The 57,391-nt window shown below is 48.7% G+C and carries 55 protein-coding genes and 1 tRNA gene (1 of these 56 cut by a window edge); 41 read left to right on the forward strand and 15 right to left on the reverse strand.

Going from position 1 to position 57,391, the window contains the following annotated elements:
• Positions 1-79 precede the first annotated feature (79 nt).
• From AC14M5_RS23120 to AC14M5_RS23230, 23 genes are all read left to right on the forward strand, one after another.
• The gene (locus tag AC14M5_RS23120) at positions 80-319 is read left to right on the forward strand and encodes a sulfurtransferase TusA family protein (RefSeq protein WP_484032085.1); all 240 of its coding nucleotides are present in this window, start codon (positions 80-82) and stop codon (positions 317-319) included.
• Positions 320-378: 59 nt separating this feature from the next.
• The gene (locus tag AC14M5_RS23125; RefSeq protein ID WP_484032086.1) at positions 379-903 is read left to right on the forward strand and encodes a DsrE/DsrF/DrsH-like family protein; all 525 of its coding nucleotides are present in this window, start codon (positions 379-381) and stop codon (positions 901-903) included.
• 91 nt (positions 904-994) lie between these two features.
• Complete coding sequence (locus AC14M5_RS23130) at positions 995-1,333, forward strand: STAS domain-containing protein (protein WP_484032087.1); 339 nt, start codon at positions 995-997, stop codon at positions 1,331-1,333.
• A 153-nt stretch (positions 1,334-1,486) separates the two neighbouring features.
• Positions 1,487-1,885, forward strand: a complete 399-nt coding sequence (locus AC14M5_RS23135; protein WP_484032088.1) for a DsrE family protein — start codon at positions 1,487-1,489, stop codon at positions 1,883-1,885.
• An 87-nt stretch (positions 1,886-1,972) separates the two neighbouring features.
• Entirely contained in the window at positions 1,973-2,680 is a 708-nt protein-coding gene (locus AC14M5_RS23140) for a 4Fe-4S dicluster domain-containing protein (protein ID WP_484032089.1), read from the forward strand.
• A 103-nt stretch (positions 2,681-2,783) separates the two neighbouring features.
• The gene (locus AC14M5_RS23145; RefSeq protein ID WP_484032090.1) at positions 2,784-4,001 is read left to right on the forward strand and encodes a heterodisulfide reductase-related iron-sulfur binding cluster; all 1,218 of its coding nucleotides are present in this window, start codon (positions 2,784-2,786) and stop codon (positions 3,999-4,001) included.
• 149 nt (positions 4,002-4,150) lie between these two features.
• Positions 4,151-5,212 (forward strand): FAD-dependent oxidoreductase, encoded by a 1,062-nt coding sequence (locus tag AC14M5_RS23150; protein ID WP_484032091.1) that lies wholly within the window; start codon positions 4,151-4,153, stop codon positions 5,210-5,212.
• A 1-nt stretch (position 5,213) separates the two neighbouring features.
• Positions 5,214-6,008 (forward strand): hypothetical protein, encoded by a 795-nt coding sequence (locus tag AC14M5_RS23155; protein ID WP_484032092.1) that lies wholly within the window; start codon positions 5,214-5,216, stop codon positions 6,006-6,008.
• Between the two features lie 118 nt (positions 6,009-6,126).
• Entirely contained in the window at positions 6,127-7,404 is a 1,278-nt protein-coding gene (locus AC14M5_RS23160; RefSeq protein WP_484032093.1) for a heterodisulfide reductase-related iron-sulfur binding cluster, read from the forward strand.
• A 159-nt stretch (positions 7,405-7,563) separates the two neighbouring features.
• Entirely contained in the window at positions 7,564-8,322 is a 759-nt protein-coding gene (locus AC14M5_RS23165) for an electron transfer flavoprotein subunit beta/FixA family protein (protein WP_484032094.1), read from the forward strand.
• A 115-nt stretch (positions 8,323-8,437) separates the two neighbouring features.
• Complete coding sequence (locus AC14M5_RS23170) at positions 8,438-9,385, forward strand: electron transfer flavoprotein subunit alpha/FixB family protein (protein WP_484032095.1); 948 nt, start codon at positions 8,438-8,440, stop codon at positions 9,383-9,385.
• Between the two features lie 150 nt (positions 9,386-9,535).
• Positions 9,536-11,623 carry a (Fe-S)-binding protein gene (locus AC14M5_RS23175; protein WP_484032096.1) on the forward strand — a complete coding sequence of 696 codons (2,088 nt, stop codon included), beginning with the start codon at positions 9,536-9,538 and terminating at the stop codon, positions 11,621-11,623.
• 360 nt (positions 11,624-11,983) lie between these two features.
• Entirely contained in the window at positions 11,984-12,427 is a 444-nt protein-coding gene (gcvH, locus tag AC14M5_RS23180) for a glycine cleavage system protein GcvH (RefSeq protein ID WP_484032097.1), read from the forward strand.
• A gap of 65 nt (positions 12,428-12,492) precedes the next feature.
• On the forward strand, positions 12,493-12,939 hold the full coding sequence (locus AC14M5_RS23185; RefSeq protein WP_484032098.1) for a biotin/lipoyl attachment domain-containing protein: 447 nt from the start codon (positions 12,493-12,495) through the stop codon (positions 12,937-12,939).
• A 170-nt stretch (positions 12,940-13,109) separates the two neighbouring features.
• Positions 13,110-13,559 (forward strand): glycine cleavage system protein H, encoded by a 450-nt coding sequence (locus AC14M5_RS23190; protein ID WP_484032099.1) that lies wholly within the window; start codon positions 13,110-13,112, stop codon positions 13,557-13,559.
• A complete protein-coding gene (locus tag AC14M5_RS23195) occupies positions 13,468-14,811 on the forward strand; it encodes a lipoyl protein ligase domain-containing protein (protein ID WP_484032100.1) in 1,344 nt (447 codons plus the stop codon). Before AC14M5_RS23190 ends, AC14M5_RS23195 begins: the two co-directional genes overlap by 92 nt.
• Positions 14,804-15,772 (forward strand): radical SAM protein, encoded by a 969-nt coding sequence (locus AC14M5_RS23200; RefSeq protein WP_484032101.1) that lies wholly within the window; start codon positions 14,804-14,806, stop codon positions 15,770-15,772. Before AC14M5_RS23195 ends, AC14M5_RS23200 begins: the two co-directional genes overlap by 8 nt.
• A gap of 137 nt (positions 15,773-15,909) precedes the next feature.
• On the forward strand, positions 15,910-17,019 hold the full coding sequence (locus AC14M5_RS23205; RefSeq protein WP_484032102.1) for a radical SAM protein: 1,110 nt from the start codon (positions 15,910-15,912) through the stop codon (positions 17,017-17,019).
• Positions 17,020-17,113: 94 nt separating this feature from the next.
• Complete coding sequence (locus tag AC14M5_RS23210) at positions 17,114-18,121, forward strand: lipoate--protein ligase family protein (RefSeq protein ID WP_484032103.1); 1,008 nt, start codon at positions 17,114-17,116, stop codon at positions 18,119-18,121.
• A 9-nt stretch (positions 18,122-18,130) separates the two neighbouring features.
• Entirely contained in the window at positions 18,131-19,768 is a 1,638-nt protein-coding gene (locus AC14M5_RS23215) for a 4Fe-4S dicluster domain-containing protein (RefSeq protein WP_484032104.1), read from the forward strand.
• 142 nt (positions 19,769-19,910) lie between these two features.
• Complete coding sequence (locus AC14M5_RS23220; protein ID WP_484032105.1) at positions 19,911-22,847, forward strand: molybdopterin-dependent oxidoreductase; 2,937 nt, start codon at positions 19,911-19,913, stop codon at positions 22,845-22,847.
• Positions 22,848-23,024: 177 nt separating this feature from the next.
• A complete protein-coding gene (locus tag AC14M5_RS23225; RefSeq protein WP_484032106.1) occupies positions 23,025-24,089 on the forward strand; it encodes a DUF2270 domain-containing protein in 1,065 nt (354 codons plus the stop codon).
• Positions 24,089-24,733, forward strand: coding sequence for an FmdE family protein (locus tag AC14M5_RS23230; protein WP_484032107.1), 645 nt, complete (start codon positions 24,089-24,091; stop codon positions 24,731-24,733). The genes AC14M5_RS23225 and AC14M5_RS23230 overlap by 1 nt, the downstream gene beginning before the upstream one ends.
• On the opposite strand, the gene AC14M5_RS23235 is transcribed toward AC14M5_RS23230, so the two are convergent.
• Positions 24,707-26,662 carry a pentapeptide repeat-containing protein gene (locus tag AC14M5_RS23235; protein ID WP_484032108.1) on the reverse strand — a complete coding sequence of 652 codons (1,956 nt, stop codon included), beginning with the start codon at positions 26,660-26,662 and terminating at the stop codon, positions 24,707-24,709. The two genes, AC14M5_RS23230 and AC14M5_RS23235, sit on opposite strands and share 27 nt — an antisense overlap.
• 181 nt (positions 26,663-26,843) lie before the next feature.
• Here AC14M5_RS23235 and tpx point away from each other — a divergent pair, with 181 nt between their 5' ends.
• From tpx to AC14M5_RS23250, 3 genes are all read left to right on the forward strand, one after another.
• Positions 26,844-27,368 carry a thiol peroxidase gene (gene tpx / locus AC14M5_RS23240; RefSeq protein WP_484032109.1) on the forward strand — a complete coding sequence of 175 codons (525 nt, stop codon included), beginning with the start codon at positions 26,844-26,846 and terminating at the stop codon, positions 27,366-27,368.
• Between the two features lie 199 nt (positions 27,369-27,567).
• Entirely contained in the window at positions 27,568-28,287 is a 720-nt protein-coding gene (locus AC14M5_RS23245) for an AzlC family ABC transporter permease (protein WP_484032110.1), read from the forward strand.
• On the forward strand, positions 28,284-28,595 hold the full coding sequence (locus tag AC14M5_RS23250) for an AzlD domain-containing protein (RefSeq protein WP_484032111.1): 312 nt from the start codon (positions 28,284-28,286) through the stop codon (positions 28,593-28,595). Before AC14M5_RS23245 ends, AC14M5_RS23250 begins: the two co-directional genes overlap by 4 nt.
• Before the next feature lie 29 nt (positions 28,596-28,624).
• Here AC14M5_RS23250 and AC14M5_RS23255 read toward each other — a convergent pair whose 3' ends face one another.
• Positions 28,625-29,530 carry a GGDEF domain-containing protein gene (locus AC14M5_RS23255; protein WP_484032112.1) on the reverse strand — a complete coding sequence of 302 codons (906 nt, stop codon included), beginning with the start codon at positions 29,528-29,530 and terminating at the stop codon, positions 28,625-28,627.
• Between the two features lie 145 nt (positions 29,531-29,675).
• Between AC14M5_RS23255 and AC14M5_RS23260 the strand changes: the two genes are divergently transcribed.
• Positions 29,676-29,747, forward strand: a tRNA-Met gene (locus AC14M5_RS23260).
• 51 nt (positions 29,748-29,798) lie between these two features.
• Here AC14M5_RS23260 and AC14M5_RS23265 read toward each other — a convergent pair.
• Positions 29,799-30,914, reverse strand: a complete 1,116-nt coding sequence (locus tag AC14M5_RS23265; protein WP_484032113.1) for a helix-turn-helix domain-containing protein — start codon at positions 30,912-30,914, stop codon at positions 29,799-29,801.
• Positions 30,915-31,378: 464 nt separating this feature from the next.
• Here AC14M5_RS23265 and AC14M5_RS23270 point away from each other — a divergent pair, with 464 nt between their 5' ends.
• The 3 genes from AC14M5_RS23270 (at position 31,379) to AC14M5_RS23280 (ending at position 33,138) form a co-directional block, all read left to right on the forward strand.
• On the forward strand, positions 31,379-31,951 hold the full coding sequence (locus tag AC14M5_RS23270; RefSeq protein WP_484032114.1) for a hypothetical protein: 573 nt from the start codon (positions 31,379-31,381) through the stop codon (positions 31,949-31,951).
• A gap of 9 nt (positions 31,952-31,960) precedes the next feature.
• On the forward strand, positions 31,961-32,629 hold the full coding sequence (locus AC14M5_RS23275) for a M48 family metallopeptidase (RefSeq protein ID WP_484032115.1): 669 nt from the start codon (positions 31,961-31,963) through the stop codon (positions 32,627-32,629).
• An 80-nt stretch (positions 32,630-32,709) separates the two neighbouring features.
• On the forward strand, positions 32,710-33,138 hold the full coding sequence (locus AC14M5_RS23280) for a hypothetical protein (RefSeq protein WP_484032116.1): 429 nt from the start codon (positions 32,710-32,712) through the stop codon (positions 33,136-33,138).
• Positions 33,139-33,163: 25 nt separating this feature from the next.
• Here AC14M5_RS23280 and AC14M5_RS23285 read toward each other — a convergent pair whose 3' ends face one another.
• From AC14M5_RS23285 to AC14M5_RS23295, 3 genes are all read right to left on the reverse strand, one after another.
• Positions 33,164-34,015: an SMP-30/gluconolactonase/LRE family protein gene (locus AC14M5_RS23285; RefSeq protein ID WP_484032117.1), complete on the reverse strand. Its 852-nt coding sequence runs from the start codon at positions 34,013-34,015 to the stop codon at positions 33,164-33,166.
• A gap of 61 nt (positions 34,016-34,076) precedes the next feature.
• The gene (locus AC14M5_RS23290) at positions 34,077-35,003 is read right to left on the reverse strand and encodes a magnesium transporter CorA family protein (protein ID WP_484032118.1); all 927 of its coding nucleotides are present in this window, start codon (positions 35,001-35,003) and stop codon (positions 34,077-34,079) included.
• A gap of 348 nt (positions 35,004-35,351) precedes the next feature.
• Positions 35,352-35,957, reverse strand: a complete 606-nt coding sequence (locus AC14M5_RS23295; protein WP_484032119.1) for a DUF3105 domain-containing protein — start codon at positions 35,955-35,957, stop codon at positions 35,352-35,354.
• Between the two features lie 191 nt (positions 35,958-36,148).
• Between AC14M5_RS23295 and AC14M5_RS23300 the strand changes: the two genes are divergently transcribed.
• Positions 36,149-37,006, forward strand: a complete 858-nt coding sequence (locus AC14M5_RS23300) for a class I SAM-dependent methyltransferase (protein ID WP_484032120.1) — start codon at positions 36,149-36,151, stop codon at positions 37,004-37,006.
• A 45-nt stretch (positions 37,007-37,051) separates the two neighbouring features.
• Positions 37,052-38,335, forward strand: coding sequence for a glycosyltransferase (locus AC14M5_RS23305; protein WP_484032121.1), 1,284 nt, complete (start codon positions 37,052-37,054; stop codon positions 38,333-38,335).
• A 212-nt stretch (positions 38,336-38,547) separates the two neighbouring features.
• Here the strand turns inward: AC14M5_RS23305 and AC14M5_RS23310 are convergent, their stop codons facing one another.
• The 3 genes from AC14M5_RS23310 to AC14M5_RS23320 form a co-directional block, all read right to left on the reverse strand.
• Positions 38,548-38,766 (reverse strand): hypothetical protein, encoded by a 219-nt coding sequence (locus AC14M5_RS23310; RefSeq protein ID WP_484032122.1) that lies wholly within the window; start codon positions 38,764-38,766, stop codon positions 38,548-38,550.
• Between the two features lie 161 nt (positions 38,767-38,927).
• Positions 38,928-40,124, reverse strand: a complete 1,197-nt coding sequence (locus AC14M5_RS23315) for a PQQ-dependent sugar dehydrogenase (protein ID WP_484032123.1) — start codon at positions 40,122-40,124, stop codon at positions 38,928-38,930.
• 31 nt (positions 40,125-40,155) lie between these two features.
• Positions 40,156-40,518 (reverse strand): YkvA family protein, encoded by a 363-nt coding sequence (locus tag AC14M5_RS23320; protein ID WP_484032124.1) that lies wholly within the window; start codon positions 40,516-40,518, stop codon positions 40,156-40,158.
• A 309-nt stretch (positions 40,519-40,827) separates the two neighbouring features.
• On the opposite strand from AC14M5_RS23320, the gene AC14M5_RS23325 reads away from it, so the two are divergent.
• The 7 genes from AC14M5_RS23325 (at position 40,828) to AC14M5_RS23355 (ending at position 46,854) form a co-directional block, all read left to right on the forward strand.
• A complete protein-coding gene (locus tag AC14M5_RS23325) occupies positions 40,828-41,217 on the forward strand; it encodes an OsmC family protein (RefSeq protein WP_484032125.1) in 390 nt (129 codons plus the stop codon).
• A gap of 186 nt (positions 41,218-41,403) precedes the next feature.
• Positions 41,404-41,871, forward strand: a complete 468-nt coding sequence (locus tag AC14M5_RS23330; RefSeq protein ID WP_484032126.1) for an NYN domain-containing protein — start codon at positions 41,404-41,406, stop codon at positions 41,869-41,871.
• A 467-nt stretch (positions 41,872-42,338) separates the two neighbouring features.
• The gene (locus AC14M5_RS23335; RefSeq protein WP_484032127.1) at positions 42,339-43,349 is read left to right on the forward strand and encodes a histone deacetylase family protein; all 1,011 of its coding nucleotides are present in this window, start codon (positions 42,339-42,341) and stop codon (positions 43,347-43,349) included.
• A gap of 50 nt (positions 43,350-43,399) precedes the next feature.
• Positions 43,400-44,455 carry a zinc ribbon domain-containing protein gene (locus tag AC14M5_RS23340; RefSeq protein WP_484032128.1) on the forward strand — a complete coding sequence of 352 codons (1,056 nt, stop codon included), beginning with the start codon at positions 43,400-43,402 and terminating at the stop codon, positions 44,453-44,455.
• A 28-nt stretch (positions 44,456-44,483) separates the two neighbouring features.
• Complete coding sequence (locus tag AC14M5_RS23345; protein WP_484032129.1) at positions 44,484-44,882, forward strand: hypothetical protein; 399 nt, start codon at positions 44,484-44,486, stop codon at positions 44,880-44,882.
• A 270-nt stretch (positions 44,883-45,152) separates the two neighbouring features.
• The gene (locus tag AC14M5_RS23350; protein WP_484032130.1) at positions 45,153-46,382 is read left to right on the forward strand and encodes a TIGR03862 family flavoprotein; all 1,230 of its coding nucleotides are present in this window, start codon (positions 45,153-45,155) and stop codon (positions 46,380-46,382) included.
• A 10-nt stretch (positions 46,383-46,392) separates the two neighbouring features.
• Positions 46,393-46,854 carry a P-loop nucleotide/nucleoside kinase family protein gene (locus tag AC14M5_RS23355; RefSeq protein ID WP_484032131.1) on the forward strand — a complete coding sequence of 154 codons (462 nt, stop codon included), beginning with the start codon at positions 46,393-46,395 and terminating at the stop codon, positions 46,852-46,854.
• Positions 46,855-46,891: 37 nt separating this feature from the next.
• Here the strand turns inward: AC14M5_RS23355 and AC14M5_RS23360 are convergent, their stop codons facing one another.
• From AC14M5_RS23360 to AC14M5_RS23370, 3 genes are all read right to left on the reverse strand, one after another.
• The gene (locus AC14M5_RS23360) at positions 46,892-47,236 is read right to left on the reverse strand and encodes a DUF7670 domain-containing protein (RefSeq protein WP_484032132.1); all 345 of its coding nucleotides are present in this window, start codon (positions 47,234-47,236) and stop codon (positions 46,892-46,894) included.
• A gap of 116 nt (positions 47,237-47,352) precedes the next feature.
• Complete coding sequence (locus tag AC14M5_RS23365) at positions 47,353-50,121, reverse strand: hypothetical protein (RefSeq protein WP_484032133.1); 2,769 nt, start codon at positions 50,119-50,121, stop codon at positions 47,353-47,355.
• 374 nt (positions 50,122-50,495) lie between these two features.
• Positions 50,496-52,019 carry an HAL/PAL/TAL family ammonia-lyase gene (locus tag AC14M5_RS23370; RefSeq protein ID WP_484032134.1) on the reverse strand — a complete coding sequence of 508 codons (1,524 nt, stop codon included), beginning with the start codon at positions 52,017-52,019 and terminating at the stop codon, positions 50,496-50,498.
• Between the two features lie 130 nt (positions 52,020-52,149).
• On the opposite strand from AC14M5_RS23370, the gene AC14M5_RS23375 reads away from it, so the two are divergent.
• Both AC14M5_RS23375 and AC14M5_RS23380 read left to right on the forward strand, forming a co-directional pair.
• Positions 52,150-53,613 carry a radical SAM protein gene (locus AC14M5_RS23375; protein WP_484032135.1) on the forward strand — a complete coding sequence of 488 codons (1,464 nt, stop codon included), beginning with the start codon at positions 52,150-52,152 and terminating at the stop codon, positions 53,611-53,613.
• Between the two features lie 17 nt (positions 53,614-53,630).
• The gene (locus AC14M5_RS23380; protein ID WP_484032136.1) at positions 53,631-54,845 is read left to right on the forward strand and encodes a hypothetical protein; all 1,215 of its coding nucleotides are present in this window, start codon (positions 53,631-53,633) and stop codon (positions 54,843-54,845) included.
• A gap of 390 nt (positions 54,846-55,235) precedes the next feature.
• Here AC14M5_RS23380 and AC14M5_RS23385 read toward each other — a convergent pair whose 3' ends face one another.
• The 3 genes from AC14M5_RS23385 to AC14M5_RS23395 form a co-directional block, all read right to left on the reverse strand.
• On the reverse strand, positions 55,236-56,090 hold the full coding sequence (locus AC14M5_RS23385) for an ABC transporter permease (RefSeq protein WP_484032137.1): 855 nt from the start codon (positions 56,088-56,090) through the stop codon (positions 55,236-55,238).
• A 158-nt stretch (positions 56,091-56,248) separates the two neighbouring features.
• Complete coding sequence (locus tag AC14M5_RS23390; protein ID WP_484032138.1) at positions 56,249-57,142, reverse strand: ABC transporter permease; 894 nt, start codon at positions 57,140-57,142, stop codon at positions 56,249-56,251.
• Positions 57,129-57,391, reverse strand: partial view of an ABC transporter ATP-binding protein gene (locus AC14M5_RS23395; RefSeq protein ID WP_484032139.1) — the 3' end only. 751 nt of this gene lie beyond the right edge of the window; 263 of the gene's 1,014 nt are visible here — the last part of the coding sequence; the start codon falls outside the window, past its right edge; it ends in the stop codon at positions 57,129-57,131. The genes AC14M5_RS23390 and AC14M5_RS23395 overlap by 14 nt, the downstream gene beginning before the upstream one ends.

Genomic DNA, 57,391 nt, shown 5'->3' on the forward strand with positions numbered 1-57,391 from the left:
GGAGGCAAAATCCCATGTGCGCGGGATGGCGAATAAAGGGTCAATTCATTATCATTTGAGAGTTCCCAAGGAGGCTGATATGACAGATGTTATTAAGGAAGATCAAGTTCTGGATTGTTCTGGAATGCTTTGTCCCATGCCTGTGGTGAAGGCATCCAAGGCAATGAAGGAACTTGAATCTGGGCAGGTATTAAAAATGATAGCTACTGACCCTGGCGCACCACCAGATATGGAAGCATGGAGCCGCCAAACAGGGAATGAAATGCTGCGCTCCATGACGGAAGATGGCAAGTTTATTTTCTTTTTGCGTAAGAAATAAATCTACTTTCGCGTTGAGCGGCACTCAACGCGAAACCAACTTTTATACGGAGAAATATCATGTCAAAGTCTGATCCTAATGCCCCAAAGAGACTTGCTCTTATCGCAAGCAAAGGAACACTTGACTGGGCCTATCCCCCGTTCATTCTCGGCAGCGCGGCAGCCGCAATGGGCTGGGAGGTAGGCATTTTCTTTACCTTCTACGGCCTTACATTGTTGAAGCCAGAACTCACCGCCGCTGTCTCACCTTTGGGAAACCCTGCCATGCCAATGAAAATGCCCTTTGGCCCCGAAGGATTCCAAAACATCAACTGGCCCATGCCCAACCTACTCATGGCAAATGTACCGGGCTTTGAAAGCGTGGCAACTAGTTTGATGAAACAGACCTTTCATAACAAAGGCGTTGCCACTGTTGAAGAGCTGCGCAGTGCTTGTCTTGATATGGATGTGCGTTTAATCGGCTGCCAGATGACGATGGACGTCTTCGGCTTCAAGCGCGAAGATTTCATCAAGGAATGTGAGATCGGTGGCGCGGCAACCTTCCTTGAATACGCCGCGGATGCGGAAGTTCAGTTGTTTGTATAAACGCCTCGGACTTAAATGGCGGCTGGTTCCGGTGACCGCCGCCTTTATTTCACCTGACATCGATTCGGATTTCTGAAAAAAGGAGCTGGTAATGGAAAAGCTTGATATCCAAACTGGGACAAGTGGAAATATTGCAGTTGTGACCGTTGTTGGAAGAATTGATTCTGAGACATCCCCAAAACTCGATGCAGAATTAACTAAACTGGTTGGAGGCAACACCAAGCTTGTTCTTGACCTAAAGGGCGTGAACTATATGTCTTCAGCCGGTATTCGTGCAGTCATCAAAGCTGCGCAAGCGGCAGAAAAATCTGGCGGTGTAGTGAAGCTGGCCTCCATACCTGAAGATGTGCAATCAGTTTTATACACTGTCGGCTTAACTCAGAAAGTTGGCACGTACCCAACAATTACTGAAGCAATTGCAAGCTTCTAGTACTCATCTCAATAGTGTCACCCTGAGCGACAGCGAAGGGTCTCGCATCGAAAGTACGAGACTCTCACCTGCACCGAACGCAGGTACGGTGTCCTTCGGGAGAGCGACACGGTGTTTTTGAGATCGCTATTAGTTATCAAGGAGAGGGCAGTTATGTTGTGGAAGACGAATGATGCTGATACCAAGAAAATTTTGTACGTTCAAACTCATGGAGAGAAGGACCCTGAACGTACCGCAACTCCATTTTTCCTTGCCACGGCGGGAGCGGCAATGGATAATGAAGTTTGCATTTACTTCACAATGAACGGGCCGCAATGTCTGGCAAAAGGTAACGGCGATAAGATCATTATTCCACGCAAGGGCGGAAACGGAAAAGAACTCAAATATTTTATCGACCAAGCGCAAGAGATTGGCGTACGTCTGCTTGTCTGCCAGCCTTCACTTGATCTACATGGCTACACCATGGATGACATGATCGAAGGCGTCGAAATGATCGGCGGCGCGGCGTTCAATGACATGGCTTGCGATGCCGACGCGGTGATCGCTTTTTAAGAATTTACCGCTAAGAGCGCAAAGATTTTTTAAAAGAATTTCTTAGCGTTCTTCGCGTGCTTTGCGGTTCAAAAAATGGAGGCATATGTGTCAACCACTTTAGAAAACTGGAATCCAGGCAAGGCTGAAAATCGTCATCCCGAAGCGACTTATGAAGAAAAGGAACGCCTTTTTCTCGAAGTCAAAGATGATGTGCGTTACAAAGACTTCATCTACGGTTGTTATGAATGCGGGATTTGCGTCTCTGCCTGCCCCTCAGCGCGCTTCTATGATTTCAGCCCGCGCGTCATCGCTCAGGCAATCGCGCGTGAAGATGTCGAGCGAATTTACGATATCATCACCGAAGACATTTGGAATTGCGCGCAATGTTTTTCGTGCGTGCGTTGTCCGCGCCAAAATAATCCTGGGGGCTTGGTTACGATTTTGCGCGAAGTCTCTCTCAAAAATGGATTGCAAGAATCAAAAGATGCGTTGCAAGGCTACAGCCGTGTGATCTACAAGGTCATGCTCAAGGGCAATCAAGTCTCGCCCGATATGCTCCAGCCTGATTTCTTCCCCGATTGGGGTCCCTGGGTTCAGGACTTCTCGCAAAACATACATGTCTGGCGCAAAGCCATTCCTATGGATTCGATCCGCGGACTCACCGATGTCGCCTGGCGCACGGACCGCAAAACGCTGCTGGAGCTTTACACCATTTGGTTTGAGTCGGGCAACATGGACATCATCAAGGAACTGGATGAAAGCTTATACGACCTGTTGACTGAAGTGATGCAGGAAGAGTTGGAAGAAGGATAGAAAGAGAATTAGATGACTAGAGATTGGTTGGTCGAGGCGTGACCTTTGACTTTCGACCTTCGAAATTTTTTACTGGTTCCACTCTGAGAAATGGAGAAACCTAATGACCGAACTTACTACTGTTGAACAGATCCTTGAACGAAAATCGCATCCCGTTGTTCGCGATGCATCCGTCGCGCCGACCGAAGATATGCATGATCGGTTATTGGAACTTGAAGCCAAGGGAGAGATCATTCTGCAAAGAATAAAAGGTGATTATGTTGAGTTCCCTACAAAATATGGGCGCATGAAAAAGATTCCCATTGAGCATACCTGGCATCACAAATCCTGCGGTCATTGCGGACACATCCCGGGCTACGCTTCATCCATCCTCTGGCTGCACCGCCAATTCAACCTGGATTATCACGACCCTACAGATCAAACTTCCTGTACAGGTTGGAACTATTACGCCTCGGGCGCATCCAATGCGGTGGGACAAGCCGCAGTGATGTCGCGCAACTTTGCTGCCGCTTATGAAACGGGATATTTCCCGATGATCCATTGCGGAACATCATTCGGACATTACAAGGAAATCCGCGAACAACTGGTACATCATAAGGAATTGCGTGATGACGTCCGTCGCATTCTCGATAAGATGGGCAAGCCGCTTGTTATCCCCGAAGAGATTGTCCATTACAGCGAGTGGGTTTATGCCATGCGAGACCGAATTGCGGAGCGCCAACTCGTGGACATGAGTCCCATCACCGCAACGGTTCATCCTGCCTGTCACTACTATAAGATCGTCGCCGAAGACGCCATTTATGACCCCGAAATCTACGGTGGGCAGCGCACTGCGGTTGTCACGGCGCTACTCGAAAAACTTGGCATCAACGTCGCAGATTATTCCACATGGTTTGATTGCTGTGGATTTGGTTTCCGGCATGTGTTGGTGCAGCGTGATTTCACTCGTTCTTATGCGGTGCTTCGCAAAATCGAAACTATGATTAACGAAGCCAATCCCGACCTGACCGTGACACATGATACGGGTTGTGTAACGACATTGGATAAGAGTCAATTTGCTGCAAAGGCACATGATCGTAAAGTAGGTGTGCCCGTTCTGTCTGACGCGCAAGTTGCGGCGTTGGCGATGGGCGCGCATCCGTTCCGCGTAGTGCAATTCCACTGGCATTCCACAGATTGGCGTCCTTTCCTTACTAAGCTTGGAATCAATTGGCAGAAATATTGGGATGAGTTCCAGGGCGATCTCGATCAAATCCGCGCAGGCACGAAATCTGGAATCACCTGGCAGGATGCAGATCAACCGATCAACCTAACGGCGTAAATAATAAGTCCGCTGGTTGAGTAGCCCTGAGCGCTTGTTGCGAAGGGCGTATCGAAACCAGCAGTGAATGGTAAACAGAAAATTATTTCAAGGCACAGGTGGTTTCGACTGCTAGCGTCTCGACCACCGGATACTTCGGAGGAACAAACATGACATCTGGAAAAGTACTCATCATTGGCGGTGGACCATCGGGGCTTGAGTCCGCGCGGTGCGTGGCTGAACTGGGCGGGGAAGCCATACTCATTGAAAAACGCGAGCGTCTCGGCGGTACACCTGACCGCGAGAATTACGCCAAGTTGACTCATCATTGGCGTGATGCATCTGAAGCCATGGCTGAAATGGCTTTAGCGGTCACAAGCAACCCGAACGTGCAGGTGAAGTATCAGGCCGAAGTGAAGTCCGTGGCTGGGAACGCTGGGGATTTCACGGTTGAGATTGAAGCGAGTGGCGCAGCCGAATCCCTTAATGTGGGTGCAGTCATTGTCGCAACAGGATTCCAGCACTTCGATCCGGGTCGCGCGACGCAATACTATAACTATTATTCGTTTCCCGACGTCATCACACTCACTGATCTCGAAAAGATGTTGCGCGAACATAATGTGGTGCGCCCGTCGAATGGCGAAGTGCCGAAGAAGATCGCGTTCGTGCAATGTGTGGGATCGCGTGATCGCCAGATTGGAAATGAATATTGTTCAAAAGTTTGTTGTGGCATTGCGAGCAAACAGGCAATTGAATTGCGCGAGCAAATCCCTGATTCAAAAGTTTTCATCTTCTACATTGACATGCGCATGTATGGTTATTGGGAAAATGAAATCTACTGGCCCGCGCAGGAAAAGTATCACGTCAATTACATAAAGGGCGTGATCAGCGAAGTATTGCCGAAAGGCAATCAACTGCTGGTGCGCGGCGAAGATACAACGATGTCCCGCCCGATGGAAGTGACGATGGATATGATCGTGCTTTCGGTTGGCATGGAGCCCAGTGCGGGCACGCGTGCCGTTGCGCAACTGCTTGGCATTCAACAAAATAAATATGGCTTCATCGAAGCGGGCGGCGCTGGTGGTCTTGACCCCGTCGCGACCTCGAAGGAAGGCATCTTCGTTGCGGGCGCTGCATCAGGCCCTGCTGACCTGGATGATTCAATTTCACAGGCAGGTCTCGCCGCGGCGCGGGCAGTCGCATCTGTTCGCAAAGCGATGGCAATTGCATAACATGGCTTTACCTCAGCGACAGAGTCACATCGTTAAACAAAAAACGGGACCTGATGATCCCATCCTTGAAGAGACCTTGCAGGAAGCGCTGAAGCAGGTTTCTTCGGATGATGTGGTCGCGATTGCAGATGAACTTGCCGAACGCCACGCCCGTCTCTTTTCTGGATTTCGAGTTGATTCTCCTAACTGGGCATCCTCCTTCGCTGACATCGCTGCCGCTGTCACACACACGCGAGCCAATGCGAGAACAATTACGAATTACTTTGCGCAAGGCGGCTACGCCATCTTCAATGAATTACTAAACGGCGACGCGCCAACTCCAATACGCGTGGCTACGTTTGTTGAGAAGGTGAATGCACTGGATACAAGACTTGCCCTGGAACTTGCCTCTGGACTTTTACACAACACATCGCCCAATGAATATTGGTTATGGACGCGCTGGCTGTGGGACCCAACCACAGGCACTGGCATTCTGCCGTTGCTTGCAGGCAGCACACATAACCTGCTGGCAGATAATCTCGCGGACGGATATGCCCGCGTAGGTGCGGTTTCGGCGATGAGTCTAAAGTTTGGCGAAGGTACAGGCTTGTGGACGGATGCGTTGATGGCGAATGAAAAACGAGCACAATTCGCCAATAGCGCGTTTCTGGCTTGTGCTTATAACGTTTATCTTTATGGCACAACCAGTTGGCGATTAAGTCGTGAGTTCAATAATTTATTGCCATCCCTGCCGAACATGGCAAGGAAGTTGCTGGGATTGAAGAAGATAAAAGAAGATCCACCGATGGTCGAGTAGGGCGAAGCCCGTATCGAGACCATCAAGTAACCTGAAAACATGTGGTCTCGATATGCCCCTCAAAGAGCATTCGGGGCTACTCGACCACCGAGTATGAATAAATAGGAGACCATAATTTATGGCTGGTCCGATTAAAGCAAAATATGTGGAAAAAGAACATGTCGTCGTAGACGGCGTGGATATTTCTGGTCACTGGAACCGCATGTTCGAACAGCGGACGATCTTCGAGTACACGCCCGAACTCATTGAGAAAATCGCTGACCTGCCAAATGCGGAATCGTTTGCCAACTGCTATCAGTGCGCCAAGTGCGTCCCTGTTTGCCCGGTGGACGTGGTTGGCAATTATGGTCCGCGCAAACTTTACCGTTATGCCCAAACTGGCATGGACCTGACCGAAGCGCCCGAACTTTGGCTTTGCACCACATGCAAAAATTGTCTGCGCGTCTGCCCCAAAGAAGTGGACATGATCAAGATCATGCCCGCCGTGCGCGAGCAGGCGATTCTCGAAGGCAAGTTTGTCCCTGCGGAATTGCAACAGGCATTTGAAAACACAGCCAAGTCGGGTAATCCGCTTGGGCAGCCGCAGCGCAAACGTGATGCGTGGATACAGAATGCGGGTGTGCCAATTCCGATCATCAAGGATTTGGGTCGCCCTGTAGATGTACTTTGGTATGTTGGCTCATATCCTTCCTATCATCCGCGCGGCATTGACGCAGCATCTGCGGCGGCACGTATCTTCGCCGCACTCGGCATCGACTTTGCCATCCTCGGCAAAGAAGAAAAAGACGACGCCGACTCACAGCGTTTGGCTGGCGAGAAGGGACTCTTCGAAATGATGACCGAGTACAACATCGAGACCTTCAACAAGTATGAGTGGAAGGAATTGGTTGTCACTGGTCCGCATGAATTGAATGCCTTCAAGAACGTGTACCCAAAATATGGTTTTGAGCGCCCTGTGCTTCATTACACAACTTTTCTTGCGCGTTATCTTGATCAACTCAAGCCGCTGCTTAAACATGAAGTTAATGTAAAAGTCACCTATCATGATCCATGCTATCTCGGACGTCACAACGGCGAATATGAAGCGCCGCGCAAACTGCTCGAAGCCATCCCTGGCGTGGAACTGGTTGAGATGGCTCGCAATCGCGAAAACGGATATTGCTGTGGCGGCGGTGGCGGCGGCATGTGGATGGACTCATTTACGCAGAAGCACACCACCATGCGTCTCTCCGAAAAACGCGCAATGGAGGCTGCGTCCACGGGTGCGAATGTTCTGGCGGTGGCCTGTCCGTTTGAAGTTTCACGTTTCGAGGATGCGGTCAAGTCCACGGGCAATGAGCATGTTGGCGTGTTGGATATTTTGGAGTTGCTGGATAGATCCATGCGTGGAGAATAATCCGATGGTCGAGTAGCCCCGTGTTGGTCGGGGCATATTGGGACCATCATGTAACCTGAAACCAAAATATTTCATGAATAGTAGTGGTCTCGATATGTTCCTCGCTGTCGCTCGGAACTACTCGACCACCAGACGAAAATGTAACGGGAGATTTTCTGAATGAACATAGTAGTTGCAATCAAACATATCCCCAGCATCGCCGATGACCTGCCTGTCAAAGGCAATAACGTAGACTTTGACTCAGTGGATTTCGTGCTCAATGAATTCGATGAGCAGTCCATTGAACAGGCTGTGCTGGTGAAGGAAGCCGTCGGTGGGACGGTAACCGTCGTCGGGGTGGATTTGATCGGGGAACTCGATAGTGTGCTTCATCTTGCCTTGGCAAAAGGTGCGGATAAGGCAGTCAAAATAACGGGGGATGATCCAGCCGCAGATTCACATATGCAAGCCAGATGGCTGGCGGAAGCGATCAAAGGCATGTCCGCGGATATTATCTTTGCAGGCGTGCAGGCCTCAAACGACCTCGACGGTCAGATCGGACCGATGATCGCTGCATATCTCGACATGCCATACATTGGCGGAGTCAGTTCGGTGGAAGTCTCTGACCATACGGCTACTGTAAATAAAGAATTTGCAGGCGGATTTGGCGCGAAGTATGCCGTGACTTTGCCGATGGTGGTTGGCGTACAAGCTGCATCCAAGCCGCCGCGCTATGCACCTATCAGTAAAGTGCGCCAGATCGCGCAAACCGCAACAGTTGAAAAAGTCGCACCTTCAGGTGACGGAACAGGCGCGGGGCTAATGATGAAAAAGATGGCTCCCCCCGTGGTGACAGGCCATGCCGAGATGATCGGTGGTTCGTCAAAGGAAGTCGCCGCGAAGATCGTGGAGTTGTTGAAGAGCAAGGGTCTTGCGTAATTTCGTCATTGCGAGGGCGCACTTGTTCTTTGCCCGAAGCAATCTCCAAGATGATTAGGAGATTGCTTCGTCGGGAAGAACACCCTCCTCGCAATGACGATAACAGGAGAAAAATATGAGCAATGATATTTTCGTAATCACCGAACACATGGATGGAAAATTTTCCGATGTGTCGTTTGAAATGGTTGGGAAGGCCAAAGAGTTGGCGTCTGCTTTTGGCGGGCAGGCAGTTGTGGTCGTAGTTGGAAGCGGATTGTCAGCGAATGTCTTCGCGTCTGATGCAACGATCCATGTGGACGATGCCGCGCTGAGTCAATTCAATCCCGAAGCGTACGGCAAAGTGATCGAAGCGTTGGTCAAAGAAGAGTCTCCGCGACTAGTCATGTTCGGTTGGACAGCAACAGGCATGGACCTGGCTGCGTGGCTTTCAGCTCGTCTTGGTAAGCCATGTGTTGCGTATGTCAGAGACTTGTGCATTGAGAACAATGCGCTTGTCGTGAACAGTCAGGTTTACGGCGGCAAGATGATTGCGGAAGTTGCGCCCGAAGGTGACATGGCAATTGTCGCGGTGCTGGCGGGTTCGTTCCCTGCTGATGCAGGTCAAGGTTCAACGGCTGCGACTCAAATTGCTTCGCCTGTTTCGTTGGATGGATTGAAAGTCAAGTTCATGGAAGCCATCAATCCTGCGGGCGGCGATGTGGATATTACCGCGCAGCAGAAACTTGTTTCGATCGGGCGTGGTATTGGCAGCAAAGATAATGTGGAACTTGCTGAAGAGTTGGCGCAAAAACTTGGCGCAACAGTTTCGTCATCACGGCCTGTAGTGGATGCGGGCTGGCTGCCGCGTACACGTCAGGTTGGCAAGTCGGGTCTCAAGGTCAAGCCGAAGTTGTATCTCATGCTTGGCATCTCTGGCGCGCCTGAACATTTGGAAGGCATGAAAAGCGCCGAGTTGATCATCGCGATCAATACGGATAAGAAAGCGCCGATCTTCAACGTAGCACATTATGGTGCGACAGCTGATCTGTTTGAAGTTGCGGAAGCAATGTTGGAATTGCTGTAATTCCGTCATTGCGAGGGCGGTGCTTTTCCGTCCGACACTTGCGCCGCACGCCAGTGCAGGTGAGCAATCTCCACCGCAGTGTTGGAGATTGCTTCGCCGCAAAGAGCAAGTGCGCGGTTCGCAATGACATAATGTTTTCGGGAGGGTACGTTGCTCACTACGATTGAACGAATTGCGTTTGTTGTATTGGCACTGGTTTCGGTGGGGTTCACATTACATGGAATAAAAACAATTGTTGACTCGGTTCGCAAAGGACGCTCTGCGCCTGAGTTGAAAAATATTCCTGCAAGTTTGATCAGAGCGGGGATCACTGTTTTATTTCAACGCACCATTTTTCGCGCGCGCAAAATTTTAAGCACGATTCACCTTGGGTTGTTCTTTGGGCTTATCACATATGCGTTTGTAAACCTTGTTGATGTTCTCGAAGGTTTCATCCCTGGCTTTGAATTGGCGTATGGTGGAAAGAATCTCGATTTCCCGTTTTTGAATTCAAGTGCTGTCAACATCTTCAACCTCATCGCTGATCTGATGAGTGGCGCGCTTCTTTTTAGTATTACTGTTTTTCTTGTACGTCGTTTCATCGTAAAAGACAAACGTCTTACTTATCGCGAAAATGTTTTGTTGAATCCAAAAGTCAAAGATGGCGGACAAAGCAAAGATTCTCTCATCGTTGGCGTATTTGTGATCCTACACGTTGCTGCTCGCCTGCTTGGTCAGGCATTTCGACTCACCGATGGTGCTGATCCGTTCATGCCGATTGCAAGTTTTCTCAACGGCACCTTCGGCGGCGCTTCGCAAGCGGGCGTACATGTTGCGTGGTGGGTCAGCCTGTGTTGGGTGCTTTATATTCTTCCGTACATCACGCGCAGCAAGCACACGCACTTCACAGTCGGGCCGATCAATCTCGGGTTGGCAAAACAAAATCCGCGCGGACAACTCGACCCTGCTGTTCCCGTTGGCACGAAACTTGATCCTGGTGCGAAGTTTTTGCACGACCTTTCATGGAAACGTGTTTTGGATTCCTATGCCTGCGTGCAATGCAATCGCTGTCAGGATGTCTGCCCCGCGAATTTCTATGGACGCCCGCTCTCACCTTCGGCATTGGAAGTTAACAAGCGTTATCTCATTAAAGAGGCGACCTTCGGTTCACACCCCGACCGACTCCTGCTCCCGCTTACTGAGACGATTATCTCCGCTGAGGCAGTTTGGTCTTGCACCACATGTCATGCCTGCGTCGGTATTTGTCCCGTTGGCAATGAACCCATGGCAGACATCATCGATATTCGCAGGCGTTTATTAATTGACGGAGCAGAAATTGACAGCGGCGTGCAGAATGCCTTGCAGTCTCTTGCTACAAACGGCAACTGGATGAACAAAGGCAAACGTTTGCGCGGGCGCTGGGCAAAGGAGATGGAATTCCCTGTTAAGAATGCAACCGAAGAACCCGTGGAGAATCTCTGGTTTGTAGGCGATACAGCCTCATTTGATGAGCGTGTGATTCCAAATACAAAAATGGTCGCGCGAATTTTTAATCAGGCGGGCATGGATTTTGGAATCATGTACCAGAACGAATCCAATGCGGGTAATGATGTGCGCCGTGTGGGCGAGGAAGGTTTGTTCGAACAACTCGTCGAACAGAATATGCAAGCCTTTGGAAAGGCACAATTCAAGAAAATTGTGACAACTGATCCACATTCGTTCAACACATTGAAAAACGAGTATCCGCAGTTTGGAAGCGCATGGGAAGTGAAGCATTACACGGTAGTGCTGGTCAAATTGTTTGAAGAAGGCAAGCTGACAGTAAAAAATAAATTGACGGATTACAAAGTGACTTTCCACGACCCCTGCTATCTTGGTCGCTACAACGGCGGATTCACTGCTCCGCGTAAATTATTGGAATTGGTCGGTGTGGAATTCAACGAAATGCCGCGCAACTGTGAGAACTCGTTCTGCTGCGGTGCGGGTGGCGGTCAGATCTGGATGGGCAAGGTCGCGCCTGGTGAACGCCCCGCGGAAAATCGAATCAAAGAGGCGTTGACAACGTTTGAGAAAAATCCGAGTGAGAAGAAACAATTGTTTATCGTGACCTGCCCCAAAGATATGATCATGTATTCTGACGCGGTCAAGACCACAGGCAACGAAGGCAGGATCGAAGTCCGTGATTTGATTCAGTTGATCGCGGAAGCGGTAGGTGTGGAAATGCCCATCGAAGCGGAAGCAGTTCCAATTCCCGCGTGAAGCGGTAGGGGCACAGCGAGTCCGTTCAGGCTGATTCGGTAGAACGTCCCGCTGTGCCCGTACAGGTAATTTCAAAAATGTTCAAATGTCCATATTGCGAGTTTAGCGGTAAACGTTCCGAAGTCCATAATCATCTGGTTGAAAATCATGGTGACACTTTGGGCGTGAGAGTGGATGAATTTACGGGTCATACGTTTTTCATTGTGACTTGTCCAGTTTGTAAAGACAGTTACGAGCAGGTTACGAAGAAAGCAAGAAATGATCCAAATTTTGTAAACGAGTATGAGCATGAAATTCGTTTGGTCGTGTTTGATATGTTGTTGTATCACATGCAGGGCGAGCACAAACTAGGAGAATAATATGGCAACAGTTCGTGGATGTAATATTCCTGAAGACCGCTACTACTGGGTGGAAAAACACGCGTGGGCGCGGCTCGAAACAGATGGCACGGTGACGATTGGGATCACCGACGTGGCGCAGAATATGGCGAAAGGCATTGTCAATGCCACGCCAAAGGATGCGGGTCGCACGGTGCAAAAAGGCAAAAGCGCGGGGACGTTGGAAAGCGGCAAATGGGTGGGACCTGTTACATCGCCAGTGACGGGTGAGATCGTGGAAGTGAACGAAGCAATAAAAGCCAAGCCATCGTTGATCAACTCTGACCCGTATGGTGAGGGTTGGTTTGTGAAGGTGAAGCCCGCAGATTGGACAGGCGAAAGCGCGTCACTGGTGACGGGCGAAGCAGCGGTGGCGGCGTATCAGAAGTTTATGGAAGAGCAGAATCTTAATTTTGATAGAGAGTAGATAATTAGACGAATAGAGAATAGTAGGTCGAGTGACTATTCTCTATTCGCTAATATCTTCCCCCCATGATCTTCTACGCCTGCGATATCCCCGAAGACTTGACCTACGACATCGAACACGATGTGTGGATTCGATTCGATGGCGATGTCGCTGTGCTCGGCATGACCGATGTGGCACAGACTCGTTGCGGAAAGATCGCGGCAATCAGCTTTCGGGATGTTGGGAAGAAAGTAGCGCAAGGAAAAACGTTGGCAACGATTGAAAGCGCCAAATGGGTCGGCCCCTTTCCCGCTCCGTTTTCGTGTGAGATCGTAGAAACGAATGAAGATGGTTTTGCGAGAGATATTTTGTTAGCCAATAAAGAGCCGTATACCACTGGCTGGCTCGTGAAAGTAAGACCGATGAATTTGGAGAACGAGCGTGGTCATCTGGTAACAGGTGACGAAGCTGTAGAAAAGTACAAATTGAGAATTAGAGAATTGAAGGTCAATTGTTTGAGGTGTATTGATTGATTTCCAAACGGTGGTCGAGTAGGACTGGGCGCTTTCCAGTCTGTATCGAGACCATATCACGTGGTATTTTGCAAGCTTTATGTTTACATGTTAATGCTGGTCTCGATACGCCCCTCGAAGAGCATTCGGGGCTACTCGACCAGCGGCGATGAAATCTAACGAGGTGAACTATGTCCAACCAAACGAATTCTTACGAAATCCCCACAGATCGGTCCTATGACCGCGAGCATCACATGTGGGCGCAAGTTGATTCTGCAAGCGGCGATGTCTTTGTCGGCATAAACACACTCGGGCTCGCGTCGCTGGGCGATTTGGCTTATGTCACATTGCAGGCGGTGGGAATGCCTGTCAAACGCGGCGAGTCGATGGGGACACTGGAAGCCGCGAAGATGACAGGCGATTTGATCGCCCCAGTCAGCGGGACGATTGTGGCACGAAATGATCAGGCAGTAAGCAACCCCGCATTAGTCAATCAATCGCCTTATGTGGATGGCTGGATGGTTGTCATTAGGCCCAGCGATTGGGAGAATGAGTCAGCACAGTTGGTCTCTGGCGATGGTCTGCCCGCGTGGGTTGACTCGGAAGTCAAGCGTTACAAAAGCCAGGGATGGATTGATTGATGAGGATTCGTACTGCACACCTGCCCTGGCGGGCGGTGCCAGGGACATTCATGTTGCCCGTGAATCGCAAGATGAATCTTGCGGTACTGAGGCTTTTATGAATTGGCGATTAATTACAGACGATAACGTCTCTGCTTCTTTCGGACTCGCGGCGGATGAGGCTCTCGCTCAACGCGTCGGATTGGGGTTGTCACAACCGACACTGCGACTTTACACCTATCGTTCGCATTGCGCGCTTGTGGGTCGTTTCCAAAATGTGGATAACGAAATCCGCGTTGGTCATTGCCGCGAAAATGGAATCACAATTAATCGTCGTCCCACGGGTGGCGGCGCAATCATCATGGGCACAGATCAGCTCGGCGTGGCGTTGACCATCCCTGGGCGCGGTGATGATTCCCTTCGACTAGCCGCTCAGGGCGACGCATACAGCCATGCGCGTGAGTTGATGGGAAATTTCTCGGAGGGTCTCGTGCGTGGATTGAATCAGCTTGGCGTGGAGGCACGATTTCGACGCAAGAACGATATTGAAGTGAATGGCAAGAAACTCGTCGGGCTGGGAATTTATCGCGCACCTTCGGGCGGATTGTTGTTCCATGCAAGCCTGCTTGTGGATCTGGATATTGAATTGATGTTGCGAGTGTTGAACACACCTTTCGAGAAAATTTCCGATAAAGAGATTGACACGGTGGCGGGACGCATTACGACAGTAAGAAGAGAATTGGAGAATTGGATTCCTCTGGACGAAGTGCGGCGCGTCATTGCCGACGGGTTTGCTGGTGCGTTCGACCTGAGCCTTATCCCCGCTGATGGTTTTACACGCGATGAACTTGCAGAGATTGCCAAATTGGAAAACGAAAAATATCTGATGGATGATTGGGTTTATCAAACCACATCCGTGCCTGATACGAACGGCTCGGCGAAAATCAAAACGGAGGCGGGGCTGATTGACGTCAGTGTGACGATGGCGGGACCGACCATCAAAGCGGCGTTCATCGGCGGCGATTTCTTTGCATCGGAAAATGCCGTGGCAGATTTGGAAGCGTCGCTGCGCTGGCACGCGAGTCAGCCTGAGAAGGTTGCGGCGACGATTGAAAAAATCTTTCAGAATAGAAAAAGCGAATTTAACGGGATCCAGCCCGAGGTCATGATCGAGGCGGTGACGAAGGCGGTGAGTCGCGCTCGTGTGGCAGAGAGTCAAATGCGCGCTGATCCGTATGGATGCTATGTCACCCCTGGAGGCGCACATGCCTGAGTTGATCCAGATCACCGAGCCGTTGCGTTTGATGACGGAGGGGCTTGAAATCCTGCGCGCCAATTTTGGCGAGACGATCACATTCCATGCGCCTGGGCTGCGAAAATTTAAGACCGATGAATTCACATCGCAGAATGCGATTGAGTTCGTTTCGATTAGCGTGACGGGGACGGCGTGCGCGTTGAGTTGCGAGCATTGCAAGACGAATGTGCTGCATGGCATGGCGGACCTGCGCCAACACAATGGCTCGCTCTTTGACCTGTGTGCTGATCTTGCTTCGAAGGGCGCACGCGGTGTGTTGATCTCTGGCGGAAGTGATAAGCAGGGACGTGTACCGCTGCTGCCGCACATCAATGATATGAAGCGCGTGCGAAAAGAGTTGGGGCTGGCGATGCGAGTCCATACGGGCGTGCCAGATGAAAGGACTTGTGCCGCGCTGGGTGAGGTTGGCATTGACGGCGCGATGATCGATGTCATCGGTCATCGCGATACGATGCGCGAAGTTTATCATCTCGATTCTGACCCTGAGGATTATGAAAACTCTCTGGCGTGGCTGGAGCAAAATAACGTGCCAACCATCCCCCATATTATTTTGGGATTGCATTTCGGAAAAATGCTTGGCGAGGATAACGCACTGGAAATGATCCTGCGTCACCCACCGAAGACTTTGGTGCTGGTTATGCTCATGTCATTGACGGGTACACCGATGGTGGGCGTCACGCCTCCGCCGTTGGAGGAGATCGGCGCATTCTTTGAAAAGGCTCGCAAGGCGCTGCCATCCACGCCTGTGATGTTGGGATGCGCACGCCCGATGGGAAATATAAAAGTTGAGATCGACCGTCTGGCTGTAAATGCGGGATTGAACGGCATTGCCTATCCCGCGAATGGAATCGTTGAATATGCGCGGCAAAATGGATTGCGCCCGCAGTTTATCAATGCGTGTTGTGGTGTGACGTGGTAAGTACGCGGTGGTCGAGTAGCCCCGTGCAAGTCGGGGCGTATCGAGACCACAACTTTGCAAGTTATTTTTAGTTTTTATGCAACTCGTTGGTCTCGATACGCTCGCTACTCGACCAACAGAGTATTTTAGGAGAACTCATGGCAAAAGTAACTGTACCGTCCGACCTACAAGCCGAGCAATATCAGATCAGCCCAGACTACGTCCGTATCAGCATGGCAGCAGCGATTGAGCTGGGACTGAAACCCGGACGAATCAATCGCTGTGGATGTAATTGCATCAACCTTCTGCAAAATTATCCCGAAGGCTGCTATGCCAACTGCACGTATTGCGGACTCGCACGCGAACGCCCAGGTACGCCTGAAGAAAATACGTTCATCCGCGTGGCATGGCCTCTCTATCCAACGGATTTGGTTGCCGAGAAGATCGCCGAGCGCGAAGCAAATGGCGGAGTCGGACGCGTGTGTATTTCTCAAGTACAGGATCATCGTGCCTATGATGATCTGGTGAACATGGTCCGCCGTGTGAAGAAACCTGCGCCGCAGGTGCCCATGTCTGCTTTGGTGAGTGCAACCACGTTAAATGAAGAACGTCTGCACGTCATCAAGGAAGCGGGCGTGGATATTATCGGTGTCGGTCTGGATGCGGTGACGGAGGAACTCTTTGAAGAAACTCGCGGCAAAGGGACGAAAGGCCCACACAACTGGGATTATCACTGGCGTATTGTCCGCGCCGCACGTGATATTTATGGCGTAATGAAAGTCAACTGTCACATCATCGTTGGGCTTGGCGAAACTGACCGCGAACTTGTGGACATGTTCTATCAACTGAAAGAGGAACAGATCGCAGGCTATCTGTTCTCGTTCAATCCCGAACCTGGTACGGTCATGCAGAATCTGTCCCGTTCCCCCATTCATCGAATGCGGCGCATTCAATTGGTTAAACATCTCATCGAGAATCAAGGCTTATCTCGCGAGGCATTGACCTTCGATGCCGAGGGCAACATTGCCCGGCTCGATGCGCCCGACACCGTGGTGGAAGTCGCGGTCAACACGGGTCTGCCCTTTATGACAAATGGCTGTCCCGACCGTGCAGGGGAAGTGGCCTGCAACCGTCCGTATGGCTCCTATCGCCCAGGCGAAGAGTATCGCGATTATCCTTTCAAACCCAATGCGAATGATTTGATCGTTATCCGCCAGCAGATGCGGTTGGATGAGGTTTGGGCGAATTTGAATCCTGTGGGTGCGTAGGCAGGTAAACACGTATACATGTAAACAGTTAGACACGGAACATGCAACACGTTGCCATGCCGACTGACCACTGATTACTGATAACCGATTACTAATGAATCCAATCCGCCTCCTCAACCTGGGACCCATCCCACCCTTGCAGACTCAGTCCGTGTATCACGCATTGGCTGAGAGGATGACGCGTGACTCAAAGGATGTCATTATCCTATGCCGTCCAAGTGCGCCGTATCTTTGCCTTGGGTATCACCAGGTTTTCGAAAGCACCTTTGATGCGGAGGAATGTCAGCGGCGCGGACTGCCTGTTTTACGCCGAAGGCTCGGCGGCGGCGCAACGTATCTCGACGAGAATCAGATTTTCTATCAGTGCATTTTCCATCACAGCCGCATGCCTGCCATGCTCAAGGATATTTATGCAACTGCTCTCGCTGCGCCCGTCAATACCTTGAAGCAACTAGGTCTCAACGCCGAACTGCGCGACACAAACGAAATCGAAGTGGACGGTAAACGAATCGCTGGCACAGGCGGCGGGCGCATTGACGAGGCGTGCGTGGTTGTCGGCAATCTGTTATTTGATTTTGACTTTGAAGCCATGACCTCCGTATGGCGAACGCCGTCTTCTTCTTTTCGATGGCTTGCTGAAAAAGCGTTGCGCCAACAGCTTGTAACGCTGAATCAACTCGCGATAACCGCTTCACTGGATGAAATCACGGGAATGTTGATCGCTGATTTTTCAAAAGCTTTTAACCGTCCTATACAAATGGATACATTGACCGCCGAAGAAATCTTATCCGCGGACGAAGCGGCACAGGAACTGATCTCGGATGAATTCCTATCATTGCACAAGGAACGTGAAAAAATTATCCCAATGAGTTCCCTGAAAATCTCCGCGCGCGCTTTTATTCATGCAGAGGAAACTCACGTGAATGGCTATGATTTGCGCGGAAGTTTCTGGCTTTCGCAGGATGTCATTCAGATGGCGAAGCTGGAATCGAATCCAATATATGAATGGCAAAGCATTGAAGAGAATTTGCGTGGTATCCCATTCAAAGAATGGCAGGAGCAAATCCATGTTCACTTTTCCAACGAGACCATCTTATCGTAAGGACTCTTTATGACCAATTATGGATTTCTGATCGACCAAAGCAAGTGCATCGGATGTCACGCCTGCTCAACAGCTTGCAAATCCGAGAACCAGGTGCCACTTGGCGTGAATCGCACATGGGTCAAATATGTTGAGACGGGTGCGTATCCTGATGTGCGCCGCCGCTTTCAGGTGACGCGCTGCAACCATTGCGCCAACCCGCCCTGCGTGCGCATTTGTCCCGTCACGGCCATGTATCAGCGCGATGATGGTATCGTCGAGTTCGACCCGTCCATTTGCATCGGTTGTAAATCCTGTATGCAAGCCTGTCCCTACGACTCGATCTATCTCGACCCTGAAACCAACACCGCCGCCAAATGCACGTTTTGCGCGCATCGTTTGGATGTGGGACTTGAACCCGCCTGCGTGGTGGTCTGTCCCGAGCACGCGATCCTGGCTGGCGACTTGAACGACCCCGCTTCAGAAATAAGCCGAAAGTTGTCCACTGCGCAAGCGACAGTTCGCAAGCCCGAGCAGGGTACCGGGCCCAAACTCTTCTACATTAACGGCAATGATTGGTCGTTGCATCCATCTGCTTCACCTGCAAACGAATCGTATATGTGGGCAGATAAAATTACTGAACAGAATACATCCATGTATGAACTGCCTGTATTCCCGTCTTCAACAAAGACATCTAAATCAGGCACACCGCTTCGCACTCCACAGGAACAGGGACGCCCGATGAATGGCCCCATCCAAATCGGCGGACGTGTTGCCGAGCATATGGTTCAAACTGCATACAACGCGCAGCATAAAATTTATTGGCATTGGGAATTGCCAACATATCTTGTCACGAAAAATATCGCAGGTGGACTCTTCATGCTCTTGTGCCTTGGCTCGATGTTCAATATCTTCAACTTTGACTCTGCCACCTTCCTCGCTACAGGTTTCACCGCAATGGTCTTCATGCTCATTACAACCATTCTGCTCATCAAGGACCTCTCACAACCAAAACGTTTCTTGAGTATCCTTCTCCGCCCGCAATGGAAATCATGGGTGGCGCGTGGCGCATACATCATGGTCACATTCACCGCTGTGGCAGGGCTTTGGTGGCTGCTCGAAGGCGCGGCTCAGGTTGGCATCCTGCCCATCGAAACAGTAGCAACTATCCGCCCGTTTGCGGCGTGGATCGTCTTTCCGTTTGCATTAGGAGTCGTCATCTACACCGCCTTCCTGCTCGGTCAAGCCGAGGGACGCGATATGTGGCAGAACAGTTTGCTTCCCTTCCAACTCTTCGCGCAATCGATGATGGTTGCAAGCGGCATGTTCCTGATCGTGAATCTATTCGTCTCCTTTCCCGCTGACTTGCACACTCTTCTCGTTTCGCTATTCCCCGCCAGCATCGCGATCAATTTACTACTGACACTGGCTGGAAAATTCAACTCCTTCGCATCTGAAGTTGCCTTGCTTGGCTATCGCGAAATGACGCACGGAAAATTCCGCAATCACCATTGGTGGGGCGGCATCGCGCTGGGACATGTTGTCCCATTGGCATTGGTACTTGCATTCAGCACGCTTGCACCTGTTGCTGTTGCGTGTTCCGTTGTTGGCTTGTTCTTCTATGAATATGCCTTTGTGATGGCCCCGCAGCATATTCCGAATTCGTAAACAACTCGGTGGTTGAGTAGTCCCGCGCACTCTTCGCGGGACGTATCGAAACCACCAGTCATCAAAAAACTTTATCTTTTCATTCAACATGTTGGTTTCGATACGGCGGACGAGCACCGCCTACTCAACCAACGGAGTAAACATGACAAAAACAAACGCACCTCAAACCTCCGCAGGCACTGCCGTTCCACAATTCACCGCATCTGACCGCAAACCCATCAAACTGACCGAAGTCGTTCACCCCGATGGACGCATCAGCCAGTACCCGCCTCCCGAAGTTTGGGATGACTGGGTTGAATGGGATGGTAAAGAATGGCCCAAGAAAGTTGCGCGGCGATACACCCTTGTGCCAACCGTCTGCTTCAACTGCGAATCGGCGTGCGGACTCCTCGCCTACGTGGATAAAGACAACTACGAGATCCGCAAGTTCGAAGGCAACCCCGTCCATCCTGGCAGCCGCGGACGGAACTGTGCAAAAGGTCCCGCCACGCATAATCAGGTTTACGACCCTGAGCGGATTCTTTATCCATTAAAAAGAGTTGGTAAACGAGGTGAAGGGAAATGGGAACGCATTTCATGGGATCAAGCCTTATCCGAAATTGCGCAGAAAATGCGTGCCAGCCGTGAAAAACGCCGTGATGGAATTGTCTATCACGTGGGCAGGCCTGGCGAAGATGGATACACCAATCGAGTCATTCAAGCTTGGGGTGTGGATGGGCATAACAGTCACACCAATATCTGCTCGTCCTCTGCGCGTGCAGGCTATAACTTCTGGGCGGGACAGGATCGTCCGAGTCCTGATTACGCAAACGCACGCGTTATCCTTTTAATTTCAAGTCACCTCGAAACGGGGCATTATTTCAACCCACATGCACAACGCATTATCGAGGCGAAAACCGATGGCGCGAAGCTTATCACCTTCGACCCACGTTTGAGCAACACTGCCAGCATGAGCGATGTCTGGCTTCCAACATGGCCTGGGAGTGAGAATACGATTCTTCTGGCAATTGCGAATCATCTCATCCAAACGAATAAATACGACAAGGAATTTGTCCGCAAGTGGACGAATTGGAAGGAATTCATTCAACACGTTCAACAATCAGATTCCAAAGAATGGGATTCGATTCGCCCGCTAATCTCTAATTCTCCAATTCTCTTTGAAACTTTCGACGCCGTCCTCAAACAACTATATTCTGAATACACCTTTGAGCACGCCGCCAAAGAATCAGATGTGCCCATCGAGCGAATTGAACAATCCGCAAAATATATTGCTAATTGTGGCGGCAAACTCGCCACCCATGTCTGGCGCAGCGCCAGTGTTGGCAATCTCGGTGGGTGGCAGGTAGCGCGTTGCATCTTCTTCCTCAATGTGCTGACTGGCAGTGTTGGCACAGAAGGCGGAACATCGCTGACGAACTGGAATAAATTTGTTCCCAAGCCATTTAAATCTCCACCCGCGTTCAATGCGTGGAATGAATTGCATTATCCAAATGAATGGCCGCTCGCGCATTACGAAATGTCCTTCCTGCTCCCACACATGCTCGAAGAGGGCCGCGGCGACATTGACGTGTATTTCACGCGCGTCTACAACCCGATGTGGGTCAACCCTGATGGCTTCATGTGGCTCAAGGCGCTCAAGGATGAATCAAAAATAAAATGTTATGTCGCGCTCACTCCCACATGGAATGAAACCGCCTGGTTCGCCGATTATGTTCTGCCAACTGGCCACGGCCCCGAGCGCCACGACTTGATGAGCCAGGAAACACATTCGAGTCAATGGATCGCATTCCGACAGCCTGTGCGACGTGTGGCGATGGAACGCGCCGGTATCAAAGTTGACTTTACCTATCAAGCCAACCCTGGTGAAGTTTGGGAAGAAAACGAATTCTGGATTCAACTCTCCGCCCGCTTCGACCCTGATGGTTCGCTTAGCATTCGGCAATATTTTGAAAGTCCATACCGCGTGGGTGAGATCATCACCGTGGACGAATACTATCAATGGATTTTTGAAAACTCCGTGCCCGGTCTGCCCGAAGCCGCTGCGAAGGAGGGATTAACTCCGCTGGCATATATGCGCAAGTATGGCGTATTTGAAGTGAAGAAGGAAAATTACATACCTTATGAAAAGGTAATTGGTAAATTCGTAAATGGGAATTTGATGGACGGTGACTCACCAATTACCAATTACGCACTTGACGATCATGACCGTGTTCTAAAAGACAGCCAGGTTGTTGGCGTGAATATTGACAATGAAGTAAAAGTCGGGTTTGATACGCCGAGTCGCAAACTCGAATTCTTCAGCGATACGCTATCCAATTGGGGCTGGGCTGAAAAGGAAAATGTAATCCCATGGTCGCTGAAGAGTCACGTTGACCCTGAAAATATCGATCTGAAAAAAGGTGAGATGATTCTGCTTCCGAATTTCAGATTGCCAACATTGATTCATACGCGCAGTGCAAATGCAAAATGGTTGTATGAGATCAGTCATAAGAACCCGATCTGGATGAACCCCGATGACGCAAAACGCATCGGCGTGGATACTGGCGACCTTGCGCGCGTGGATACCGAGATCGGTTATTTCATCGACAGCGTTTGGGTAACTGAAGGGATCAAGCCTGGCGTGATCGCCATCAGTCATCACTTGGGACGCTGGCGCTTACAGGAAGATTCGGGCGTCAATCGTGGCTCGTCGAATCTTGTCGATTTGAAAGATGATGGCAAAGGCGGATTTCTTCTGCGGGTTATTCACGGTGCGAAAGCATGGGAATCCAGCGACCCTGACACGAGCCGCATCTGGTGGAGTAATGTTGGTGTGACGCAAAACCTCACGCACGCGGTTCACCCTGACCCCGTCAGTGGCGTTCATTGCTGGCTACAAAAAGCAAATGTCCGCAAGGCGAATGCGGATGAGCAGGCAGGCGACGTGTTCGTTGATACGAATAAGTCCATGGAAAAATATCGCGAGTGGTTGAAACTTGCGCGTCCCGCTGAACAAGTCAGTCCGGACGGCAATCGTCGCCCCTACTGGTTGGCGCGTCCCCTCAAGCCTGTCAAAGAGGCGTATAAATTGAAGAAATAAAGTTGAAGACCTGACAGGTTTCCGTGGAAGTCTCGTGGGCACGATTTTCGCGTGAACGAAGGTGCGCGACTTTGAGGATGCCTTGTAAAACCTGTCAGGTCTGTGAATGCCCCTCGAAACAGAATCAACTCTCAGTGAGTCCGAAGCGGCTCTTTATCCAAGTGAAAAGGTAATGGTATGGCAGTCAAATCTACAAAAGCAAAAAAGAAACCCAAACAGGAAATCCCCGAAGTGCCCGTGTGGACATATCGCGGCTATCACCTGCAAACGAGCGAGTTCGTCACTGCGATGGTGCATTTCTTCCGCGCGGAAATTCAACGCGCCAACGTATGGCGGCAGCGGCTTGATACAACGACCAACTGGGCAGTGGTGGCCACGGGCGCAACGCTTTCAATTGCGTTCAGCCAGTCAGACGTTCATCACTCGATCATTCTTTTGAATACATTGCTGGTCTTGTGGTTCCTGTTTATCGAAGCGCGGCGTTATCGTTATTACGAGCTATGGAGTTACCGCGTGCGTTTGATGGAAACGGATTTTTATGCGGCCATGCTTGTGCCGCCATTTCATCCTTCACCTGAATGGGCAGAGAACCTGGCCGAGAGCTTGCTCACGCCAAGTTTCCCCATTTCAATTTGGGAAGCGTTTGGACGCCGCCTTCGCCGAAATTATTATTGGATCTTTCTCATCCTTTACGCTTCATGGGTTGCAAAGGTTTGGTTGTTCCCCTACCCCCCAGAGAATTTACAAATCTTCATCAATCGTGCTGCAGTCGGCCCCGTTTCAGGTGAGATCATGATCGGGCTTGGGCTTGTGTTCTATACCTTTCTTGCGGTCTTTGCCGTTGCCACCATCAACATGACGCGCGCCACTGGCGAGGTACTCCCCCGCTTCGGTGATGAATCTGCAACTGCCGCGCCATCTGAACAGGGAAAGCATAGAGGCCTGCGAGCCATGCTTGCGCCTCGTCAACGCCGCCGACAGTTGCTTGCGCTCATCATCACCGATAAAGCTGAAAGCGTTGCCAACCGCATCCTCACCGACCTTAAGCGCGGCGTCACTTCACTTTCAGGCAAAGGGATGTATACGGGCAAGGATCGCACCATTCTCATGTGCGCGTTGACCGTTACCGAAGCACATAATTTGAAATCTGCTGTTGCCAAGGAAGACCCCAAGGCCGTTGTCATCGTTACGCCTGCGCAGGAAATTCTGGGTGGTGGGTTTGCTCCGCTTGAAGAGAAGTAATGCTCGAAGATATATTACGGGAAAGTTCGTTACGCCATAAACATATCTGCCCACGCCAGGTATTGGGTGTACGCATGAGTTTATACGCTGGTGAATTGCTAAATCTTGATCTGCCGCTTGCGAACAAACGCCTGCTCGTGATAGCTGAAACAGATGGCTGCACCGTGGATGGGATCATGGCGGCAACGGGCTGTCATGTGGGTGGCCGCACGCTTCGCATTCTGGACCTGGGAAAGGTTGCGGCGACATTCGTAAATATCCGCACCGAAGAGGCGATCCGCATTGCACCGTCCATTGATTCCCGCTCATTAGCCTGTGAGTATGCGCCGCAAGCGCCCAACCGCTGGCAGGCCATGTTGGATGCTTATAAGATCATCCCCGCCGAAGAATTATTTGCGACTCAATCTGTTCAACTGAAGACCTCGATTACCGAAATTATCAGCACACCCGCTAAAGTTGCCATCTGCGAAAACTGCATGGAGGAAATCTTTAACGGGCGTGAGGTGCATCGGGGCGATGTAATATTATGCCAATCTTGCGCGGGAGAATGTTACTATCACGGTAACGCAGATAAATCAGCAAATAGAAGTGAATTAATCCATACAGCGTTACAGGGCTTACCCGATAATTCCGCCAAAGGTTAATAGGGCAATCGGCATGAGGATCCAGCCCAGCAGCCTGTGAACATGCTTATAGATGCCAGCCGCTTTTCGTCCGGGCCTCGGGTCCCATTTGCTGGCAATGCCGAGGTCAATATAGGGGAGGAATAGCGCAAAGCTATAAAGAACGGGGTTATAGGGTGGTTTTGCATCACTGGTATCAAGGATGACAAGGTCTTCCTCTTTACGAAATACGAATGCACCAATAGCAACCACAAGCGCACTCCATATGAATGCAAAAACAGGTCGCTGCCCATAGCCTGAAAAAATATAAAGGAACCAGGACCAGAACCAGGGTCCAGAGCGAGGCGCGAGAATTTGATCCCGTTCGCGATTCTTTTGTTTAATTTCCACTTGCGCGGCCCAATCAGGATGCCCCTTATCCATCAGGAACTGATTGAGGGTTCGGTAGGCCTGCGGACTGTATGCAGATTCCTCCACCATATCCAAAAGAGTACCCCATGTTTCATCAGTCAGTTCACGATCTCCAATCCCGATATCGGTATAGGATATGCCGCGTAAATTAAATGACTCGGGGTACTGAGGCCATGAAAATTGTTCCATTGTGAAATAGCCGGTGCTGGCGTTGCTCATGTCCAGTGTGTTGATGACATTCACCTGCTTGAAGGTGGTTGATTCGGTTGCGGTAAATCCCTCGGCAAAGAATTTATCCGCGTTGACATTTTCCAGGCTCAACTCTCCATTCACTTTTGTGGCGGTCAGATCGATCAGTGCATAACTCTGATTGCCTTTTCCTTTGATCTTTAGATCACCAAATTGGTTATGTTCGAGGCTCAAGCCCGCAGGGGATGTGAATCCATCAAACAGCACGGGGCCATCCACATTTGCAAGGCTGACCGTAAAAGGCTGTTCGGGATAATTGTAGGTGGCGCTTGTGAAGTCAAAATCATTGGTGGCTTGTATGCCTGTAAAATCCACGGGGCCGTTGAATGTTGAACCAATAAAATTAGGCCAACCCACTTCAGCATAGGTAAACGAAAATCCCTTATTAAATGTGGCGCCGTCGAAATCAGTAAAGCGTTCCACAGTCAGGTAATCGAAGTTGACATCGCCGTTGAAAGTGGCATTCGAGAAACTGGCATCGCGCTCCACGGTGCCGCTTTCAAAATTGGCAGTGTCATTGAAAACAACTTTTTTGAATGAAGCAAGATTGCCAACTTTGAAGTCCTTGAAGTTGGCAGGTTTTTCAAAGATTGCATTCTCAAAAATTGCATTCACTCCAAATTGTGAGCTTGCAAACATCGCATCCCCTTTGATGATAGCATTTCTGAGTTCGGTTGTCTTGGCTACCTGAATTTGCCAGAGTTCAAATGGAAATGCCGTGCCTTCATCGACTTTCACACCGTTGAAGCGGGAATTTGCCGCAAAGAAACTACCGCCAATGTTGGCATCAAACAATACGACAGCGCTTTCGTAGGTGGAATTGTAAAGCGCCAGGTCTTCATCGATCACAATTCTGCCCATTCTGATCGCACCCGTTACGAGGGAATCGTACATATTAAAGGAGTGGATGCTTGCGCGGGACATTTCGATCCTGCCATTAAAGGTACATTTATCAAAGACTACATTAAAGGGAATGGATAATCCATCTGCCTTGATATCGCCCTGGATCGTGGCATTATAAACCTTGAAGAAGGCCGAGCCTTGCAGGGCAGGGTCCTTGAATAATTCCACGATGAACTCGGCGCGTACCGCCCGCTGGTCTTCGTTCCCGAATGCCTGAGCCAGGTCTGCCTCACCATCTGCAAGCAATTCTGCTTTGAGGTACTCCTCCGCTGCGGGGTTGTAGGTTAGTTCCTGTATTTTTGGGCTGGCCTTCGCAGGGGAAATTTGTGTGCTCGTGATCAACAAGGTGATTACTATGGAAATAAAAAAATGGATTAGTGTTTTCATGATAGCCTCCTGGGAGTTAAGGTGTTTTTCGCGCATGTTACGAATCGTTGCGCCAGTTTATCATGAATGGAATTTACGGATGTTTACAATGGCGAAAGGTGGAAAGTATAGGGTAAAATCCGAACCGCAAAGGTAAGAGTTTACCCTTATCAATAATCTATTTATCATTGGAGAAAGCTACATGACAACTGTTCGTAACGACGTTTTTAAAATTGCCGATAAATTTGTAACCCTGCTGGGTGATGAGGTGAAGGTGGGGCAGATGGCTCCTGAATTCACCTCCGTGGTGCCGGGCTGGGGTACTGTGAATCCGCTTCAAGAATCCAAGGGCAAGGTGATCATCATTTCAGCTGTACCCTCCCTGGATACCGATGTATGTGATCGTGAAACCCGCCGCTTCAATGAAGAAGCTGCCAAACTCAGCGATGATATTGTGATCTACACTGTTAGCACAGATTTCCCTATGGCACAAAAACGCTGGTGCGGAGCTGCTGGCGTGGATAAAGTGAAGGTTGTTTCCGATGTGGTCGAAGCGGATTTTGGTTTGAAGTACGGCGTCCTCATTAAAGAGCGACGCTACCTGCGCCGTTCAGTCTTTATCGTTGGGCGTGATGGAAAACTGACTTACGTCAAGTACCAGCCAGTTCTCGGCGAAGAACCGAATTACGATGAAGTCATCAACGCCGCGAAAGAAGCCTTGAAGTAAAACGAATGCCTCAGTAAACAGGAGCAGGCTAACGATTAAGAAAGAAGCGAAAACCGTCTCTCGTGCGAGGCGGTTTTTAATCCAAATGATATTATCACGTCATTGCGAGGGCGATAGCCCGAAGCAATCTCCAACTTTGCCTGAGATTGCTTCGCTCGCTTGAAAGCGCTCGCTCGCAATGACGATGAAGGAGAAATTTATGAGTGAAGCAAGAAAAGCATTTTGGGAAGGTGTGCGCGCTGAAATCCCACTCTTAATTGGCGTCTTTCCTTTTGGCATGATCTATGGAGCGCTGGCTCTCAATGCAGGGCTTTCTACTCTTGCATCGCAAATGATGTCATCCATGGTCTTTGCAGGGTCGGCACAATTCATCACTACTCAACTCGTGCATGATGCTGCGCCTGGGTTTGTGATCATTGTGACCATTGCCGTGGTCAACCTGCGCCATATGTTGTACAGCGCCTCGCTTGCGCCGTATTTGAAAGATCTGTCGCTGAAATGGAAAATTCTGCTTTCTTATTTGCTGACCGATGAAGCTTATGCGCCGACCATCTTAAAGTTTGAAAAAGACGGCCTCACGCCTTTTAGTCATTGGTTTTTATTGGGCGCGGGTCTTGCATTGTGGTCTAACTGGCAGATCAGCACTGCGCTCGGCATTTTTCTCGGCGCAGAAATGCCCAGTGACTGGCCGCTTGATTTCGCCCTGCCATTGACATTCATTGCCATGGTTGTACCTGTCTTGAAAAAACAACCGATGATCGCCGCAGCATTAAGCGCGGGAGTTACAGCTTTACTTGCTTATCATCTTCCATTTAAACTTGGGTTGATCCTGGCCGCATTGGTCGGCATCGCGGTGGGCACAATATTGGAAGGCAGAAAATCCCCAAGGAGTACACTGTCCTCAAAGGAGATGCAATGAGTATCTGGCTGATCATGCTGATCGGAGGTTTGCTCACCTTTGGGATGAGGTTCTCGCTCATTTATTTGTTTGGCAAGTTCGAGGTTCCAGAAACGATGCGGCGCGCGCTACATTACGTCCCGCCTGCTGTGCTTTCCGCGATCATCTTTCCTGAATTGCTTTTTCGCAACGGCGCTTTCGACCCATCCCTCGGTAACACACGTTTGCTGGCTGGCGTCATCGCTATTTTAGTGGCATGGTTTTCAAGGAATACATTGCTCACCATCCTGGTGGGGATGGCCGCCCTGCTGATCCTTCAATGGTTGTAACAAAACGCCCGCGTAATGCGGGCGTCATTTTATATGTAAACCAGAAAGACCTGATTGCCGCCCGCCTCTTTTGCACGCGACATGGCTTGCCGCGCTTGTTGGATCAATGGTTCTACTTCAGTGGATGAACTGATATGTGCCACAGATGCGATTCCTGCGCTGACTTTTACATTCAACGGCGGTTCATTCTGGACCTCGATCCTGGTACCTCGTACCCCAGCTATGATCCTCTCTGCCACTTTTTCCGCATCCGCGCCAATGACATTGGAAAACGCGATCACGAACTCATCCCCCGCCCAACGACCAATACAATCATAGGGGCGGCTCTTCTCCCGGATCGATTGAGAAACGATCCGCAGAACTTCATCACCAGTTTCAACGCCGAATGAATCGTTGATGACCTTGAAGTTATCGATATCCAATGCGATCAAACTTAATGGCATGGAGGCGCGGCGTGCCCGTTCCAATTCCGCTGCGGACTGTTTCAAAAAGGCGGCTCGATTCATATACCCGGTCAGATCGTCAAAAACCGCCTGGTTTTCCAACTGACTGCGGGCAGAGGCGAGGTTGCTCACCAATGAAATGATCCGCTCTGCCATGGCCACACGGTTCTTTAGGTCAGCCGCCTTGAACGGCCTTTGAATGGTATCGTCCATTCCATCCGGGGACTGGTCATCTTCCAGGCTTTTGCTGGTAATCAATAAAATATAAAGGGAATCAGGCAGCTTGGTGGCACGCGCACGTGGAATGAATTGCGTACTTCGTAAATCGCTGGTATCCCAATTTGCGATCAAGAAACGCACCTCGCCAGTTTGAATATAAGGCCAGGCTTCTTCGCTGGAAGCAATTGGGATGAGCTTATCCCTGCTGCCATTCAATGCCTGCTGAATGAGCACAAGTTCTTTTGGTTCGTTTTCAAGCACCAGTATTTTCATGGGCCACCTATAGCGATATTATAGCAGGGTGTTTAATTTCCCGATCCATGAATCATAGCCTGAACGGCATTTAATATGAAAGCAATTGCCTTACGTTGACAAATGCCATCTCCCATAGTAATATTTGCCCCGCTCTAACCACAACGCCGAGGTAGCTCAGTGGCAGAGCAGGGGACTCATAAGCCCTTGGTCGGGAGTTCAAATCTCCCCCTCGGCACTACAGACCACCATAAGGTGGTCTTTCTTTTTTGTTCGAGATTTCGCAGGGTCACCGTTTTTGTTTATCTGGAAAGGGAGCAAATTGCACATATCCCTCCCCTACTTTATCTATGATTTTTTCGATACGCTTTGTTGTTTTTTTGTTCAGAGGCAGTATCTGCTGCAAGTACACTTCTCCGTAGGGCGTCAATGCCAACAAAGATTCAATCGCATAAATTGCATTCGGATTATTGGGGTCAGGCGTGTCAAAAGGCACATAATAATCATCATGACTTTCGAACATCATCTTTCGCCAATATCTTTCAAAGTAGGGGTATTTTTTATCATCCAGAAGTTCTTTCAGCAGGGCTGAAAAATATTGCTTGGAGCGCACCCGCAGAGATCGACGCCGAAAATAACGCGCGTTTATTAAACAGTACTTTTCCCATACATCCTGTCCTACTAATTCCCTAAAATTGGACTCAACATGAAACACATAACGCATTTGGTTATAACCGCCAACAAGTTGATCGGCATTTAAGAATAGGGATTCGGGAATATTGTAAAATTCCAGCAAACAGCGATTGACTAACAATACGTCACAGAACGCATCGGTGACCAGAACAGGCAGGTTGATCCGCCCAATGTGCTCCCCTAGCTCACTGATAAAGGCCTTTGGGTCAAAATTCTTTATTGGGGTTTCATCTCCCTTTCGTATTACATCAAGTTCGGTTACCCCACTGGCGGCAAACAAAAACTCCTGTCGTTCCAGGGTTGTCAGGCGAAAACCATCGGCCAGTTTTACAAGGATATTATCCTTTAATAGTGATCTCCTCGCCCCGCGTTCAATATTGCTGATGATTGCCACATCCACATCCGATTTTTCAGCCAATTCCAGTTGTGTCCATCGCATATCTTCACGCAAGGATGCTACAAGAGCGCCAAACTCAAAACGATTCATTATGCTCCTATCACAGTTAACTCTCTTATGTGACAAGCTACCAATAATTTCGATTTTTAAAAAGGCCAAAATTTCTTGATAATTATACAAAATTGTCAACAAATGGACTAGAGAATATTTATAAGTATACTCAAAAATATTTAATAGGAAAGTATAACAATTTTTTTTGACATTTACAGCAGAGAATGGATAATTACATTTATCTATATTTTTTCGGCGCAACATTAAAGGTTTTGGGCTTCAACCTACAATGCAGCCGAGTGCGCCATATCCAAAAGAGCAGGGGAAACGCCTCGGAAATCATAAATGGGGTAGTCGTAAGGACTGCCCCAAGGGGTTTAACATCCGCCCTCTGGGCGGTTTTTTATTTGAAAGAAAGTAAGTGACAAATTACAGATGGTAAACAGAGTCAATTTGTAATATTATTACAGAGTATCGCATGATTTACTAAGCTAGGGTTGTGATATTTAACTCGAGTTGCCACTATTCTAAATTGTGTCATGCTGAGCGACAGCGAAGCATCTCAGATATGACAAACGAGACCCTTCGGTCGCGAAGAACGCTCCCTCAGGGAGACACAATGTAGTTTTTTATAAAGGTAGCAACTTAAGTTATTTACTCTTAATTCCATCAAAAAAGTTTACTCATCTATGAGATAAGCGATAGGAAAACCCATAAGGGAGGTTGCCATGAAGCGTTTTTTCGTTACATTACCAGTTCTTTTGTTTGTTATCTTTTCTAGTGCTTGTGATGTGGAGAATACACCCATCCCGGATGACCTGGGTACGGCTGTTGCATTAACGCAAACAGCCGTCATGTGGACTCCCACCGTTACATCAACCCCCGACCCCAATGAACCAAAGATCATTGAATGGCTGAATGAATATTTCACCTCTTCAGACGCTCTGCAACAAACCTTTGATGTTAAATTTCGCGCTTTAGATGTGATGTTCCCGCTTTTACCAGAAAACAAACCGCCCACTACATTTCGCGTGGATGTACATTGTGAGTGCGCAAATAATAGACCCTGCTGTACCCCTGAGCGTGCATTCGTAGTTACCATGTGGGCAATGAGGGAACGCAGAGAAAAGATCTGCGAACAAGTCCCTGATAGCATTACTGAACTCCAAGTTGTAAGTTTCGATCACAGTAACCAGATCGGCATGGTCATAGCCAGTTGGCAGGATGTGGAAGACTATATTACTGATAAAATTAATGGGTATCAACTGGGCTCGCGAGCCAGAACCTTATCCTATCCGTAACCATTATTTATGCAAATTCAAATCACTAAACTCATCCGCAGTAAACGCCGCACGATTGCACTCATCGTCGAGAGGGATGGCAGCCTCACGGTCCGCGCACCGAAGCGGGCGGCGGTTGCGGACATCGATTCTTTTATTCAGGAAAAGGCCAATTGGATCACCCGCACTCGTGAAAAAGTCAAATCCATAGTGGGGATCCCTGAAAAGAAATTTGAGGATGGGGAAATTTTTTTATTTCTAGGGAATGGGTATGAATTAAAGCTGGTAAAGCCGCAGCGCCCTGCTTTGAAATTCCATGATGGTTTCACACTTGGGAGCACAGCACAAAAACGCGCCGAGTTGAACTTCGTCCGTTGGTATAAAGAGCGGGCATACGCAGTGATCTCGGAACGAGTCAATATATTTTCACAAGAATATGGATTCATGCCAAAGCAAGTGAAAATTTCATCTGCGAGAACACGCTGGGGATCATGTAGCCCGGATGGCACACTTAATTTCACATGGCGTCTGGTGATGGCTCCGCTGGATGTGATCGATTATGTCGTTATTCATGAACTGGCCCACTTGCGTGTAAAAGACCACTCAAGCAAATTCTGGAAGGAAGTGGAAAATATTTTTCCCGACTACAAAGCAAAACGAAAATGGTTACGCCTGCATGGGGAGAAGCTGATCTTATAAGTAAACAACTAGAAAACACCTGCCCTCAAAGTTGTGAAACAATTAAATAAAATGCAAAGAAGCGAGAATTAATACAACCTATGAATCTACTCCCCGAATCCCTGATTGAAATCCGTGAACACAATGGGCCTGATTACAAGCCATTGGTGGATTACCAGACCTGGCGTGTGGCATTGATGAACTACACGCCTGACCTCACGCCCGATAAGATCAACCGAATGCAAAAACATACAGAGACGGATGAAGTCTTTGTGTTAATGACAGGGCGCTGTATTCTTTTTATCGGCGAAGGCAGGGAGACCGTTACCAAAGTCCATGCGGTGGATATGGAGCCGTATAAACTTTATAACGTGAAGAAAAATGCCTGGCATTCGCATACTTTCAGCGAAGATGCGCGTGTATTGATCGTGGAAAATTGCGATACCATTGAATCCAATTCTCCGTTTGTGGGGCTTTCGATTGAACAGCAAAAACAAGTTGTGGAATTGACAGGGAAATTGTGGAGATAATTGTAGGGGCGGGGTGACCCCGCCCCTACAGATCAAATTCAAAGGTTGGCATTCCCTCAACATTCGTAGTCACTTTGAACAACCCGCCAGAGAGCGGGTATTTTTTAAAGTCAGCTTCACTCATGCCTTTTCGTGCGGAGGTGACGTATAGCTCGTTCATATCTTTTCCGCCGAAAACGCAGGATGAAGTGTGTAAGGCGGGAACTGTAACCTGCTCCAGCAATTTGCCTGAATTCGGATTCCACTTTGTCACCTGTGCCCCGCCCCACATGGCGATCCATAGATTGCCGTTCGTATCGGAGGTCATGCCGTCAGGCCAGCCAAGGGATTCGGGGATAGAGATCGCAACACGCGGATTCGCAATTTGACCCGTGGCTGAATCATAATCAAAGGCTTTTACTTCCCGCGTGGGACTGTCAATGTGATAAAAGGTTTTATGATCGGGGCTCCACGCGAGGCCGTTGGAGATGGTCACTTTATCAAGCAATCGTGTCGTATCTTTTCCATCGAATGAATAAAGTGAGCCGCTGGGGACTTTCTCATTTATGTCCATCGTACCAGCGAGGAAACGGCCCGCAGGATCACACTTTCCATCATTGATGCGATTGGTAGCAGATTCACTAAAAGAGAAGAGAATGGTCTGCTGGGATGTAGCAAGCTCAAAGTCCACGAAAGAGGCGCGTTTGCCGAGGAGGAGATGTCCGTTTTTGCATGGAGCAAGGCATCCGATGAAGTCATCCAATTGAGCGAGGAGTTCAGTCCCTGCATAAATGCGCTTTTCGAGAATATCGACCCAATACAAAGTTTGGGTCTTTGCATCCCATGCAGGGCCCTCACCAAGCAATGTTTTTGCATCAGAGATAAGTTCAGTTTGCATTTAACACTCCATACTGCTCACCTGGGGGCTAAGCCCCCCAGGTGAGCAGTGAGCAAATATTTTAGAACCAATCTCGTTTGTAGAAAATATAAGTTGCCACCGCTGTGAGCGCAAGTGACATGCCGATGACGGTTAGAAATGCAAATGGATGGCCTTCACCCGGCAGGGCAACATTCATGCCATAAAATGCAGCGACAAGGGAAGGCATGTTCAAAATGATGGTCAATGCGGCCAGCGCTTTCATGACACCATTTAAGTTATTGGAAATAATGGAAGCGAAGGCATCCATCATGCCTGAAAGAATTTCTGTGGCAATGCTGGTCATTTGAATGGCTTGCTGGTTTTCGGTGAGCACATCCTCCAGCAGATCCTGGTCTTCTTCATAATAATTGAAAAGCTGGGTACGTTGCACGCGTTCCATCATCACCTCGTTTGAACGAAGTGCAGTTGCAAAATAGGTAAGGCTCTTTTGATATTTGAGCAGTTCCAACACTTCGCGGTTGCGGGTGGATTTTTGCAATTGATCTTCCACAGCTTCGGTGGCGCGGTTGATCTCGCGCAGCAGGTTCAAATAACGCGCGGATGTTTCAAGGAAGATGTATAAAGCCAGGCGGTAGCGCTTGCCTGTCTTCATCAAACGATATTTACCATTGGTTAATATTTTGAGAATACTGCTATCGTAACGGCAAACGGTAATGATCTTATTTCCTAAAATCATAATGCCAAGCGGAACCGTTGCATAAGGCGCATCACTTTCGGGCCGATAAATGGGAATGCGAAGCAGGATGAAGGTGTATTCTTCATCGCGTTCCATACGCGCCATTTCATCCTGGTCGAGTGAATAATTAATATAGTCCATATCCATCCCCCAGTTGACCAACTTCTCCATCTCTTCAGGCGTTGGGTCCACTACATTGACCCATGCGCCATTCGCGATCATTTCGATGTTTTCGAGCCCCTGCTCAGTGGTCTTGTAAATGCTCAGCATGACTGCCTCCTTGCGTGAATTGACATCACGCAGGGCACATGCGCGGCTACGTGATGTTGCTAACTAAATTAAATATCAACCGCCCGCATCTACTGGGCGGGTTATTATCAGAAGAACTTAGGTCACTCTCATCCGTGTGATACATGGTTTCCTTGCTTTTCAGCCCGGTTATTTTACGCCCGTTGATGGAAATGCACAACCATTTTTTACAAGACAGGCAGAAATTTCCAGAGATCAGGAATTTTTCTGCCATTATTCGCGCCATTTGTTCATTCGTGTAATTCGCGTTAAGAATTTCCTGACTTCACAAAAGCCATGCATTATGATTTTCCTGCACCGAATTAGTGACTACTGAATGGGCGTACCCACCGCACCGCTACAGGGCGCTCCAGGTTCGGGGTTTTGTGGGCCATTCTCATAGAAGGCAATGAACGGCGCAATGCGATCATCGGGTAATGAATCGATCACCAACTGTATGCCCCAGGCTGTTAATACCACATCACTTTCTTGTGGCAAATAGGGACTCATCAAAATATAACTGTGCCCTCTTACAAGATTTTGTAATTCTGTAATTTGATCCTCAGGCAAATCGAGACGGTATGTCAACCAGACGGCGCCATGTTCCATGGAATGAAGCGCATTGCCCAACTCAATGGGCTGGTCATAAATTCCACAGTTCTGCCATCCGTCAAAGTGTACGCCAAATACAGGCGGAAGGTCGCCCTCTGGCACAGCGATCACTTCCGCATGGCTATGATATTCCAAACGGTCTGGGTATGTCTGCACACCTTCAATTCCGCTGTTATTCGGCAGAGCGGTCCATTCGGCTGTTACATTCAATTCTGGCGTGAAGGTAAGATGGGGAACTTCCACGCGTGGGATCAGCGCATTACACGCTAATATGACAACGGGTAATACCAATAAACTTATTAGTTTGATAAATTTGGGTTTCATGATGTGCTCCTCGTGGTTGTAATTATATCCATCATTTAAACTCTTTCATGCAATTGCCAGTTACATTGTTTTGACGGGCTTTCTGGCAGTCGCCGTGATAGGCACCATATATGGGGCACGGCGTAAGTCGGATTGGCAATCCGACTTACATTTGCGAAGCGTCTTAATCGAGGCTGGATTATAATTTTTCAATGCCTACCACAACCGACTCTATCCGCAACTATTACGACCAGAATACAAATCTATTCCGAAAATTCAGCGGTTCGCGCAAGGCGCTGAACATTCATCGCCCCCTATGGATGAAAAGCACAAAGACCCTCGACCATGCGCTGAATGCATCTAATGCGCTAATTCAGGCTGAGATCGAATCCGTTGCACAGATCAACGCGCGCATTGCAGACTTGGGATGCGGAGTGGGTGCAAGCTTGTTTTACATTTATCCGCGCTTGCAGAAACCCGCGCCCGCATTCGGATTAACCCTCAGCCCTGTGCAGGCAAAACTGGCACGAAACTCTGCAAAGCAATTAAACCTTCAAAACCAAATCCTTTTTACAGAAGGTGACTTCACGTCCGTTTCGCTGGCAGGCGATTCATTGGATGCTGTTTATTCTGTTGAGGCAGTATGCCATGCGGTGGAGCCAGAGAAATATTTTCGTCAGGCAGGTAGATTGCTACACAAGGGCGGTAAATTAATTCTTGTGGATGATTATCAAAGCACACGTCCGCTTTCAGAGGATAAAGTCACATGGCTGAACGCCTATATGGATGGATGGCACGTCCCAGGGATTAGAAGTGTTGACCAAATCACCTCACTCGCAGGAAAGCACAATTTACGTCTGGTCAAAAACGAAGAGCTTACGCCTTATCTTCACCTGCGCAATCTGCCCGATCTGCTTGCGCGCGCCATCCATTTTGTGGGAAATTATTTACCAATAAAACACGCAATCCTGCCATCCATGCTTGGCAGTATGGCATTGCAGCAATGCTTATATATGAAGATCATTGAGTATCGCCTTTTGGTGTTTGAGAAAATAGATGATGGACAATAGACGATTGACGATGGTCAATCGTCCATCGTCTATTGTCGTCTTTCCATGAAAACCATCACCCTCCTCACAAGCGGCACACTTGGCGATGTACTTCCATATATCGCGCTTGGCTGCGGCTTGCGTGAGGCAGGCTTCAACGCCCGCATCGCTGCGCCGATTGGGTTTGCGAAACTTGTTGAACCAAGCAAATTGACATTTGCGCCATTCGAGGGCAACCCATCTGACTTGTTAATCGAGCAAGGTGACCAGTCTCCGCTCACCCTCGGAAGCAGCTTCATCAACTCCATGCGCGCCACGCGCAGCTTCATCAACAAAGCTCGCCCGCTTTATGCGCACATGTTGCACACCGCCGCCGAAGCCTGCCGCGGCTCAGACGTTCTCATTCACGGCCTGCCAACCATGTGGGGCGCACATATTGCCGAAGGTCTGCACATCCCCGCCATCCGCGCCATCTTGCAACCCCTCGCGCCCACACGTCAATTTCCATCAGCACTCCTCCCATTTCGTTTTTCTTTTTTAGGGATTGGAAATTGGTTCACGCATTGGGCTGTGACTCAAGCCATGTGGCTTTCATGGCGCCGTGAGATCAACCACGCGCGTCACGCGGACTTTGGCCTGCCACCTGCCCAATGGATAGATCCTTCACTGCAAGCTTTTCCCCGCCAACCCCTCACCCTGAATGGATTCAGCGAGCACATCGTCCCCCGTCCACAGGATTGGAATGAAAAGCAAATCATCACTGGCTATTGGCGCAATTCCGGAGTCGGGCAGCTCGCTGCCAAATTAGGTGAACAGCAGGCTTTTCGACTCCAAAAATTTATTGATTCATCACCCAACGCCATCGCAATTGGATTCGGCAGCCCTGGCACAAAAGATATTACACATACATTGGAAATACTTCAGAAGGCATTGAGTTCAGCAAATGCCTATGCTGTATTAACGATTCCATCTAAATGGCATAAGGAAATCAAATCGAAAAATATTTTCCCCATCGAGTACATGCCACATGACTGGCTATATCGTCACGTGCAGGCTGCTGTACATCACGGCGGCGCAGGGACGACCTCCGCAAGTTTGCACGCAGGGATTCCTACCATCACAATGCCTCTTGGCGTTGATCAATTCTTCTGGGGTGAACGTATTTACAAAATTGGCGTCGGCCCAAGACCGATCCCACAGCGCAAACTAACCGCCGAAAAATTAGCAGGCGCGATTCAAACCGTGCTTCAAGATGAGGTCATGCAGGCAAAGGCAAAAACTATCAGCGAAGCATTAAGTTTGGAAAACGGGATTCAAGCTGCGGTGAGTGTGATGCGCGATGTCGTGTAGAGTCATGGCTGAGGCAATACGCGAAACGCTTCCCACTATACATAGGAGATTGCTCACCTGCACCGCACCAAACGCAGTATGGCGCAAGTGTCGTAACGAACGCTCGCAATGGCATATGTATTAACGGCATGCACCGCGTTCTCACGCGGTGCAGCCAATAGACCAACTCAGAGGGAGGAGAGAGTTTGGAAGAGCAACTTGTGGTTGCTCAATTACACAAGGTCAACATCAGGGTTCGTGCCGCTCAGAGCGCAGGCTGGCTTTTCTACCAAGTTGCATTCAAGAGCGCAGGAGCAGCGGTGAGCAACGACACGCGGGAGCTGTTCGGGTAAATGGTCGGCGGGGAAAACGACTTCGCTTTCAATGAAGATTTCATGGCCGACATGTTCGCAGTACTTCGATTTTTCAACGATCCAAATCTTTTCTGCCATAACAGCCTCTTTTATTCTGATGTTGCTAGTTTAAAAGAAAAACGCCTGCCATGCCAGTGACAGGCGTCACGAACTCATATGACAATCTGCCTATTTTAGATGTGATAAGTCCTTATATTTCTGCAAGGTAGTGGAAAGATACTTTATGCTCAATCATGAATCTATTTCGACACCAACATATAGACTCCGCCCGCATCGCTTGCGAAATAGATTTCACCAGACTCATCCTGGCCGAAGGATGTGATCATCTGCCCCGTTTCAAACAGGGCTTGAGACTGCCACTGACCATTAGACAGGAACAAGCCCCAAATGGTTCCCGAACAATAATCTGCATACAGATAGATGCCATTCCATTCAGGTATGGCTCCACGATAGACATATCCGCCCGTGACCGAACAGCCAAAGCCATGACTATATTCCGCAGCGGGCGGAATCAAGCTGGGCTGGACCTCGCCAGCGTAAGGATGATTGCCTTCCATGAGATTCCAACCAAAGTTAGCGCCGCCGGGTGAGCCCGCAGGGAGGTAGTCGATCTCCTCCCAATCACCCTGCCCCACGTCACCAATCCACAGGTCACTTGTTAAACGGTCAAAGGAGATGCGCCAGGGATTGCGCAGACCGTAGGCCCAAACTTCGTTTCCAAATGGGTTATCGGATGGGATGGTGTATGGGTCGCCGTTATTAACGTCAATACGAAGGATTTTGCCAAGCAGGCTGGATGTATTCTGTCCGTTATCGTGTGGGTCACCTCCGAGTCCCCCGTCACCCAGGCCGAGGTAAAGATATCCATCCGGGCCAAATACAACTGCGCCGCCGTTATGATTTGGGTAGGGTTGATTCACAACCATCAGCACAGATTCGCTATTTGGGTCTGCCGAGTCTCCAGTAGCTTGAAAGCGTGAGATGCGGGTATGCCCACCCTCGCCTGTGTAATTGACATAGAAAAAGCCGTTCTGTTCATAGTCTGGGTGAAATGCCAGGCCAAGCAGTCCCATTTCGTTGCGGTCATCATTGACGCGATCATCAATGTTCAGAAATGGCTGCTCCAGTAGTTGACCGTTTTCATAAATCCGAATTGCGCCATATTTTTCGATAATAAATAACCTGCCCGAACCATCGAAGGCGGATTGCACATCCACGGGGCGGTTGAGTCCGATGGCGATGAGACTCCATTCGTAATTGTTGGTATCGGGGAATCCGCTGGGGCTGGGAAGCGCGGTCTCTGTCGGCGGTGGAGGGGGAGTATTAGGCTGAGACTCTGTTTGTGCAGCAGGAGCAGTTGTCAGCGGGGAGAGAGGCGTAGCTGCCGGTGAAGCAGACTCTGCCAATCCTCCACATGCGAGGATTGGCAGAGTCAATAAAATCAAAATCCGCTTCATCTTTATTTTGTTATTCGTCTTTTATTTCTGTGGACTCCGCATCCACTACGTCACCTTGAGCGTCGCCCTCTGTCATGTTGGCGTTAAGCGCTTTCATATGTTCCGCCACAACTTCAGGCGGGCAAAGTTCGGTAAAGATGTAGGAACCAAGCCAGAGCAGCGCGGCATCGTCCACTACGCCAATGATGGGAATTGAAATAGCATCAATCGGCGAAATCAGATAGACCAACGCTCCGAGGGGAACCAGTTTGGCAAAGATATTCACGCGGCTGTCACCCATTAAACGAAAGATAAGTTTAAGTTGATTTAACACATTGCGGACCACGCCGCCTTGCTGTGCTATTGTGATATTCGATGTTTTCTTTTCGGACATTTGAATCTCCTTTTGAAAAGTACTTCTATTATATTCCATTTGCATTACAGCCTCATTTGGGGAGTGACTGAAAGGATGGGCTAAAAAACATCCCACCACAGAGATCACAGAACCCACAGAGATTTTTAAGAGGTCTTTCTCTGTGGCCTCTGTGGACTCCGTGGTTAAATCTTTTGGAAGCCCACGAGATTAGCCACTCCTCTCATTTGATATACGAACTTTAAATTTGCGAGGTGCAGAAGAGTAATATTTGGGTGTTCTAGGCTGTCACAAATATATGACACATATCACTTTTTTGGAGGGCTTCTCATGGAGATGCTAATTGATTTTCCCGGTGGGTTAAAAGTAGATGCGCACTTTGGATCGCATACTGTTCCAACCGACCAACCCCCTGCCAGCGCCGCGCCGATGCCGTTTGAGTTATTTCTGGCATCCATTGGCACATGTGCAGGCATTTATGTATTGGGCTTTTGCCGTCAGCGCAATCTGCCTACTGATGGGATTCGTATTCTTCAACGTAATCACCCCACGATGACAGGTATGATCGATAAAATCGATCTTGAAATTCAGGTGCCGCCCAGCTTCCCCGCACAATACTACGAAGCGCTCGTCCGCTCGGCAGAGTTGTGCAAAGTGAAGAAGACATTGGAGCACCCGCCTGTATTTGAAGTGAAGACAAAAGTTGTTGAAGCAGTGTAAGAAAGTGTTTTGAAAATCCAAAATTTAACCAGAGATGAACAGGGATAGACAGGGATTTGGTCTGATAGAAGCGGTAGATGTGGTCTTGCGCCTAAAATCTTTGTTCATCACCGTTCATCTCTGGTGAATCCGAATTTCAAAACTCTCTAAGTGACTGCCACTTATATTAGGGGGTAAAATTTGTACATGCCCTATCTGATCGATGGACATAATTTAATACCCAAGCTCGGGTTGCGACTTGATTCTGTGGATGATGAAATGGAACTGGTCGCCATCTTACAGGAATTTGCGCGTCTCAAACGCCAGCAAGTGGAAGTTTATTTTGATGGAGCACCCGCGCCTCAAGCCGGGACCCGCAGCCTGGGCACCATCCGAGCACATTTCGTCCGCCTTGGGCAATCCGCTGATAATGCCATCCGTGACCGTTTGAACAAGATGGGCAAGTCCGCTAAAAACTTGATCGTGGTATCTTCTGACCATGAAGTACAAAATGCAGCGCGGACAAATCAAGCACAATTTATTTCTGCCGAAGAGTTTGTGAAAATGATCAAAACAACAATGACCTCCGCACCAAAAGCCAGTGCAAACGATAAAAAGCTTTCGGCACATGAAGTGGATGAATGGTTGCAAATCTTTCGTGATAAAAAGCTCTAATTCAGATAAACTCGCTCTTCTTTCTTATTCGGCTTTAATGTAATATAGACTAAATGGGTGTATATTCTCTTTATTGACACCTGCCCTCCCCTTTACTGGTATTTAGGTGTCTACCGCCGCCAGATCTAACATGTCCCCCCCATGCTAGCTGGCGGCGGAACCTTTTTAAGTCACCTTGTTATGCTGAGTATTTCCACAACCAAGATAGCCGCGATTCAAGAAAAAGGAAACAAGCTATCATGTCGTTGCGAGGGCGCATTTGTTCTTGCCCGACACTTGCGCCGCGCGCCAGTGCGGTGAGCAATCCCCCACAGAATGAGGAGATTGCTTCGCCGCAAAGCCCAAGAGCGCGGCTCGCAACGACATTAGTTTCTTAGTGGAGCGTTCATTGCCTAAAGGTCACATGTTTTAGTTTTTTGTTTAAGGTGGAAAAAAAGAAATTTTTCCTGAGGGGATATAATTAAACTATGAATACAATCTTCACATTTGTTCCTTCACGAAATCATGAATATCCCGATCATCCTGAAAGGCCTGGCCGATTGGATGTGCTTGAGCCTAAGCTTGATTCATTCGGCTCAGAACGCATTGAACCTGTCCGTGCGAAGCATGAAGAGGTGGCGCGCGTGCATGATCCAAAACTGATTAGCGGGATTGAGGAAGTTTGCAAGCAAGGGATGGGAATCATCGATCATGCGCCCACTTACGTGACAGAGACTTCCTTTGAAGATGCGATGCTCGCAGCAGGCGGAGTCATCACCTGCACAAGGGCCGTGATGAAGGGTGATGCAAGGAATGCGTTTGCCATTGTCCGCCCGCCGGGGCATCATGCTGAGCCACAGCGCGCCATGGGATTTTGCATTTTCAATAACATCGCCATCGCCGCACAAGATGCATTATCAAACGGAATGAAACGCGTGATGGTGATCGATTACGACGCACATCATGGCAATGGCACACAAGCCGCATTCATGAATGACGACAGGGCTAGTTTTGTTTCCACACATCAATGGGGCATCTATCCCGGCACCGGCTGGATCGAAGATGCACCACATGCGAAGAAACGCATTGTGAACGTCCCGCTTCATTCACATGCGGGGGATAAAACATTCGCACAGATTCATTCCGAAATTTTCAAACCAATGGTCGAGGCGTTTCGTCCGCAGATGTTGTTGGTCTCGGCGGGGTTTGACGCGCATTGGAATGACCCGATCACTTCGCTGGGGCTTTCCACACAGGGTTATTTCGACATCTCCCAAAAACTGGTTGAGCTGGCAAACGAATATTGCAATGGCAAAATTGTCTTTGTGCTTGAAGGCGGCTATGACCCGCACAACGTGGCTCACGGGGCAGCGGCTGTTTTCGGCGCATTGACCAACCGTCCGTTTAAGAATGAAGCGAATGATCCATCGCCTTATGCGGACCCAAGTCACGAGTCGCGCATCCATGAAATCTTAAAGTGGCATGGCTTCGTACAATAGATTTTTTATGATGTAAAATCTTCCTTATATATTTGAAAAAGGAGTAATTGATGGCTAGAAAAGAAAGCAAGGGTTTTGTTCAACTTGAATGGGTTTGCCCAAATTGCGATGGGCGGAATCCAGGCTCGATAAAAACCTGCGCGAATTGCGGCGCGCCGCAACCAGAGAATGTAAAATTCCAACGCGCATCAAATGAAAAGATCGTTACGGATGAAAAACTTGTGCAGGCGGCAAAGGCGGGCGCAGATATTCACTGCGGATTTTGCGGCACGCGCAACCCTGCCAATGCGGTGACTTGCTCACAATGCGGCGGGGATTTAAAGGAAGGCAGAACGCGCCAGGCGGGACAAGCTCTACAAGCCGCTCCGACTCCGCCGAAAGTTGTCATCTGCACGAATTGCGGGACAGAAAACCCGGGCACACAAACCACCTGCTCCAAATGTGGTTCGCCACTGCCACGGGCGGAGGCGCGTCCCGAGCCTATGCAAGTGAAAGCTGCCGCTTCACAAAAAGGCCTGGAAAAGAAAAAAACAAACTGGCTGCTCTTCGGTGGCATTGGCGCATTCTTAACGGTGTGCTGTGTGGTGATCCTATTCATATTTGTTTTGCCGTCAAAATCTCTGCAAGGGACGGTGACCGACGTAAGCTGGCAGACATCTGTGCCAGTCCAGGAGGTTCAGGCCGTCAATTATTCCAACGAACGCGGAAGTGCACCATCGGATGCTTATGATGTTTCATGCCATACAGAAAGTGAAGAAGTTTGCGAAGAGAAGACGATTGACAAAGGCAATGGATTCGCCGAGGTTGTGCAGGAATGTCATACCGAAACTGAGGAGTATTGCAGTTACACCGTGGATGAATGGAAGACGATACAGACCTATACATTGGATGGCAATGACCTCAACCCTGTTTATGAAAACCCCAGTGTTTTTAGCGACCAACGGCTGGGTGCGGCATCTGAGGAATTGACTGTTACTTTCAGCACCCCCGATGGGCAGGAAATTTATTCGCCGAGTTCAGTGAGTGAATTTCAGCAATTCCAGATTGGCAGTGTGTGGACTCTCAAAATGAATCTAGCAGGCGGAGTGCTCAGCGTGGAAAGATAGTCGATGCGATACTATTTTTAGAGGTAATATGGACACAACTACTTCAATCATCACATACACCGTTGGATTTTGCATGGTGGTGTTTTCAATAGTTGTAACTATTGCTGCGATATACGGAATCCTGGTCTGGTATCCCGCTTATCGCAACAAAAAGATTGGCGGGTTAAAAGCAACCGGCAGGCAGGGTAAGGCAACCCTCCTGCGTGTGCCAGAGTATAAGAAGTACCGTCATCGCCGGGCTGTTTACACGATGGTCACCATTGGCCTCGAGATTGACGTGCCGGGAGTGGATGTGTATCAGGTGGATAAACGTTTTACCTTTCCAACAGGCTGGCTATCCGCGCTTGAAGAGGGAAAGGTTGTGGATGTGTGGATCGACCCGAACAATCCGCGTGACCTGGATAAGATCGTGATCCATATAGTGTAGCAATGGATTTATGGGTTGCAAGCACAATTGTCGGCGCACTTGCAGGCGGGTTGGTGGTCTTGATTTTGGGTTTGGCAATGTCATTCATCAATCGCATAAAATGCCCCGACTGCGGTGAACCTCTGCCCTATTTTCGCAAGCCCGCCAATTTGAGGCAGGCACTTTGGGGTGGGTTTACATGTCCCAGGTGCGGTTGTGAGGTTGACCGTCGTGGAAACAAGATCAAAAGCTCCTGACCTGTTCAGGAGCTTTTCTCCTTATAATGAATACATGGATAAAGCAGTAGCAATCATTGGCGGAGGGCCCGCGGGGCTTATGGCAGCAGAGGTGTTAAGTGGGCACGGTTTGCAAGTGGATGTTTATGATTCAATGCCGTCATTGGGGCGTAAATTTTTGATGGCGGGCAAAAGCGGATTAAACCTCACACATTCAGAACCATTCGAGAAGTTCGTTTCGCGCTATGGAAATAGAAAACCAGAAATTGAAAAATGGTTAATGGATTTCACACCTGATGACCTACGTGAATGGGCGCGTGGACTTGGAGTCGAAACTTTCGTCGGCACATCGGGGAGAGTGTTTCCAAAAGAGATGAAGGCCAGTCCGCTGTTGCGGGCGTGGTTGAAGAGGTTGGATGAGGCAGGGGTGAATTTTCATTTGAAGCACAGATGGAATGGGGTGATTGTCGCCCAGGACGGCGGCGAGAGCAAAATAAAAATTGAGTTTGAAACACCTGATGGCATCAAAAGCATAAAAGCAGATGCTGTGATATTGGCTCTCGGCGGCGGGAGTTGGACAAGACTCGGCTCGGATGGGGCATGGGTCAATTGGCTGGAGCAGGCTGGGGTTAAGGTGGAAGCGCTGAAACCATCCAATTGTGGATTCGATGTGGCGTGGAGTAAGCACTTTCGAGAAAAGTTTGAGGGGCATCCGATCAAGTCGGTAGCCTTATCGTTTGGGTCATTTCATCAACAGGGTGAATTTATTGTGACTAGGGAAGGCGTGGAGGGGAGTTTGATCTACGCGGCCTCTGCGTTGATGCGCGATGAAATTTTGGTAAATAGAAAAGCTGTGATGCAGCTTGACCTTGCGCCTGATAAAACAGAAGCACGATTGATCGAGAAATTGTCCAAGCCACGCGGATCGCGTTCGATGGCTAGCCATTTGGAGAAGACAGTTGGAATGAAAGGCGTGAAGGCGGGGTTGCTGCGTGAGTTCGTTCCGAAGAATGAGTTTGAGAGCATGGAACGGCTTGCGTTTTATGTCAAGAATTTGCCTGTGCCACTGATCACAACTCGTCCGCTGGATGAGGCCATCAGCAGTGCAGGCGGCGTGAAGTTTGAATCATTGGATGAAAATTTGATGTTGAAGAATATCCCTGGCGTTTTCTGTGCAGGCGAAATGTTGGATTGGGAAGCACCAACAGGAGGCTATTTGCTGACAGCCTGTTTCGCAAGCGGAAGGGTAGCGGGGGCAGGGGCGATGAAGTGGGTGAAAGTGTGAGAGCAAAAATATGGCAACTCTCATTTTAATTTGCGGGTTACCAGGTTCTGGTAAGACAACGCTGGCAAAGAAACTTGAAACTTCGCGTTCAGCCTTACGACTATGCCCTGATGAATGGATTGCATCGTTATTATCTGACATCACAGACACTGTTGAACTTGATCGTCTTCGCACACCTGTCGAATCAGTTCAATGGGAAGTTGCAAAAAGAGCTCTTACGCTTGGGATAAACGTGATATTGGAAAACGGGTTTTGGTCGCGAGATGAACGCGCAAGTTATCGAGCACAAGCAAAAGCGTTAGGCGCCCAAGTTGAACTGATTTATCTCAATGTTGAACGTGATGAATTATGGTCGCGGCTATCAAAACGAAATAAAAACCCACCACCAGGAACATTTGCTATACGAGAGGATCAGCTTGATCTATGGTTGAGCTGGTTTCAACCTCCAACAAAAGATGAATTTGATCTGTAGAATTCTGAAAACGAACTGCTTGAATAAGCAATGCCATTCAAGCAGTTTTATGCTCCAACGCGGCTGCCCCTAAAAATAAAATTCCTGAGAGCAATAACGGCGCAATGATGATCAGGAAAGGCGCAAGCCATTCTGGTCCGCGGAGTGCATCGGCGAAGGACTGCGCGGCGAGAAAGCTCAAAAGGAGCAGGAAAATTCCGCCTAATAATGGGCGCTTCCATCCCAGCCACATCAATAGGGCAATTGGTATTATCTGGATTAAGTGTCCGAGGCCGCTCACATCTCCACTTGCTGTTTCGCCAATCATAAACAACAGCAGAACTGCAATTGCCAATGATGGTGGAATTAATGCGACGGTTTTCAGCCCCTTAATGTTTTTCATGGCTCGCTCTCCTTTCAAGGATTTCTAATCTACAATGCTACGACTATGACAAAATCCTGATTGCAAAGATCGGATGGGGAGGATTGCTCCTCCCCACATTGAAAGTCTAACCGCGTTTATGGCTGGCAACTTTCCGGCAAAGCTAGAGATGGCGTCCAGATACTGCTATCGTAAAAGCACAGATATTCAGTTTCAGTGACAGTCCCGGTAAAGCCACCATCAGGTGGGAGCAGTAATATCGACGAAGAGTTGGTAAATGATGCGCCATCATTGTCAAGCCATAAGGCAATGGGGTCTGTCAACGATTGAACAATCATCCCCTGCCCTGTAACTGGATCATGAATAGCGAACCAGCTTCCATTCCAGCTTTCGGCTACACAACCGAAATCGCAAATCATTGACGCAGTCTCCGTCATTAATGCATCGCTGGTGGCATTTGGATGCAGAACCTGTGTGAATCTGTTCCAGGGATAGAGTCTCGGGATGAATGGTCGAACATCATGGGTATAGGGAACATCCCCGAACTCAAATGTTCGCTGGATCATGATTAGATCTGGTTTCCCATCGATGAATTGGTACTGAGTATGAATCGGGATATCTGCTGAGCCAGGACAACTAGAAGATATGGAGTCGATATTGACCTGCGTACCGGCTTGTCCTGCCCAAGTTCCTGTTGTGCCCCAGCCCACCAGCGACGCAAAGAAGAACTGATCTGTGCCCTCATTCTCTGATACCCAGCTATTCCCAAAGAACTCCAGATCACCCGAGCACCAGGGATTTGTCCCGGTATTTACCAAGTTATCTGAACCGTTCCAACTCAGGTAAATGACTTCTTCGGGATTGGTTTGGCTCCATTCAATAAGGAAATTGCCGACTGCCCCTCCAGGCGCTTGAAAGTCTATCGATGTTCCATCACCATCTGTGTCCCATTGAGTGGCTCCTCCCCACGCGCCTAGCGGTAGTTCTGTAAAGGTTGCAACCCATGCGCCATTATCAGGATCAGTTTCAGGTACTTGCCCCTCTAGGTCATAGAGCCATACCCAAGGATCATAAGCAGGGTCATAGGTACCGAAAACCTTTCCCGCGTTAAGGTCAAAATCTGTAACTGCCAGATTGGTGACCCAGACTTCTTTTGTAATTTCAGCGGCTTCATCAGTCATCACGATATAATCGCCAGCCTCCATAAAGAAGTCATTCCTCCAGAGTTCAAAAAGAACGACCGTAGGGTCCCAATCGGCATTCCCGACTATGGCTTGGGCCGTATATTCACCATCGTTTATGGATAGGTCTATGGCATCTCCTATAGGCCAGTTATAGCCTACAATAGTCACAGGCATATAAGCCACGAAGGTGGGAATGGGTGGCGCCGGTAATGAGCTAGTTTCATTCGTGTCTCCGTCTTCATCAAAGATCGAGGCAAAACTCCACTCTCGCATTTCTTCAGTGATGTCAAATCCGATCGAACTGAAGTCTGCCAGCCAAGCACCAGTTTCAGGGTCGGCCAACACGTTCAGAACAGTCTGGACTTCCCACTCCGGGCCGGGTGCGGCTACAACCATGACCTCGCTGCCCGCTGGGGCGGTGCCAGCCATGATGTCATGCTCTGTATCGAAGACATCAAGAGTGATCATTTCCAGGACCAGACCTTTTGAAATCCTTCCATCGGAAATCACCAGGTAGTTTCCCGGCATCAGGTCTAACCCATGAACATTGGGGCTGATGTGTACGAAACCTGTTTCGTCCGTTTCGACCTCGCCGCTCCAGAGCAAAGCCGCACCCTCCTGTGCGGATTCATTAATGGAAATGCTCAGTGTACCTGGGTTGAAATCTGTCGCGAAGAAAAAATCGCCGGTTACCGATGCATGGATGCGAGCCCATGACGTCGAGAATGCGTTGGCTACGGCATTACCATCCGAGCCGTAATACCACACACCGAGTTCTTGCCCCAGCTCGAAATCTAGGACTCCAGACCAGGAACATTCGAACTCATCGGTGCCATCCGGATATGCGCTGCTCTCCCGGTATTGGGAAGGATCTGCCAACCCCCAGGGGTCGCAGATGACGTAGAGCTCCTCGGCGAACCAATCCGCCAGGACCGTCCCGCGGATTGAGTCGGTCTCTAGATCGATCACACCTTGGATCTCACCGATCTGCACCTGGGCGCTCGCGCCATTATCCACCCAGCCAAACACCCAGTCATAGGGTTGAATGTCGGGCGGATATTCCATCGGATTTCCTTCCCCATCAAGCCAAACGCCATCAACCGACTGGAACCCTGTTTCATCGCCCCAATACCACTTCGGTTCGGTGACCAGTTCGGCTGTTGCCTTCAGATTCCCATCGCCATCGGTGATAGAGATCCAAACCGTATGACCGGCTTCGTAGAAGCTCTCCACCCAGTCATGCCCATAATTCACACGCAGACCCAGCGCAGGGGGTTCTTCTGCCTGCCCGCCACCTGGGCGATGCCAGATAGTGACCTGGCCAAATGAATATTTTATGGAAAGAGTATTTGTGGTCGGGTGATAGCGGAACGTCACATCAAAAGGCAGGGAATCGCCAGTTGTGAAGCACTCCAAGAGCACATGCGCGTCGAGGAGATTTGGATCAGCAGTGTTGAGCCAGCCGGTCCCACGCACAATACCGGACTCCCCACCACAGAAACTGATGTAATCATCCGTCCATGTGATCTGGAACGGTCCGGTAGCGGGGCCGCCAATTGCCAGGTTCATATCACTTCCGTCAACATCGGTGGCTTCCCAATGCCCGAGGAATGGAGAAGATGGCGCAGCATAGGCAGTTGTGGAAACTGACAGAGTTACCACCATAATAACCACGATATACATGGTTCGTACAAACATTGTTTTTAGTTGTTTCGTGTCCATTTGACCCTCCCATGATCAAAATAACTGACACAAGCTAAATTGGACAGGCAAATATCAACCTGCCTTTTCCCATGGAATTTCACTCTCGATTGATGCTCATTGATTCGGCACCTCCTTGCAAATGGAAATCACTCCACTGGCACAACGCCAAAAAGGACGCGCCGCTACGCAAACTTATAAAGGGAAATGAGGGTGAATTTTGTATACCGGCCTGTCACCCTAAAGAAAAAAACACCGCTAAACCAACTGCGGCGATGTCTTGCGTCAACTTGTTTGTAGCACGAATAGAAACCGATTTCAAGTGTTGTTTTTCACAAACAATTCCGCGTTTCGGTTTTCAACAAAAGGGCAGGGGTTTGTCCCTGCCCTATGTGTTACCCCAACTCCCCTATCGCCTTCTCCACCGTTTCCAATATCTCACCGGACTTCACCAGTGCCTTCATCTTATTATGATCATTATAAAGCGGACGATCCACTTCGAGATGATCCACATGCCTGCGGATCACTTCGCGGGCTTTGAGCGAGCCTTTGCCTGCGGTGAACTCGCGGAAGTCAAGCGCTTGTGCGGCTGCCATGAATTCGATTCCCAAAATGCCAAACGCGTTATCCAGAATCTGTCCATTCTTGATGGCGGTATTCATGCCCATGGATACAAAATCCTCCTGATCCGCCGCAGCAGGAATTGATTGAATACTCGCAGGCGCAGATAAAATTCTTTGTTCCACGATCAAATGATCGGCGGTGTATTGGCTGAGCATTAATCCAGAGTAGAAACCAGGCTCATGGGCCAGGAAATCAGGCAGACCCTGAGAAAGAGCGGGGTTCGTTAATCGATTCAATCGGCGTTCGGATAAGACACACACCATCGTGATGGCAATGCCCGCCATGTCCATCGGCAAGGCAACAGGCGAACCCTGGAAGTTCGCGCCCGTTAAAGTCAATTTCAATTCAGGAACGAAGATTGGGTTATCACCCACACCATTCAACTCGATTTCAACCTGTGACCTTGCATATGCAATCGCATCGCGCGCGGTGCCAATCACCTGCGGCGTGGAACGCATCGAGTAGGCATCCTGCACTTTCGTTTTCATTTTGCCTGTCGTCAGATCCGAGCCTTCGACCACTTTTGCAATATTTTGCGCTGATGTGATGGCGCCTTTGAATCCGCGCAACTCATGCAATTTTGTGTTGTATGGTTTCATATTTCCAAGCAGGGCTTCGATGGACATCGCCGCGGCGATCTCTGCCTGCTTCAGGAATCTTTCCATGTCATAAATATGAAGCGCGGACATGGCGGTCAATAAGTTGGAGCCATTGATCGCGGCGAGACCGTCCCGCGCCTGCAAGCCTGGGACTTCAATTCCAGCCCTTCGCATCGCCTCCGCACCCGACAATTGCTCGCCGTTGTAATAAGCCTCTCCCTCACCCATCAGCAGCAGCGCGGCTTGTGCCATCGGAGCCAGGTCACCGCTCGCGCCCACCGACCCCTTCTGACAAACCACTGGTGTGACGCCTTTGTTCAACATCTCAACATAGGTCAGCGTGATCTCGGGTCGGCAGCCAGAATTCCCATGTGCATGGACATTGATACGTCCCGCCAGCGCCGCGCGGACATGTTCTATCGGCGCAGGGTCACCGATGCCTGCTGCGTGATTGTAGATGAGGTATTTCTGAAACTCCTTCACCTGCTCATCGTTAAGCATGGTCTCTGAAAATTCTCCGATGCCTGTATTCGTGCCATACATGATCTCTTTATTTGCAAGCTTCTCCTCCAGCATGGCGCGGCAGACTTTGATCCGCTCCAGGGCTTCGGGGGCAAGTTCTACTTTTTCGTTATCTCGTGCAATTGCAACGAGTTTTTCAATGGTGAGGGACGATCCGTCGAGGGTGATGGTCATATGGACTCCTTTTGAGGAATTGAGAGATATTTTACTCTAAAGAGAATGGTGCTATACTTTTTGTCGGTAAATAAACCATAGTCGTCCTTTTCACAAATTTTCGTTTCAAATACTAAAGGCTGGTCAACCCATGATTTCAAATCCCTTAAATGATTCATCGATTGATTTGCGAGAAGACAACATACTTTATCAACTAAAAGATGGTGTCTTCTTCGTGAACGGCGCACTTCAAGGGGCCATACTTGACACAAACACTGGCTTAGTTTATTCAGTAAATACTGATGCTTGCTCAATATTGAACTATCTTGTTCAAGGTGATGAATACTGGCAAGATCTAGTATCCATGGGTCTAGCAGAGCAGGCAATAAAAATAAATGCACAAAGCATTCCAGAAAAGGATGTGTTAGACGCACTAAATTTTGCGTGGTTTGAAATTGTGACTGACAACTGTAACGAGAGATGTGTTCATTGTTATTCTGATTCAATGCCAAGCACCTTTCGAGGTCCTTCTCAAAAATATACATATCCTGAATTACAAGACGACCTGAATGTACTTGGTCAAAACACTTACAAATACAAATATCGAATGAACTATGAAGATTGGCTAACTATAATAAAAGAAGCCTATTCGTTAGGATGTAAACGATGCCAATTCATCGGGGGAGAACCATTTCTATTTTGGGGCCCAAATAACGAGACAGTGCTTGATTTAGTAGAATTTGCGAAAAACGTTGGATATATTTCTGTAGAAATATTCACTAACGGTACATTAATTACACCGAATAAAATACCCAGATTGAAAGAATTGGGAGTCAAGTTAGCTATTTCACTTTATTCAGACATTCCAGAAACGCACGACGCTATTACTAGAACACCTGGTAGTCATAGCAAAACAATAAATGCAATAAAATTACTCCAAGCTGCGAAGATACCCCTGAGGGTTGAAACGGTCTTGATGAAATCTAACCAACATACTATTGAATCTACGTTAGCACTTAAAAAAGAATTGACAGTATCACATAAGAATCCAGATCCTCTTAGACCAAAAGGCAGAGGAGATAATCCCGCATTAATTCCAGATTTTAGTTATCTAATCAAATACGGACTCAAGCTCAAGCCTAATTTCACTGTAAGCCGAGAACAATTAGCTCATTACAAATCAGGGCATTCCTGCCTATTAGGGAAAATAGCTGTAACCGAAAACGGAGATGTTCTTCCCTGCATATTTTCACGCGACCACTTGTTTGGTAATTTCCTATCTATGAAAAATCTCAGCCACATAATAAAAAGCAAGGAAGTACAACAGGTTTGGCAGAATACTAAGGACAACGTACTGGTCTGCAAAGATTGCGAATATAGATACGTATGCTTTGATTGCCGCCCACTATCAGAAGCAGCTGCTAAAGGGAATGCAACCTACTTACATGCTCCATACCCAAGATGCACTTACAATCCTTATACAGGAGAATGGGCGCAAGGACTATGGAGCGTCGACGAATATGGACAACCTTATTATGATCGTTCATTGGCGCCACAAATTGAAGCAATAGCTCAAGTAATTTCTACAGAGTCGGATGGTTTTCAAGAACATTAATCGATAATGAGGAAAATATGTCGAACAACTTGATTATAAATATCCTACCCATTCGCTTTATTCCTTTTGACATAGGCATTCCGATACGCAAATACAGAAGATCAATCGAACAGTACCTTGCACAGCAAAAACAAGTCCGCTTAACTACGCCAGCGGGCGTTGAACGACTCATTACCCCCGATATTGCTTTTCAATTCCAAACCTGGCCACATCCACTAAAAGAAAATGTCAAGATGGTTCTTAATTTATTTGAAGATGGGCATGGAATTATTACTTTGTTCGATGAAATCGTTAGATATAAATTAAACAACAATTTTCAATCGCTTTGGAAACAACAGTTGGACATTCATGAAAGTTTATTCAGTTTTACACACGAAATATATTCTCCTGTCTTGCAACAGCAGATCGAAGGACTAAGAAATCTATGTTCAGGAATAGCCCAACGCAATCGAATACCAATACGAGAATCTGGCAACAAAAGATGGGAAACGAATGGATTAAGATATATAAACACTGTCTTGTTTATTCAACACAACAACAAAAGTACTCAAAGTCCGCTTGTAAAACAAATAACAGCTAGCCAATATCTGAACAATATGCAAATTGACTTCGATTCGAGCTATTGTCGAATTACCGCCTGGGAAAGTGCAATCATAATTGGCGCTTATGATGATGACTTTGCTAAGCATTTGCATCTCCATCGTAAACTGGAAAGAGCTCGTTTCTATATTTATTCTCTACGAAAACAACTGGAACAAGAAATTTGTTTGATAAACAATCAAAAAATATTTTCAAATACTGATGTTGCATCGACCCATGATTTTCATCTTCAAACAAAACTAAAAGTCGCAGAACTAAAGGAAATAGGAGCACACAGGTTATTGGCATCCAAGTATTATGAGCTATTTCAACCATTGTTGAAAGCAAATCGTATTCCTCAGGAAATTGATAGGCTTGAAGAACTATTAAGACTCATCGAAGAACATCTGCTTGTTCATGTGAAGCAGACCGAAACAGGATTCCAACGTGCTAGCACTCTCGCTCTTCTCGTGATTGCGGCATTTCAAGTCGTTGGAATTGCAATCCAACAAAATTCTGTATCTAATAATACAATATTCGCATTATTTATGGCAATATTGATGGCAATATTGATAGCAGGCAGAGTTCTACAATTTCTTGTGCAATATTTTAAAAGTAAAATAATCAAACAAAGGAGAATTAAGTCAATATGAATAATGGAAGAATAGTATGGCACAAAAAGAAAAAACTGAAACCTACAATCATTTTAGTTACATCCAAGAAAGCTTCGGAAAAGATTTCAGAACAGAATGCGACTGCTTGGAACAAAACCTCTAATATTGAATCTCATCGATGTAGCCCAGACTCCTGTGCACCTGATTCGGGTTGTGGTCCTGATAATTCTTGCAAGCCCGACTCCTAAAGATAAGATGAAGTATTCAAAGAGGAAAACAAAATCTTGGTTTCTGCTCTGATACATTCCTCCCATGTCAACCAGCTTGATCCCTCGACCCGCGCCCGATAAAGCAAATGCGGCATTTGCAGTACGGGCACAAAAAGTGGAGGCTCGATTGAGCTTCCACTTTTTAATTTATATAAACTGCTTAATAATTCGTCGTATGGTCGATCAACCCGCGGTCTCTTGCTATGCTGTCACAGTATCTGAACACCCATACACTGACGATGCCAAAGATAATGCTTAGGCCAAGCAGAACGCCGAGGATTTCCATGTTGCTAAAGTTTGCCAATGTTGGGAAAGCCTGCGCTACATTGCCAACCAGTGACCTTCGCAGGAGTTCAAGCCAGTAAGTTGTGGGCATAAAATAACCAACGGGACGAATCCACTCAGGTAACACATCCAATGGGAAGACTGCGCCGCTGAAAATGTACAGCGCTCCTGCCGTGGCTTCGCCGATAAAGCCTTCGTGGCGCGCAACTGTCAATGTGACACCAGCCAACAGCAAGCCAAGCAGCGCAAGCATCACCACACCAAGGATCAACGTGACGAGGAACAATCCCCAATTGATTTCCGCAAGTTTCAGGGGCACATTCAGGAACAGCACGCCCGCGGTAATGGTAATGAACACTGCAATCGAACCCGTGATAAAGCGCGCCACGCCACGTCCCAAAAGATAAACGGGAATGTAAATGGGCGCTATATACATATATTTCAAAGTCTTGTAATGCTCGCGGTCATCTACCACCGCCCATGAGACTCCCGTCATCACTGCGCCCACGTAGATGTAAAACGCATTCCCAAGATAAATATAGGGAAACAACGCGCTGTCGAAATTGCCCTGCGTGATGATACCGTACATGATGACTAATATCGCCGCGCCCGAAAGCGGCTTGACAATGGAATACACCGCAAACAGAAAGGGATCAGTCCAGTTGGATTCGATCATCCATCCCAGCCAGGCCGCCATGCGAAAGGAACGTAATGAAGTTGATGTTTGCATAAGTTTCTCCTACTTTATTACCTACACCGGTGGTCGAGTAGCCCGAGCGATAGCGAGGGCATATCGAGACCACCAATAAAATATGTACTTTTCGTTAACAGGTGGTCTCGATATGGCGGCGACGAACATGCCGCCTACTCGACCACCAGCGCTACTTTTTATCTCCGACTCTCTGTAATTCTTCCTTCTCTTACCGCGATCTTCTCAACATAGGCCAGTAATATTTTCGCAGTCACCACAAAGATGACAGACATGATTGCCAGAATGAGGATTTCCAGGTTCACAGTCATAAAACCGAATTGAAAACCTGAAGCGAAGATCAACTGACGCATCGCGTCCATGCCAAGTGTGAGCGGGATAATGGAAGCGCCAGCCGCCACCCAGAACGGCAGAGACTTGATCGGGAAGTAAAAGCCAGAAGCGAGAAAGATCGGTTCCTGTGCCAGGTTTGCCATGTGCCAGGCTTCACGTCCGAAAAGCAAAAATGCAGAAGCCATCATCATGCCCATTCCATACAACGCCACCATCGCCAGCATGAACACCGAAAACAGTTGAAGATAACTCACCACTTCATAGGTGACGCCAAACATGAATGAGCCAAGCAAAGTCACTGCAATAGCGCGCATGGCAGTTGCTAACATTCCGCCTAAAGCCATGCCAAGCAGGATCGCCATCATGGAATTCGGGGCCATGATGTACAGGGCAAGGTTACCCTGCTCCTTTTCCCAATACAACTGGCTGGACATGCTCCACAAAATATTCATCCAGAAAGCGGTCATCGCGCCGCCCATCACCACGAAGCCAATATATTCCTCAGGCGCTTTCAATGCTCGATACACCAACACATATGCGATCACCGCCAACATGGGCATGACCACATCGAATACCAGCCACGATACTTCACGCTGCTGCCCGATCAAACGCGGATATGCGCGGGCGATGATGGTCTTGAAAAACAATCGCCAGCCCGTATCCTTGCGTGAATATTTGCCCTGTACAGCAAAATTTATTTTGCCTTCTTGCGAAATGAATTTCGCGTTACGTGGTTTCATTGGACTCCTCCTCCGCCATACTGCGCCCGACCAGGTCCACAAACACATCTTCGAGCGTCGGTTGACGTTTATTTAGATTCATCACCTTCACATCTTTTTGCGTGAACAAATTGATGACACGTGCCAGCGCAGATTCCTCGATCAGTGAGACGTTTAAACGTGCGCCGCCTTCGATGTCGGTCACGATCACTTTCTGGACCGCAGGCTGGGACTCGATCATTTGCGGGGTCAACCCGTTGAGCGGACTCG

The sequence above is a fragment of the Candidatus Villigracilis sp. genome (assembly GCF_057083605.1).

What these genes read in the sequence shown, in the direction of transcription:
- AC14M5_RS23295 (WP_484032119.1), bottom strand. Translation starts at nt 35,957, where the DNA reads ATGAAACCCAAATTTATCAAACTAATAAGTTTATTGGTATTACCCGTT.
- AC14M5_RS23345 (WP_484032129.1), top strand. Translation starts at nt 44,484, where the DNA reads ATGGACACAACTACTTCAATCATCACATACACCGTTGGATTTTGCATG.
- AC14M5_RS23185 (WP_484032098.1), top strand. Translation starts at nt 12,493, where the DNA reads ATGATCTTCTACGCCTGCGATATCCCCGAAGACTTGACCTACGACATC.
- AC14M5_RS23380 (WP_484032136.1), top strand. Translation starts at nt 53,631, where the DNA reads ATGTCGAACAACTTGATTATAAATATCCTACCCATTCGCTTTATTCCT.
- AC14M5_RS23135 (WP_484032088.1), top strand. Translation starts at nt 1,487, where the DNA reads ATGTTGTGGAAGACGAATGATGCTGATACCAAGAAAATTTTGTACGTT.
- AC14M5_RS23255 (WP_484032112.1), bottom strand. Translation starts at nt 29,530, where the DNA reads ATGAAAATACTGGTGCTTGAAAACGAACCAAAAGAACTTGTGCTCATT.
- AC14M5_RS23205 (WP_484032102.1), top strand. Translation starts at nt 15,910, where the DNA reads ATGGCAAAAGTAACTGTACCGTCCGACCTACAAGCCGAGCAATATCAG.
- AC14M5_RS23375 (WP_484032135.1), top strand. Translation starts at nt 52,150, where the DNA reads ATGATTTCAAATCCCTTAAATGATTCATCGATTGATTTGCGAGAAGAC.
- AC14M5_RS23305 (WP_484032121.1), top strand. Translation starts at nt 37,052, where the DNA reads ATGAAAACCATCACCCTCCTCACAAGCGGCACACTTGGCGATGTACTT.
- AC14M5_RS23390 (WP_484032138.1), bottom strand. Translation starts at nt 57,142, where the DNA reads ATGAAACCACGTAACGCGAAATTCATTTCGCAAGAAGGCAAAATAAAT.
- AC14M5_RS23155 (WP_484032092.1), top strand. Translation starts at nt 5,214, where the DNA reads ATGGCTTTACCTCAGCGACAGAGTCACATCGTTAAACAAAAAACGGGA.
- AC14M5_RS23150 (WP_484032091.1), top strand. Translation starts at nt 4,151, where the DNA reads ATGACATCTGGAAAAGTACTCATCATTGGCGGTGGACCATCGGGGCTT.
- AC14M5_RS23225 (WP_484032106.1), top strand. Translation starts at nt 23,025, where the DNA reads ATGGCAGTCAAATCTACAAAAGCAAAAAAGAAACCCAAACAGGAAATC.
- AC14M5_RS23330 (WP_484032126.1), top strand. Translation starts at nt 41,404, where the DNA reads ATGCCCTATCTGATCGATGGACATAATTTAATACCCAAGCTCGGGTTG.
- AC14M5_RS23165 (WP_484032094.1), top strand. Translation starts at nt 7,564, where the DNA reads ATGAACATAGTAGTTGCAATCAAACATATCCCCAGCATCGCCGATGAC.
- AC14M5_RS23270 (WP_484032114.1), top strand. Translation starts at nt 31,379, where the DNA reads ATGAAGCGTTTTTTCGTTACATTACCAGTTCTTTTGTTTGTTATCTTT.
- gcvH (WP_484032097.1), top strand. Translation starts at nt 11,984, where the DNA reads ATGGCAACAGTTCGTGGATGTAATATTCCTGAAGACCGCTACTACTGG.
- AC14M5_RS23145 (WP_484032090.1), top strand. Translation starts at nt 2,784, where the DNA reads ATGACCGAACTTACTACTGTTGAACAGATCCTTGAACGAAAATCGCAT.
- AC14M5_RS23280 (WP_484032116.1), top strand. Translation starts at nt 32,710, where the DNA reads ATGAATCTACTCCCCGAATCCCTGATTGAAATCCGTGAACACAATGGG.
- AC14M5_RS23125 (WP_484032086.1), top strand. Translation starts at nt 379, where the DNA reads ATGTCAAAGTCTGATCCTAATGCCCCAAAGAGACTTGCTCTTATCGCA.
- AC14M5_RS23320 (WP_484032124.1), bottom strand. Translation starts at nt 40,518, where the DNA reads ATGTCCGAAAAGAAAACATCGAATATCACAATAGCACAGCAAGGCGGC.
- AC14M5_RS23360 (WP_484032132.1), bottom strand. Translation starts at nt 47,236, where the DNA reads ATGAAAAACATTAAGGGGCTGAAAACCGTCGCATTAATTCCACCATCA.
- AC14M5_RS23200 (WP_484032101.1), top strand. Translation starts at nt 14,804, where the DNA reads ATGCCTGAGTTGATCCAGATCACCGAGCCGTTGCGTTTGATGACGGAG.
- AC14M5_RS23285 (WP_484032117.1), bottom strand. Translation starts at nt 34,015, where the DNA reads ATGCAAACTGAACTTATCTCTGATGCAAAAACATTGCTTGGTGAGGGC.
- AC14M5_RS23370 (WP_484032134.1), bottom strand. Translation starts at nt 52,019, where the DNA reads ATGACCATCACCCTCGACGGATCGTCCCTCACCATTGAAAAACTCGTT.
- AC14M5_RS23355 (WP_484032131.1), top strand. Translation starts at nt 46,393, where the DNA reads ATGGCAACTCTCATTTTAATTTGCGGGTTACCAGGTTCTGGTAAGACA.
- AC14M5_RS23310 (WP_484032122.1), bottom strand. Translation starts at nt 38,766, where the DNA reads ATGGCAGAAAAGATTTGGATCGTTGAAAAATCGAAGTACTGCGAACAT.
- AC14M5_RS23235 (WP_484032108.1), bottom strand. Translation starts at nt 26,662, where the DNA reads ATGAAAACACTAATCCATTTTTTTATTTCCATAGTAATCACCTTGTTG.
- AC14M5_RS23160 (WP_484032093.1), top strand. Translation starts at nt 6,127, where the DNA reads ATGGCTGGTCCGATTAAAGCAAAATATGTGGAAAAAGAACATGTCGTC.
- AC14M5_RS23170 (WP_484032095.1), top strand. Translation starts at nt 8,438, where the DNA reads ATGAGCAATGATATTTTCGTAATCACCGAACACATGGATGGAAAATTT.
- AC14M5_RS23290 (WP_484032118.1), bottom strand. Translation starts at nt 35,003, where the DNA reads ATGCTGAGCATTTACAAGACCACTGAGCAGGGGCTCGAAAACATCGAA.
- tpx (WP_484032109.1), top strand. Translation starts at nt 26,844, where the DNA reads ATGACAACTGTTCGTAACGACGTTTTTAAAATTGCCGATAAATTTGTA.
- AC14M5_RS23230 (WP_484032107.1), top strand. Translation starts at nt 24,089, where the DNA reads ATGCTCGAAGATATATTACGGGAAAGTTCGTTACGCCATAAACATATC.
- AC14M5_RS23120 (WP_484032085.1), top strand. Translation starts at nt 80, where the DNA reads ATGACAGATGTTATTAAGGAAGATCAAGTTCTGGATTGTTCTGGAATG.
- AC14M5_RS23365 (WP_484032133.1), bottom strand. Translation starts at nt 50,121, where the DNA reads ATGGACACGAAACAACTAAAAACAATGTTTGTACGAACCATGTATATC.
- AC14M5_RS23275 (WP_484032115.1), top strand. Translation starts at nt 31,961, where the DNA reads ATGCAAATTCAAATCACTAAACTCATCCGCAGTAAACGCCGCACGATT.
- AC14M5_RS23220 (WP_484032105.1), top strand. Translation starts at nt 19,911, where the DNA reads ATGACAAAAACAAACGCACCTCAAACCTCCGCAGGCACTGCCGTTCCA.
- AC14M5_RS23385 (WP_484032137.1), bottom strand. Translation starts at nt 56,090, where the DNA reads ATGCAAACATCAACTTCATTACGTTCCTTTCGCATGGCGGCCTGGCTG.
- AC14M5_RS23335 (WP_484032127.1), top strand. Translation starts at nt 42,339, where the DNA reads ATGAATACAATCTTCACATTTGTTCCTTCACGAAATCATGAATATCCC.
- AC14M5_RS23340 (WP_484032128.1), top strand. Translation starts at nt 43,400, where the DNA reads ATGGCTAGAAAAGAAAGCAAGGGTTTTGTTCAACTTGAATGGGTTTGC.
- AC14M5_RS23195 (WP_484032100.1), top strand. Translation starts at nt 13,468, where the DNA reads ATGAGTCAGCACAGTTGGTCTCTGGCGATGGTCTGCCCGCGTGGGTTG.
- AC14M5_RS23190 (WP_484032099.1), top strand. Translation starts at nt 13,110, where the DNA reads ATGTCCAACCAAACGAATTCTTACGAAATCCCCACAGATCGGTCCTAT.
- AC14M5_RS23215 (WP_484032104.1), top strand. Translation starts at nt 18,131, where the DNA reads ATGACCAATTATGGATTTCTGATCGACCAAAGCAAGTGCATCGGATGT.
- AC14M5_RS23325 (WP_484032125.1), top strand. Translation starts at nt 40,828, where the DNA reads ATGGAGATGCTAATTGATTTTCCCGGTGGGTTAAAAGTAGATGCGCAC.
- AC14M5_RS23265 (WP_484032113.1), bottom strand. Translation starts at nt 30,914, where the DNA reads ATGTTGCGCCGAAAAAATATAGATAAATGTAATTATCCATTCTCTGCT.
- AC14M5_RS23300 (WP_484032120.1), top strand. Translation starts at nt 36,149, where the DNA reads ATGCCTACCACAACCGACTCTATCCGCAACTATTACGACCAGAATACA.
- AC14M5_RS23245 (WP_484032110.1), top strand. Translation starts at nt 27,568, where the DNA reads ATGAGTGAAGCAAGAAAAGCATTTTGGGAAGGTGTGCGCGCTGAAATC.
- AC14M5_RS23350 (WP_484032130.1), top strand. Translation starts at nt 45,153, where the DNA reads ATGGATAAAGCAGTAGCAATCATTGGCGGAGGGCCCGCGGGGCTTATG.
- AC14M5_RS23250 (WP_484032111.1), top strand. Translation starts at nt 28,284, where the DNA reads ATGAGTATCTGGCTGATCATGCTGATCGGAGGTTTGCTCACCTTTGGG.
- AC14M5_RS23130 (WP_484032087.1), top strand. Translation starts at nt 995, where the DNA reads ATGGAAAAGCTTGATATCCAAACTGGGACAAGTGGAAATATTGCAGTT.
- AC14M5_RS23210 (WP_484032103.1), top strand. Translation starts at nt 17,114, where the DNA reads ATGAATCCAATCCGCCTCCTCAACCTGGGACCCATCCCACCCTTGCAG.